This window comes from Streptococcus sp. 151470009-6 (assembly GCF_053628175.1).
The window spans coordinates 170124-227794 of record NZ_JBSEZF010000003.1; the positions used below are offsets into that span (position 1 = coordinate 170124).

At 42.5% G+C, this 57671-nt stretch carries 46 protein-coding genes and 1 pseudogene (2 of these 47 cut by a window edge); 41 read left to right on the forward strand and 6 right to left on the reverse strand.

Annotation, left to right across the window (positions count from 1 at the left end; all coding sequences use genetic code 11):
- The 4 genes from ACUW6H_RS05940 to ACUW6H_RS05955 all read left to right on the forward strand — a co-directional run.
- Positions 1 to 96, forward strand: partial view of a glycoside hydrolase family 1 protein gene (locus ACUW6H_RS05940; protein ID WP_454362783.1) — the 3' portion only. Its footprint begins 1284 nt before the window's first position; the window shows 96 of its 1380 coding nt (coding positions 1285-1380); its start codon lies beyond the left edge, outside the window; the stop codon is at positions 94 to 96.
- Between the two features lie 494 nt (positions 97 to 590).
- On the forward strand, positions 591 to 2399 hold the full coding sequence (glmS, locus tag ACUW6H_RS05945; RefSeq protein WP_454362785.1) for a glutamine--fructose-6-phosphate transaminase (isomerizing): 1809 nt from the start codon (positions 591 to 593) through the stop codon (positions 2397 to 2399).
- A 185-nt stretch (positions 2400 to 2584) separates the two neighbouring features.
- Positions 2585 to 3196 (forward strand): helix-turn-helix domain-containing protein, encoded by a 612-nt coding sequence (locus ACUW6H_RS05950; protein ID WP_049536829.1) that lies wholly within the window; start codon positions 2585 to 2587, stop codon positions 3194 to 3196.
- A gap of 40 nt (positions 3197 to 3236) precedes the next feature.
- Positions 3237 to 3770 carry a hypothetical protein gene (locus tag ACUW6H_RS05955; protein ID WP_454362787.1) on the forward strand — a complete coding sequence of 178 codons (534 nt, stop codon included), beginning with the start codon at positions 3237 to 3239 and terminating at the stop codon, positions 3768 to 3770.
- Positions 3771 to 3998: 228 nt separating this feature from the next.
- On the opposite strand, the gene ACUW6H_RS05960 is transcribed toward ACUW6H_RS05955, so the two are convergent.
- On the reverse strand, positions 3999 to 7715 hold the full coding sequence (locus tag ACUW6H_RS05960; RefSeq protein ID WP_454362789.1) for a pullulanase: 3717 nt from the start codon (positions 7713 to 7715) through the stop codon (positions 3999 to 4001).
- Positions 7716 to 8156: 441 nt separating this feature from the next.
- Between ACUW6H_RS05960 and rpoB the strand changes: the two genes are divergently transcribed.
- The 9 genes from rpoB to recA all read left to right on the forward strand — a co-directional run bounded on the left by rpoB (position 8157) and on the right by recA (position 21368).
- The gene (gene rpoB, locus ACUW6H_RS05965; protein WP_454362791.1) at positions 8157 to 11768 is read left to right on the forward strand and encodes a DNA-directed RNA polymerase subunit beta; all 3612 of its coding nucleotides are present in this window, start codon (positions 8157 to 8159) and stop codon (positions 11766 to 11768) included.
- Positions 11769 to 11800: 32 nt separating this feature from the next.
- On the forward strand, positions 11801 to 15466 hold the full coding sequence (gene rpoC, locus ACUW6H_RS05970; RefSeq protein ID WP_454362793.1) for a DNA-directed RNA polymerase subunit beta': 3666 nt from the start codon (positions 11801 to 11803) through the stop codon (positions 15464 to 15466).
- A 110-nt stretch (positions 15467 to 15576) separates the two neighbouring features.
- Entirely contained in the window at positions 15577 to 15996 is a 420-nt protein-coding gene (gene ndk / locus ACUW6H_RS05975; RefSeq protein WP_454362795.1) for a nucleoside-diphosphate kinase, read from the forward strand.
- A 134-nt stretch (positions 15997 to 16130) separates the two neighbouring features.
- Positions 16131 to 16754 (forward strand): hypothetical protein, encoded by a 624-nt coding sequence (locus tag ACUW6H_RS05980; RefSeq protein WP_454362797.1) that lies wholly within the window; start codon positions 16131 to 16133, stop codon positions 16752 to 16754.
- A gap of 83 nt (positions 16755 to 16837) precedes the next feature.
- Positions 16838 to 17281, forward strand: a complete 444-nt coding sequence (tsaE, locus tag ACUW6H_RS05985) for a tRNA (adenosine(37)-N6)-threonylcarbamoyltransferase complex ATPase subunit type 1 TsaE (protein ID WP_454362799.1) — start codon at positions 16838 to 16840, stop codon at positions 17279 to 17281.
- Positions 17271 to 17792 carry an N-acetyltransferase family protein gene (locus ACUW6H_RS05990; protein ID WP_454362801.1) on the forward strand — a complete coding sequence of 174 codons (522 nt, stop codon included), beginning with the start codon at positions 17271 to 17273 and terminating at the stop codon, positions 17790 to 17792. Before tsaE ends, ACUW6H_RS05990 begins: the two co-directional genes overlap by 11 nt.
- 4 nt (positions 17793 to 17796) lie before the next feature.
- Positions 17797 to 18837, forward strand: coding sequence for a glycopolymer--peptidoglycan transferase LytR (gene lytR, locus ACUW6H_RS05995; protein ID WP_454362803.1), 1041 nt, complete (start codon positions 17797 to 17799; stop codon positions 18835 to 18837).
- 71 nt (positions 18838 to 18908) lie between these two features.
- Positions 18909 to 20165 (forward strand): competence/damage-inducible protein A, encoded by a 1257-nt coding sequence (locus tag ACUW6H_RS06000; protein ID WP_454362805.1) that lies wholly within the window; start codon positions 18909 to 18911, stop codon positions 20163 to 20165.
- Positions 20166 to 20219: 54 nt separating this feature from the next.
- A complete protein-coding gene (recA, locus tag ACUW6H_RS06005) occupies positions 20220 to 21368 on the forward strand; it encodes a recombinase RecA (protein WP_454362807.1) in 1149 nt (382 codons plus the stop codon).
- Between the two features lie 49 nt (positions 21369 to 21417).
- Here the strand turns inward: recA and ACUW6H_RS06010 are convergent, their stop codons facing one another.
- Entirely contained in the window at positions 21418 to 21972 is a 555-nt protein-coding gene (locus tag ACUW6H_RS06010) for a GNAT family N-acetyltransferase (protein WP_454362809.1), read from the reverse strand.
- Between the two features lie 109 nt (positions 21973 to 22081).
- Between ACUW6H_RS06010 and ACUW6H_RS06015 the strand changes: the two genes are divergently transcribed.
- On the forward strand, positions 22082 to 23452 hold the full coding sequence (locus tag ACUW6H_RS06015; protein ID WP_454362811.1) for an MATE family efflux transporter: 1371 nt from the start codon (positions 22082 to 22084) through the stop codon (positions 23450 to 23452).
- Positions 23453 to 23548: 96 nt separating this feature from the next.
- Positions 23549 to 24265 carry a YebC/PmpR family DNA-binding transcriptional regulator gene (locus ACUW6H_RS06020; protein WP_454362813.1) on the forward strand — a complete coding sequence of 239 codons (717 nt, stop codon included), beginning with the start codon at positions 23549 to 23551 and terminating at the stop codon, positions 24263 to 24265.
- A gap of 48 nt (positions 24266 to 24313) precedes the next feature.
- Here ACUW6H_RS06020 and ACUW6H_RS06025 read toward each other — a convergent pair whose 3' ends face one another.
- The gene (locus tag ACUW6H_RS06025; RefSeq protein WP_454362815.1) at positions 24314 to 25018 is read right to left on the reverse strand and encodes a DUF4190 domain-containing protein; all 705 of its coding nucleotides are present in this window, start codon (positions 25016 to 25018) and stop codon (positions 24314 to 24316) included.
- 189 nt (positions 25019 to 25207) lie between these two features.
- Between ACUW6H_RS06025 and ACUW6H_RS06030 the strand changes: the two genes are divergently transcribed.
- From ACUW6H_RS06030 to ACUW6H_RS06075, 10 genes are all read left to right on the forward strand, one after another.
- Complete coding sequence (locus tag ACUW6H_RS06030; RefSeq protein ID WP_454362817.1) at positions 25208 to 25669, forward strand: MarR family winged helix-turn-helix transcriptional regulator; 462 nt, start codon at positions 25208 to 25210, stop codon at positions 25667 to 25669.
- On the forward strand, positions 25653 to 27422 hold the full coding sequence (locus ACUW6H_RS06035; protein ID WP_454362819.1) for an ABC transporter ATP-binding protein: 1770 nt from the start codon (positions 25653 to 25655) through the stop codon (positions 27420 to 27422). Before ACUW6H_RS06030 ends, ACUW6H_RS06035 begins: the two co-directional genes overlap by 17 nt.
- Positions 27412 to 29172, forward strand: a complete 1761-nt coding sequence (locus ACUW6H_RS06040; protein WP_454362821.1) for an ABC transporter ATP-binding protein — start codon at positions 27412 to 27414, stop codon at positions 29170 to 29172. The genes ACUW6H_RS06035 and ACUW6H_RS06040 overlap by 11 nt, the downstream gene beginning before the upstream one ends.
- A gap of 95 nt (positions 29173 to 29267) precedes the next feature.
- Positions 29268 to 29771 carry a phosphatase PAP2 family protein gene (locus ACUW6H_RS06045; protein ID WP_454362823.1) on the forward strand — a complete coding sequence of 168 codons (504 nt, stop codon included), beginning with the start codon at positions 29268 to 29270 and terminating at the stop codon, positions 29769 to 29771.
- A 113-nt stretch (positions 29772 to 29884) separates the two neighbouring features.
- Positions 29885 to 30331 (forward strand): LytTR family DNA-binding domain-containing protein, encoded by a 447-nt coding sequence (locus tag ACUW6H_RS06050; RefSeq protein WP_247945940.1) that lies wholly within the window; start codon positions 29885 to 29887, stop codon positions 30329 to 30331.
- Between the two features lie 5 nt (positions 30332 to 30336).
- Complete coding sequence (locus tag ACUW6H_RS06055) at positions 30337 to 31011, forward strand: LiaF transmembrane domain-containing protein (protein ID WP_061407284.1); 675 nt, start codon at positions 30337 to 30339, stop codon at positions 31009 to 31011.
- A gap of 104 nt (positions 31012 to 31115) precedes the next feature.
- Positions 31116 to 31304 carry a 50S ribosomal protein L28 gene (gene rpmB, locus ACUW6H_RS06060; RefSeq protein ID WP_001140948.1) on the forward strand — a complete coding sequence of 63 codons (189 nt, stop codon included), beginning with the start codon at positions 31116 to 31118 and terminating at the stop codon, positions 31302 to 31304.
- A 152-nt stretch (positions 31305 to 31456) separates the two neighbouring features.
- Positions 31457 to 31822, forward strand: coding sequence for an Asp23/Gls24 family envelope stress response protein (locus ACUW6H_RS06065; RefSeq protein WP_000216432.1), 366 nt, complete (start codon positions 31457 to 31459; stop codon positions 31820 to 31822).
- A gap of 2 nt (positions 31823 to 31824) precedes the next feature.
- A complete protein-coding gene (locus tag ACUW6H_RS06070) occupies positions 31825 to 33489 on the forward strand; it encodes a DAK2 domain-containing protein (protein ID WP_454362959.1) in 1665 nt (554 codons plus the stop codon).
- 10 nt (positions 33490 to 33499) lie between these two features.
- Positions 33500 to 34051 carry an SP0191 family lipoprotein gene (locus tag ACUW6H_RS06075; protein ID WP_096408376.1) on the forward strand — a complete coding sequence of 184 codons (552 nt, stop codon included), beginning with the start codon at positions 33500 to 33502 and terminating at the stop codon, positions 34049 to 34051.
- 83 nt (positions 34052 to 34134) lie between these two features.
- Here ACUW6H_RS06075 and ACUW6H_RS06080 read toward each other — a convergent pair.
- A pseudogene (locus ACUW6H_RS06080) lies at positions 34135 to 34419 on the reverse strand (transposase family protein); the annotation flags it as partial.
- Between the two features lie 283 nt (positions 34420 to 34702).
- Here ACUW6H_RS06080 and ACUW6H_RS06085 point away from each other — a divergent pair.
- From ACUW6H_RS06085 to ACUW6H_RS06160, 16 genes are all read left to right on the forward strand, one after another.
- A complete protein-coding gene (locus tag ACUW6H_RS06085) occupies positions 34703 to 42547 on the forward strand; it encodes a YSIRK-type signal peptide-containing protein (RefSeq protein WP_454362961.1) in 7845 nt (2614 codons plus the stop codon).
- A 111-nt stretch (positions 42548 to 42658) separates the two neighbouring features.
- On the forward strand, positions 42659 to 42865 hold the full coding sequence (locus tag ACUW6H_RS06090; protein WP_454362963.1) for a hypothetical protein: 207 nt from the start codon (positions 42659 to 42661) through the stop codon (positions 42863 to 42865).
- Positions 42862 to 43056 carry a hypothetical protein gene (locus tag ACUW6H_RS06095; protein ID WP_000709170.1) on the forward strand — a complete coding sequence of 65 codons (195 nt, stop codon included), beginning with the start codon at positions 42862 to 42864 and terminating at the stop codon, positions 43054 to 43056. The genes ACUW6H_RS06090 and ACUW6H_RS06095 overlap by 4 nt, the downstream gene beginning before the upstream one ends.
- On the forward strand, positions 43043 to 43918 hold the full coding sequence (locus ACUW6H_RS06100) for an ABC transporter ATP-binding protein (protein ID WP_454362965.1): 876 nt from the start codon (positions 43043 to 43045) through the stop codon (positions 43916 to 43918). The genes ACUW6H_RS06095 and ACUW6H_RS06100 overlap by 14 nt, the downstream gene beginning before the upstream one ends.
- Before the next feature lie 12 nt (positions 43919 to 43930).
- Positions 43931 to 44665, forward strand: a complete 735-nt coding sequence (locus tag ACUW6H_RS06105; RefSeq protein WP_454362967.1) for an ABC transporter permease — start codon at positions 43931 to 43933, stop codon at positions 44663 to 44665.
- A gap of 4 nt (positions 44666 to 44669) precedes the next feature.
- On the forward strand, positions 44670 to 45767 hold the full coding sequence (locus ACUW6H_RS06110; protein WP_454362969.1) for a sensor histidine kinase: 1098 nt from the start codon (positions 44670 to 44672) through the stop codon (positions 45765 to 45767).
- A 1-nt stretch (position 45768) separates the two neighbouring features.
- A complete protein-coding gene (locus ACUW6H_RS06115; RefSeq protein WP_000772061.1) occupies positions 45769 to 46368 on the forward strand; it encodes a response regulator transcription factor in 600 nt (199 codons plus the stop codon).
- Positions 46369 to 46686: 318 nt separating this feature from the next.
- On the forward strand, positions 46687 to 47103 hold the full coding sequence (gene rpsL, locus ACUW6H_RS06120; protein ID WP_001142333.1) for a 30S ribosomal protein S12: 417 nt from the start codon (positions 46687 to 46689) through the stop codon (positions 47101 to 47103).
- A 19-nt stretch (positions 47104 to 47122) separates the two neighbouring features.
- A complete protein-coding gene (gene rpsG / locus ACUW6H_RS06125; protein ID WP_000087873.1) occupies positions 47123 to 47593 on the forward strand; it encodes a 30S ribosomal protein S7 in 471 nt (156 codons plus the stop codon).
- A gap of 278 nt (positions 47594 to 47871) precedes the next feature.
- Entirely contained in the window at positions 47872 to 49953 is a 2082-nt protein-coding gene (gene fusA / locus ACUW6H_RS06130; protein ID WP_075565740.1) for an elongation factor G, read from the forward strand.
- A 324-nt stretch (positions 49954 to 50277) separates the two neighbouring features.
- Positions 50278 to 51978: an acetolactate synthase large subunit gene (locus ACUW6H_RS06135; protein WP_049536788.1), complete on the forward strand. Its 1701-nt coding sequence runs from the start codon at positions 50278 to 50280 to the stop codon at positions 51976 to 51978.
- On the forward strand, positions 51971 to 52447 hold the full coding sequence (ilvN, locus tag ACUW6H_RS06140; RefSeq protein WP_001253812.1) for an acetolactate synthase small subunit: 477 nt from the start codon (positions 51971 to 51973) through the stop codon (positions 52445 to 52447). Before ACUW6H_RS06135 ends, ilvN begins: the two co-directional genes overlap by 8 nt.
- Before the next feature lie 90 nt (positions 52448 to 52537).
- Positions 52538 to 53560, forward strand: coding sequence for a ketol-acid reductoisomerase (gene ilvC / locus ACUW6H_RS06145; protein WP_454363016.1), 1023 nt, complete (start codon positions 52538 to 52540; stop codon positions 53558 to 53560).
- Positions 53561 to 53638: 78 nt separating this feature from the next.
- Complete coding sequence (ilvA, locus tag ACUW6H_RS06150) at positions 53639 to 54889, forward strand: threonine ammonia-lyase IlvA (RefSeq protein WP_454363018.1); 1251 nt, start codon at positions 53639 to 53641, stop codon at positions 54887 to 54889.
- A gap of 77 nt (positions 54890 to 54966) precedes the next feature.
- A complete protein-coding gene (locus ACUW6H_RS06155) occupies positions 54967 to 55863 on the forward strand; it encodes an SPFH domain-containing protein (RefSeq protein WP_000242872.1) in 897 nt (298 codons plus the stop codon).
- 106 nt (positions 55864 to 55969) lie between these two features.
- On the forward strand, positions 55970 to 56185 hold the full coding sequence (locus ACUW6H_RS06160) for a capsule biosynthesis transcriptional regulator (protein ID WP_001130031.1): 216 nt from the start codon (positions 55970 to 55972) through the stop codon (positions 56183 to 56185).
- 90 nt (positions 56186 to 56275) lie between these two features.
- On the opposite strand, the gene ACUW6H_RS06165 is transcribed toward ACUW6H_RS06160, so the two are convergent.
- Complete coding sequence (locus tag ACUW6H_RS06165) at positions 56276 to 57016, reverse strand: amino acid ABC transporter ATP-binding protein (RefSeq protein ID WP_096408354.1); 741 nt, start codon at positions 57014 to 57016, stop codon at positions 56276 to 56278.
- Positions 57016 to 57671, reverse strand: partial view of an ABC transporter substrate-binding protein/permease gene (locus tag ACUW6H_RS06170; RefSeq protein ID WP_454363021.1) — the end only. The gene runs 907 nt beyond the window's last position; 656 of the gene's 1563 nt are visible here — the last part of the coding sequence; its start codon lies beyond the right edge, outside the window — the gene reads right to left on this strand; it ends in the stop codon at positions 57016 to 57018. Before ACUW6H_RS06170 ends, ACUW6H_RS06165 begins: the two co-directional genes overlap by 1 nt.

Sequence of the window (57671 nt, forward strand, 5' to 3'; positions counted from 1 at the left end):
TATGGTTTGGTTGAGCTTGATTTGGAAACGCAGGAACGTCGTCTAAAAAAATCAGGCCACTGGTTCAAAGAGCTCAGTGAAAATAATGGATTTTAAGAATAAAAAGTGAGGTGATCTTCATCTCACTTTTTATTATAAGATCATCACCAAGCTTCCAATTGCAACCAGGATTCATTCACCGATTGTTTTAGTGCTCTGGATATCTCGTAGAAAAAATCCTAAAACAAGACTAATGAGGAGACGGAATTTATGGACACAAGCTACCTCAGTCCGATTGCCCATCTGTAAGGCCTTGTAGTAGCAGAGATAGGAGGCGTCCATGGGGAAAATCATACAAGATGAGAAGAGAAGATGAAAGTACTAAGAAAAATCACATGGCAACCTCCTCCTCTTACGACTATAAGTAAAGCATCTGCCTTGTCAGCTATTAGGTGAAATCTCAATTTCAGGAACTCTATAGAAACTATACCAATTTTTATCCTTGACAAGTGAGAAAAACAAGTATATACTGTTTTTGCTGATTCCGTAAAAGGGAAATCAGACTATACCAATTTAAGGAGAAAGCACAGTTAGTCTGTGTCGTATATACTATGTGTGGAATTGTTGGTGTTGTTGGAAACACAAATGCAACTGATATTTTGATTCAAGGGCTTGAAAAGCTCGAATACCGTGGTTATGATTCTGCGGGGATTTTTGTCCTAGGTGGTGCTGAAAATCATCTAGTTAAGGCTGTCGGTCGTATAGCAGAATTGTCTGCTAAGACAGCTGGTGTTGAGGGAACAACTGGTATCGGACATACGCGTTGGGCGACTCATGGAAAACCAACTGAGGACAACGCTCACCCACATCGCTCTGAGACTGGACGTTTTGTCTTGGTGCACAATGGAGTGATTGAAAACTACCTTGAAATTAAGGAAGAATATCTTGCAGGTCACCACTTCAAGGGGCAAACAGATACGGAAATCGCCGTTCACTTGATTGGAAAATTTGCAGAAGAAGATGGTTTGTCAGTTCTTGAAGCTTTCAAAAAAGCCCTTCACATCATCCGTGGTTCTTATGCCTTTGCCTTGATTGACTCTGAAAATCCAGATGTCATCTATGTCGCTAAGAACAAATCACCACTTTTGATTGGTCTTGGAGATGGCTACAACATGGTCTGCTCAGATGCCATGGCCATGATTCGTGAAACTAACCAATACATGGAAATTCATGACCAAGAGTTGGTAATCGTCAAGGCTGATAGTGTCGAAGTGCAAGACTATGATGGCAATCGCCGTGAGCGTGCTAGCTACACTGCTGAGCTAGACTTGTCAGATATCGGTAAGGGAACTTACCCTTACTACATGCTCAAGGAAATCGATGAGCAACCAACGGTGATGCGTAAACTCATCCAAGCCTACACAGATGAGGCTGGTCAAGTAGTGGTTGACCCAGCTATCATCAAGGCTGTTCAAGATGCAGACCGCATCTATATCCTCGCAGCTGGGACATCTTACCACGCAGGATTTGCTTCTAAGAAGATGCTGGAAGAATTGACGGATACACCAGTCGAATTGGGTATTTCATCTGAGTGGGGCTATGGTATGCCACTTCTCAGCAAAAAACCACTCTTTATCTTTATCAGCCAGTCTGGTGAAACAGCTGACAGCCGTCAGGTTTTGGTCAAGGCTAATGAAATGGGGATTCCGAGCTTGACAGTGACAAACGTTCCTGGTTCAACTCTTTCACGTGAAGCCAACCATACTATGTTGCTTCATGCAGGTCCTGAAATTGCCGTAGCATCAACAAAGGCCTATACAGCACAAATCGCAGCACTTGCCTTCCTTGCAAAAGCTGTCGGAGAAGCAAATGGCAATGCCAAAGCCCAAGCCTTTGACCTGGTTCATGAGTTGTCAATCGTAGCTCAGTCTATCGAATCAACCCTTTCAGAAAAAGAAACCATTGATGCTAAAGTTCGTGACCTTCTTGAAACAACTCGCAACGCCTTTTACATCGGACGTGGTCAAGATTACTACGTAGCCATGGAAGCAAGTCTCAAACTCAAAGAGATTTCTTATATCCAGTGTGAAGGCTTTGCAGCAGGAGAACTCAAGCACGGAACCATTGCCTTGATTGAAGAAGGAACGCCTGTCTTGGCTCTCTTGTCAGATCCAGTCCTTGCCAACCATACTCGTGGAAATATCCAAGAGGTTGCAGCCCGTGGTGCCAAGGTTCTTACTATCGCAGAAGAAAATGTTGCCAAAGAGACAGACGACATCGTCCTGACGACCGTCCACCCTTACCTCTCACCAATCTCAATGGTCGTGCCAACGCAATTGGTCGCTTACTTCGCAACGCTACACCGTGGCCTTGATGTGGACAAACCACGTAACCTTGCCAAGTCAGTAACAGTAGAATAAGCTAAAAGAGTCTAGTTTGCCAGAAGTAGGGTATAATGTAACTATATAACAAATCGGAATTTATAGGGATTTGTATTGAAAAACACATTTGCAACTGCAAGTTGACATATTTCTATATTTTAATGGTGGCTATGCAACCAACGAAATTGTTATGATTGTATCATAAAAGAAAGGAGTGTTGTCAAATGAACATGGCAGACAGAATACAATATTTAAGAAAAACTAAAGGAATATCACAAGAAGAACTTGCTGATAAGGTAGGTGTTTCAAGACAAGCTGTTTCAAAATGGGAAAGTGAACAAAGTACACCTGAGTTAGAAAAAGTAATTATAATGAGTGATTATTTTGGTGTTACTACAGACTATATTTTAAAAGGAATTGAACCGGTAGTAGATAAAGAACAAAAAAATAGAGAATTTGCGAGCAAGGTACTTTATATCTCATCAACAGCTTTTATTGCTATTGGATTGTTTTGTGCATTTGCTGAATGGTATGAAAAACAAACAATGGAAGCTATTTTGGGGGCAATAATTATTCAAGTGGTAGGAATTGTTGGATATTTTATCGCAAGAATATTATCAGAAGAAAAAGCACCGTTTTATGTGAATTGGCTTAATATAATTGGAATTGCTTTTATGCCTACTTCTATGGCTACTGGTTTTATTTCATTGTTGATTTTCAAACAGGGGTGGGTTGCGCCATATCCTATAGGAATATTTCACACTTTGAATTTTATACTTGTTCTATTTGTGATTTTGATTACAAGTTATATTATTTTAAAAAAACAAACAAAATAGCATTTTCTCACTCCTATATTGTATACTCTAAGGAGAAAAAATGAAGAAGAAAAAAAATATTATTGCTATGCTGGTTGGTATCGTCTTGTCTAGTTCTTTCTTGATACGTACGGTCTTGATCCATCAGCAGAGACAAGCGAAAAAGCAAAACCTGGAACGGATTGCTGCGGTGCAAGAGACGGTTCAGTCTCAAGATCAAAAGAAAGCTGAAGAGCAGAAAGAACACTTTAAAAAGGCGTTTGATGGTATGGATAAAACTTCCATTCTAATGAAAGACTACGATAGCCACACAAAGATTAATGCGGACTACAGTTTTGGTACCAAGGATGGAGTACACTACCTAGTAGAATTAAAAACAGGGAATAAAGTAGCTCTGGAAGGTGTGGACAAGGCCTTTCCTTTGTCTGTCAAAAACGAGGACACAAATAGTACGGAGCTTGCCCTAGTTGTCCGTAAAAACCAAGCCTGGTACATGATTGATACAAAGGGTGAGACGATTTACGCTTTTGAACAAACAGAATTGACAGAAAACTCGAAATTGACTTTGAAAGACAAGGAACTGATAGTTGAGTAATTCATAGATTTCGAAATTTTTTTCCCCTATTATGCTGGGTAAAGATTGATAAATATAAAAAACAACACCCCATGACTAGAAGAGTCTTCTAATCATGGGGTGTTTTTCTATAGGAGGGCTAGTTTATACTCTTCGAAAATCTCTTTAAACCTCGTCAGCTTCGCCTTGCCGTACTCGAGTAAAGCCTGCGGCTAGCTTCCTAGTTTACTCTTTGATTTTCATTGAGTGTTATTTCTTTTTCTTGTTTTTTATCAACCATCCAAGTCCGAGAAGGGCAAGGATACTGAATCCAGCAAGGGCAAGGAGGGATTTGCTCTCAGTTCCTGTGTTTGGAAGGAGGTTCTGAGAGTGAGCCTCTGCAGCAGTTTCTTGAGTTTCAGGATTGGCTGCTAGGTTTTGAGCTTGACCTTGTTCTGGTTCAACTTCCAAGCTAGAAAGATCAAATTCTGGTTTTTCTTCCACAGCTGGGGCGACAATAGCACCACCTTGAGACAAGCGGAGAACAACGGCAGTGAGAGCGTTCAATTTCAAGCCTTTTTCAGTCCATTCGAGACCTTGAGGTTTAGCGATTCCTACTGGTCCGGCTTGATTTTCATCTGCGAGGACTTCAGCCTTTCTCAAGTGAGCAAAGGCAGTTCCTAGAGTAAATTCGCGAGCCTTACTATCCGCATTGACAAAGACAGCGTAGATATCTCCATTTGGAGCTGTGATTTGGTAGCCGATGACCACATCTTCTTTTTCAACGCCATTTTGTCCTGGAACAGTAATGAGGTGGACGCGCTCTTTGATGTCTTGCAGACTCTTGAGTCGGAAGGCATCTGTCGATTGACGAAGGGCGATCAAACCTTTCATATAGTCACGGCTCTTGACATTTTCAGGATATGCTTTGCCGTCAGTTGCTTTGGTCCAATCAAACTTGTTGACAGCATCACTAGAGTCGTAAGAGTCATGGATAAAGTAAGGATAGACAAATGGCTTGCCGTCCTTGTCACGCAACAAGTGAGACTTGTTTGGAACCTTATCTTCAGGAACAGGAGTCTTATAGGCTGGGTCAAGGAATTGTTTGGTACGTCCATATTCCTGCCCAGAGTGGATAAACGGAGTTCCTTGAGCAGTCAAGACCATGAGGTTTCCAAGTCGCAAACGACGATGAATCTCAGCGTAGTTTTCAGCCTTACTTGGGTCTTTTTTGATAGACTGAGCTATGATGTCAAAGAGGGTCAAGTTATCATGGGCTGCGATATACTGGATAACATCTCCAGGACTGTCTGCTTCAAAGTTAGTTGGTTGAGCAATCAGATTTTTAAAGATGGTATTGATATCGCGTTTTCCACCTGTGATAAAGGCAGGTTGGCCTTCGTTTGGATAACCAGACTTGAGGTTGTTACGGATATCATCTGAAAAGACAGCGACAGTATCGGTATGTTTCATCCAATCTTGGTCAGCAGCTTTTGTAGGCATATTTTCGTCTCCAGCATAGGTTCTCCAACCTTCGCCTAGCATGATTAGATTTGGATTAAGGGCGCGTGCAGCCTTGTAAGCTTCTTCGATTGAAGCCGCATCGTGGTCCCCCATCATATCGAAGCGGAAACCATCCACCTTGTAGGTTTCAACCAGATACTTGATAGAGTCTACCAAGACACGTTTAGACATGTAGTGGGTAGTTCCCAGACGGCCGCCTCCAAAGCTAGTCCGTGGTGTTCCGTCTGCATCCATAAAGTGATAGTAGTTTGGCTCAATATCTTCAAAAATATCAACATTGGCAGTATGGTTGTAGACCACGTCCAAGATAGCCCCCATGCCACGTTTGTGGATTTCGTTGATGAGGTTTTTGAATTCTGCGATACGTTTTTCTGGATCTTTAGGATCGCTTGAGTACATACCAGTCAAGGAGAAGTAGTTTTGAGGGTCATATCCCCAGTTGTAGTTGCTGTTGCTTGAAGCATAGGCAGACAAACGTTCATGGTTCTTCAATTCATTGACAAAGTAGTAGGACAAGACTGGAAGGAGTTGGATATGAGTCACACCCAAGTCTTTGAGATAGTCTAGTTTTTCGATAAAGGCTTCAAAGGTACCAAATGGCTTGGTCAAGTCTTTTGCGATGGCAGGATCCGAAGTGAAGTCACGAACATGAGCTTCGTAGATAACGGCATCTTCACGCGATTTGAAGTTGCGAATCTTCCCGTAGGTCAAGTCTTGTGGGCCTAGTTTGGCTGGGTCAACAAAGGCGGCTTTAGCGACTTTATGGGCAGCGTCTGTTTTTGCAAGGTCGCTGTTCCAGGCTGCTAGTGATTTGGCATAAGGATCAAGAACGAGGACAGTTTTACCTTGGCGCTCGATCTGGTAGTGGTAGTAGTAGCCAGTGTAGTTGCTGATACCGAGACCAGAGTTTGCATCCAGAGTTTGTTTCCAGGTTCCTTTTTCTCCTTTTTCAAGGGCGACAGTTCCAACTACCTTTTCAGGATCTTTCTTGTCATAGACAACAACGGAAACCTTATCAGCACTTGGAGACCAGAGGGTGAGGTCAACACGCTTGCCATCTTCTTTTAGGGTTGCACCGAGTGGACCATCGTAACTGTAGGTCTCATCCTTGAGGCGCCAGCTTGAACGTGTGGTAAAGCGGTCTGAATCGTAGCGGACTGTGTAAGGGTGTTGGGTATCAGAGAAGTCGCCGATGTAGGTCACTTTCTTACCAGCTTCATCTACTTCCACATCTGTGATGGCTACTTTATTCCCTTTATGATCAGTGATGCTGGAGTGTTTGAGGATATCGTCTTTCTTAGCTCCGACTAGGGTAGAAAAGCTGCTTTCGATACGAGATTTAGCTACGTGTTGAGCACCAGTCATGCGGATATCGTGCACATAGTAGGGGTTGGTGTAGATGGTTTCGTCATCATCCTTGAGAAAAATCTGACTGTGATTTTTTAGATCCGTGAATTTATAATCCTCTTTTCTGATTTTCACATCATCGCCTTTCTTGCTTTCGTCTAGTAATAAAAATCCAAATTCTCTTGCGGCTTCATTGAGTGGGATATCAATGTAACGGCCATGTTTTCCAGTTGCAGTAAAGTCTGTTCCGTCAGGCCATTCTCCACTGCTTGGGTTTTTGACATCGCCCCAATACCAGAGTGATTTCTTGTCATAGTTTCCGTCGGTACGGTAGTAGTTGACACGGACTGTTCCCGCTGGCTGAGGACGGTAGTTGTATACCTTATAGTTTTCATCTAGCCAAGCCTCGTTCATTTTTGGAGAAAGGCGCTCTACTGAACGGTCTCCAGTAAGGTTATCTCCTTTGGTGTTATTGATGAGGAAGCTGACCTTCTTGGCTTGCTCATTTTTGAGTTTGATGTCTAGGTAATAGCCATAGTCGTCTTTCTTGGCATCCTTGAAGGACTTGGCTCCATTGGGCCAGTTTTCAGAAGGTTTTTCAACATCGTCCCAAGTCCAAAGACCTTGGGAATCCTTGTTTTCCTCAGGGAGTTTTTTCACATGGATGCGGAAGTGGTTGTCTGCGATGGGTTCTTCAGAACTAGTGTCTGCTTGTGGTTTTTGATCTGAAGTTGGCGTCGAAGTGCTGGCATCTACTTTCTCTTCCTTGCTGTTAGCCTGGCTTGTAGTAGCATCTTCTGTTTTAGGTGTTTCTGGTGCTGTAGTAGTTTCCACAGCTGGAGCTTCTTTTTTAGCGTCAAGGGAAGCGTTTGCATTCTTTTGTTCAGAAATAGGCGTTTCCTTTTGTGTTTGACTTGCTTCAGTCTCGGTAGGAGCCTTAGCCACAGCACTAGTATTTTCCTGAGCTTGAGGAAGGTTTTCGTTAGCCGAAATGGTTGGCATTGCAGCAGAAAGTAGGACAATGCTGGCACCGATAAGGACAGAGCCTGTTCCATTTTTCAAGGAACGAATACCGTAAACCATTTTTTTCTCAGTTTGAGATGGGATCTTTTTCATCACAATTCTCCTTGTGTAGTTATTCCCTATCAGTATAGCATGAGGTAAACATTTATGCAAGCGTTTTCCTAGTTTTTGAGAGAAAATTTTATGCTTCATTCTTTTGAAAAGTTAAAGCATTTTATAGGAAAAGATTGTTTGAAAAATGGTAAAAAAACCTTGAAAAATCTTGGCCAATAAGGTATAATAAGAATAATCATTTGTCGTAGGTTTTGTCTGAAATATTGTCCAGACAGGACTCACAGCAGTTAAATCTCCTGAAAAAGTCGGATTTAGCTGCTCTTTTTGTGCTTTTTTTCGTTTTTTTGAGTTTTTGTAACATAAATTTAAAAATTCTGAAAATTATCCAAAAGGACACGGTGATAGGGGTTTTACAACCATATGACGATTAGAAAAGCCTGATTGACAAGGCTTGGAATTTATTTACAAAGGAGAATCATCTTGGCAGGACATGACGTTCAATACGGGAAACATCGTACCCGTCGTAGTTTTTCAAGAATCAAAGAAGTTCTTGACTTACCAAATTTGATTGAAATTCAAACGGATTCATTCAAAGATTTCCTAGATCACGGTCTTAAGGAAGTATTTGAAGATGTATTGCCAATTTCAAACTTCACAGACACAATGGAGTTGGAATTTGTTGGCTATGAAATCAAGGAACCAAAATACACGCTCGAAGAAGCTCGTATCCACGATGCTAGCTACTCAGCACCAATTTTTGTAACCTTCCGCTTGATCAATAAAGAAACAGGCGAAATCAAGACCCAAGAAGTCTTCTTTGGTGATTTCCCAATCATGACCGAAATGGGTACTTTCATCATCAACGGTGGTGAACGTATTATCGTTTCTCAGTTGGTCCGCTCACCAGGTGTTTACTTTAATGACAAAGTAGACAAGAACGGTAAAGTGGGCTACGGTTCGACTGTTATCCCTAACCGTGGAGCTTGGTTGGAACTTGAAAGCGACTCAAAAGACATTGCTTATACTCGTATTGACCGTACTCGTAAGATTCCATTTACGACCTTGGTTCGTGCGCTTGGTTTCTCAGGTGATGATGAAATCTTTGATATCTTTGGGGACAGCGAATTGGTTCGCAATACTGTTGAAAAAGATATCCACAAGAATCCAATGGACTCTCGTACAGACGAAGCCTTGAAAGAAATCTACGAACGCCTTCGTCCAGGTGAGCCTAAGACTGCTGAAAGCTCACGTAGCTTGCTTGTAGCACGTTTCTTCGACCCACGTCGCTATGACTTAGCAGCCGTTGGTCGTTACAAGATCAATAAAAAACTCAACGTTAAAACACGCTTGCTCAACCAAACCATTGCGGAGCCATTGGTAGACCCTGAAACTGGTGAAATCTTGGTAGAAGCTGGTACCGTTATGACTCGTAGCGTGATTGAAAGTATCGAGAGTCACTTGGATGGCGACTTGAACAAGATTGTTTATATTCCAAACGATGCAGCTGTTCTGACAGAACCAGTTGTGCTTCAAAAATTCAAGGTTGTTGCTCCAACAGACCCAGACCGTGTTGTAACCATCATCGGAAATGCCAATCCAGACGACAAGGTTCGTGTTGTAACTCCTGCGGATATCCTTGCAGAGATGAGCTACTTCCTCAACTTGGCTGAAGGTATCGGACGTGTGGATGATATCGACCACCTTGGGAACCGTCGTATCCGTGCAGTTGGTGAATTGCTTGCTAACCAAGTACGTCTTGGACTTTCTCGTATGGAACGTAATGTCCGTGAACGTATGTCTGTTCAAGACAATGAAGTCTTGACACCGCAACAAATCATCAACATCCGTCCTGTAACAGCTGCGGTTAAAGAATTCTTTGGTTCATCACAGTTGTCACAGTTCATGGACCAACACAATCCACTTTCTGAGTTGTCTCACAAACGCCGTTTGTCAGCCTTAGGACCTGGTGGTTTGACACGTGACCGTGCTGGATATGAAGTACGTGACGTGCATTACACTCACTATGGTCGTATGTGTCCAATCGAGACGCCTGAAGGACCAAACATCGGTTTGATTAACAACTTGTCATCATACGGACACTTGAACAAGTATGGCTTTGTTCAAACACCATACCGTAAGGTTGACCGCGAAACAGGTGTTGTGACCAACGAGATTGTTTGGTTGACAGCAGATGAAGAAGATGAATTTACTGTGGCGCAGGCCAACTCACGTTTGAACGAAGATGGTACTTTTGCTGAGAAAACTGTAATGGGACGTCACCAAGGGGTCAACCAAGAGTATCCAGCAGAAGTGGTTGACTACATGGACGTGTCACCAAAACAGGTAGTTGCCGTTGCGACTGCATGTATTCCATTCTTGGAAAACGATGACTCCAACCGTGCCCTCATGGGTGCCAACATGCAACGTCAGGCTGTACCATTGATTGATCCAAAAGCGCCTTACGTTGGTACTGGTATGGAATACCAAGCAGCTCATGACTCAGGTGCAGCTGTGATTGCTCAGCATGGTGGTAAAGTTACTTACGCAGATGCTGACAAGGTAGAAGTTCGTCGTGAAGATAACTCACTTGATGTTTACCACATCCAAAAATTCCGTCGTTCAAACTCAGGTACTGCTTACAACCAACGGACTCTCGTAAAAGTTGGTGATGTCGTTGAAAAAGGCGACTTTATCGCTGACGGACCTTCTATGGAAAAAGGTGAAATGGCGCTTGGACAAAACCCAATCGTTGCCTACATGACATGGGAAGGTTACAACTTCGAGGATGCCGTTATCATGAGCGAACGCTTGGTCAAAGACGATGTCTACACATCTGTCCACCTTGAAGAATACGAATCAGAAACCCGCGATACAAAGCTTGGACCTGAAGAAATTACTCGTGAAATTCCAAACGTTGGTGAAGATGCCCTTAAGGACCTTGACGAAATGGGAATTATCCGTATCGGTGCTGAGGTTAAAGAAGGAGATATCCTTGTAGGTAAAGTCACACCTAAGGGAGAGAAAGACCTTTCAGCTGAAGAACGTCTCTTGCACGCTATCTTCGGAGACAAGTCTCGTGAAGTGCGTGACACTTCTCTCCGTGTACCTCATGGTGCCGATGGTGTCGTTCGTGATGTTAAGATCTTTACACGTGCAAATGGTGATGAGTTGCAATCAGGTGTTAACATGCTAGTTCGTGTCTACATCGCTCAAAAACGTAAGATCAAGGTCGGAGATAAGATGGCCGGACGTCACGGAAACAAAGGGGTTGTCTCTCGTATTGTACCTGTAGAAGACATGCCTTACCTTCCAGATGGAACTCCAGTCGATATCATGTTGAACCCACTTGGGGTGCCATCACGTATGAATATCGGTCAGGTTATGGAACTCCACCTTGGGATGGCAGCTCGTACTCTTGGTATCCACATCGCAACACCAGTCTTTGACGGAGCAAGTTCGGAAGACCTTTGGGACACTGTTAAAGAAGCAGGTATGGACAGTGATGCCAAGACAATCCTTTACGATGGACGTACAGGTGAGCCGTTTGACAACCGTGTATCAGTTGGTGTCATGTACATGATCAAACTCCACCACATGGTTGATGATAAATTGCACGCGCGTTCAGTCGGACCTTACTCAACCGTTACTCAACAACCACTCGGAGGTAAAGCTCAGTTTGGTGGACAACGTTTCGGTGAGATGGAGGTTTGGGCTCTTGAAGCCTACGGTGCGTCAAATGTCCTTCAAGAAATCTTGACTTACAAGTCTGACGATATCAACGGACGTTTGAAAGCTTATGAAGCTATTACAAAAGGAAAACCAATTCCAAAACCAGGTGTTCCAGAATCTTTCCGAGTTCTTGTAAAAGAATTGCAATCTCTTGGTCTTGACATGCGTGTCCTTGACGAAGATGACCAAGAAGTGGAACTTCGTGACTTGGATGAAGGAATGGACGAAGATGTCATCCACGTAGATGACCTTGAAAAAGCCCGCGAAAAAGCAGCCCAAGAGGCTAAAGCAGCCTTTGAAGCTGAAGAAGCTGAAAAAGCAACAAAAGCGGAAGCAACAGAAGAAGCTGCTGAACAAGAATAAGCAGTTCACTTAAAATAGAAAGGGAAGAAATAGTGGTTGATGTAAATCGTTTTAAAAGTATGCAAATCACCCTAGCTTCTCCAAGCAAAGTCCGTTCATGGTCTTATGGAGAAGTCAAAAAACCTGAAACAATCAATTACCGTACCTTGAAACCAGAACGTGAAGGACTCTTTGACGAAGTGATCTTTGGTCCTACAAAAGACTGGGAATGTGCTTGTGGCAAGTACAAACGCATTCGTTACAGAGGGATTGTTTGTGACCGCTGTGGGGTTGAAGTAACGCGTACAAAAGTTCGTCGTGAGCGTATGGGGCACATCGAGTTGAAAGCTCCTGTATCTCACATCTGGTACTTCAAGGGGATTCCAAGCCGTATGGGCTTGACCCTTGATATGAGCCCTCGTGCCCTCGAGGAAGTGATCTACTTTGCGGCTTATGTGGTGATTGATCCGAAGGATACACCACTTGAGCACAAGTCAATCATGACAGAGCGTGAATACCGTGAGCGCTTGCGTGAGTATGGTTATGGATCATTCGTTGCCAAGATGGGTGCCGAAGCTATCCAAGACCTCTTGAAACAAGTAGATCTTGAAAAAGAAATTGCGGCACTCAAAGAAGAGTTGAAAACAGCTACTGGACAAAAACGTGTCAAAGCCATCCGTCGTTTGGATGTTTTGGATGCCTTTTACAAGTCTGGAAACAAACCTGAATGGATGATTCTCAACATCCTTCCAGTTATTCCACCAGATCTTCGTCCAATGTTGCAGTTGGATGGTGGCCGTTTTGCCTCATCTGACTTGAACGACCTTTACCGTCGTGTTATCAACCGTAACAACCGTTTGGCTCGTTTGCTTGAGTTGAATGCACCAGGTATCATCGTTCAAAATGAGAAGCGTATGCTTCAAGAAGCGGTTGACGCTTTGATTGACAACGGTCGTCGTGGCCGCCCAATCACAGGGCCAGGTAGCCGTCCACTCAAATCATTGAGCCACATGCTCAAAGGGAAACAAGGACGCTTCCGTCAAAACTTGCTCGGTAAACGTGTTGACTTCTCAGGACGTTCCGTTATCGCCGTTGGTCCAACTCTTAAGATGTACCAATGTGGTGTGCCACGTGAAATGGCAATCGAGCTCTTTAAACCTTTCGTCATGCGTGAAATTGTCGCTCGTGACATCGTGCAAAACGTTAAAGCGGCTAAACGCTTGGTAGAACGTGGAGATGAACGTATCTGGGATATCCTCGAAGAAGTGATTAAAGAACACCCAGTACTTTTGAACCGCGCACCTACCCTTCACCGTTTGGGTATCCAAGCCTTTGAACCTGTCTTGATTGACGGTAAAGCTCTTCGCTTGCATCCGCTTGTCTGTGAAGCCTACAATGCCGACTTTGACGGTGACCAAATGGCCATCCACGTACCACTTTCAGAAGAAGCCCAAGCAGAAGCTCGTATCTTGATGTTGGCTGCTGAGCATATCTTGAACCCGAAAGATGGGAAACCAGTTGTTACTCCATCTCAGGACATGGTTTTGGGTAACTACTATTTGACCATGGAAGAAGCTGGTCGTGAAGGTGAAGGAATGGTCTTCAAAGACCGTGACGAAGCTGTTATGGCTTACCGCAATGGCTATGTTCACCTCCACTCACGTGTTGGTATTGCAACAGACAGTCTCAACAAACCTTGGACTGAAGAGCAAAAACACAAGGTCTTGCTGACAACAGTTGGTAAAATCCTCTTCAATGACATCATGCCAGAGGGTCTGCCTTACTTGCAAGAACCAACAAATGCCAACTTAACAGAAGGTGTTCCAGCTAAGTACTTCTTGCCACTAGGTGGAGATATCAAGGAAGCAATTCGCAACCTTGAACTCAACCCGCCATTTAAGAAGAAAAACCTTGGAAATATCATCGCTGAAATCTTCAAACGTTTCCGTACGACAGAAACATCTGCCCTACTTGACCGTATGAAGAACCTCGGTTACCACCACTCAACTCTTGCAGGTTTGACAGTGGGTATTGCCGATATCCCAGTCGTTGAAGACAAGGCTGAAATCATCGAAGAATCACACAAACGTGTAGAACAAATCACCAAACAATTCCGTCGTGGTATGATCACAGACGACGAGCGCTACAATGCAGTTACCGCTGAATGGCGTGCAGCTCGTGAAAAATTGGAGAAACGCTTGGTTGCCAACCAAGATCCGAAGAACCCAATCGTTATGATGATGGACTCTGGAGCTCGTGGTAACATATCCAACTTCTCACAGCTTGCCGGTATGCGTGGTCTGATGGCTGCTCCGAACGGACGTATCATGGAATTGCCAATCCTTTCAAACTTCCGCGAAGGTTTGTCAGTACTCGAAATGTTCTTCTCAACTCACGGTGCTCGTAAAGGAATGACCGATACGGCCCTTAAGACAGCCGATTCAGGTTACTTGACTCGTCGTTTGGTTGACGTTGCCCAAGACGTTATCATCCGTGAGGACGACTGTGGAACAGACCGTGGTCTCTTGATCCGCTCTATCGCAGAAGGAAAAGAGATGATCGAGTCTCTCGAAGAACGCCTCAACGGTCGTTACACTAAGAAAACTGTTAAACATCCAGAAACTGGTGCAGTGATCATCGGTCCAAATGAGTTGATTACAGAAGACAAGGCGCGTGAAATTGTCAATGCTGGTGTGGAAGAAGTGACTATCCGTTCCGTATTTACATGTAACACTCGTCATGGTGTCTGCCGTCACTGTTACGGTATCAACTTGGCGACTGGTGATGCGGTTGAAGTTGGTGAAGCAGTTGGTACAATCGCTGCCCAATCTATCGGGGAACCTGGTACACAGCTTACCATGCGTACCTTCCACACGGGTGGGGTTGCCTCAAATACCGATATCACTCAGGGTCTTCCTCGTGTCCAAGAAATCTTTGAAGCCCGCAATCCGAAAGGGGAAGCGGTCATCACAGAGGTTAAAGGACAAGTTACTGCTATTGAAGAAGACGCTTCAACTCGTACTAAGAAAGTCTTCGTTAAGGGTGAAACTGGAGAAGGCGAATACGTGGTACCATTTACAGCACGTATGCGTGTCGAAGTTGGAGACCAAGTCTCTCGCGGTGCAGCATTGACAGAAGGTTCTATCCAACCAAAACGTCTCCTTGCTGTTCGTGATGTCTTGTCAGTTGAAACTTACCTTCTCGGTGAAGTACAAAAAGTTTACCGTAGCCAAGGGGTAGAAATCGGTGACAAACACATCGAGGTAATGGTTCGTCAAATGATCCGTAAAGTTCGTGTCATGGATCCAGGTGACACAGACCTCCTCATGGGTACCCTCATGGACATCAACGACTTTACAGATGCCAACAAAGATGTTCTTATCGCAGGTGGAGTTCCAGCGACTGGTCGCCCAGTTCTTATGGGAATCACCAAAGCCTCACTTGAAACCAACAGTTTCTTGTCAGCGGCTTCCTTCCAGGAAACAACCCGTGTCCTTACAGATGCGGCCATCCGTGGTAAGAAAGACCATCTCCTTGGACTCAAGGAAAATGTTATCATCGGTAAGATCATCCCAGCAGGTACTGGTATGGCTCGCTACCGTAACCTTGAACCACAAGCTATCAATGAAGCAGCCTATCTGGCTCCAGAACAAGAAGAGACAGAACTTGCTCCAGTAGATGAAGCTGTGGAAATCCAAGTGGAAGAAACAGTAGAATAAAAGCAAACAAGAGAACCTTTGGGTTCTCTTTGCTTTGTTTCAGAAAATTTTCCCACTTTTCCATAAAGTGTGGTAGAATAGAAGAACTAAAATGCCAAGGAGGTGTCCATATGGAACAAACATTCTTTATCATTAAGCCAGATGGAGTGAAAAGAGGTCTGATTGGTCAGGTTCTGAAAAGAATTGAGGAACGCGGTTTCAAAATCGAAAAATTAGAGTTGCGTTCAGCAGTTTCAGAAGATTTGATTGACCAACACTATCAAGACTTGGTTGAAAAAAGTTTTTATCCTCCTATCCGTCAGTTTATGACTTCAGGACCAGTAGTGGTAGGCATTCTATCAGGTCCGAAAGTGATTGAAACCTGGCGGACTATGATGGGAGCTACTCGTCCAGAAGAAGCCTCGCCTGGAACTATCCGAGGAGATTTTGCTAGAGCGACAGGAGACAATCAAGCCATTCAAAATGTAGTTCACGGCTCCGATTCGGAAGCTTCTGCAAAACGTGAAATTGCTCTCTGGTTTAAGGATTAGACTGGTAAAAGAACAGTTTTGTGCACAACAGAGCTGTTTTTTGGTCAGTTGAGCACAAAAAAAGAACACTTGAGAGGGCATTCTTCATTTCACATTCCTTACAGGGTATAATCCCTTATATGGAGGGATAAGAAATGATAAAATCAATTCGCCTATTATTGTTGGCTGCGGTCATCCAGATTAGTTTTGCTAGTTGCTTATTATGGAAAGAATCTTTTTTATCTTTGAAGCAGACCAATGCTTATTTTTTAATTTTGATAGTAGGAATTTCTGTTTTTTGTGCTGGGGTAAATTATTTCCATACAGCAGACCAGTCAAAGCACAGTATTTTACATGTTCAAAAGAAAGTGAGTCTTATTTATGGCCTTCTTTTAGTAGTCAATCTTCTGGCAACCTGTCTGCTTCTCTCAGAAAGCATCCAAACTACTAGCAAGATGCAGCAGGAACTGGTTGACCTCTTTTTACCCTCCTTCTTTTTCTTGCTAGGAGTAGATCTATTGATTTTCTTACCTTTTGATAAAATTTTTCGAGATATAGAAAATCACCTTAATAAAAAGCAAACAGTCGTTGTTTCTGTTCTAGCTACGATGTTTTTCTTGAGAAATCCTTTTGTCATTTCCTCGATTCTCCTGTATGTCGGCATTGGTTTTCTATGCGCACGTTTTCTTTTCCCAGAATGCCTTCACAGAGAAATTTCCTTTTATAGCCATCTGATTCGGGATATCCTGTTTGTTTTTGCGATTTTTCTATTCTTTTAAGTAGAGGATAATTCTTTAAAATCATTATAGTAAGTTTGTAAAGAAAATTCACACAAAAGGAAACTTTTTGGTATAATAGTAGCATGCACACAAAAAATGAAGAAGAGCTTCTAGCTCTCGGAGAAAGATTAGGCCGTATCCTGCAAAAAGACGATGTTCTGATCTTGACGGGCGAGTTGGGCGCGGGTAAAACAACCTTTACAAAAGGCCTTGCCAAGGGTTTGGATATCCGTCAGATGATTAAAAGTCCAACCTATACCATTGTCAGAGAGTACGAAGGGCGTTTGCCACTTTACCACCTTGATGTTTACCGTATCGAAGGGGACGCTGATTCTATTGACTTGGATGAGTTTCTCTTTGGTGGTGGTGTAACTGTTATCGAGTGGGGGCATCTTTTGGGTGAGGATTTACCAGATTCCTACTTGGAGTTGGAAATTTTGAAAGAAGCCGAGGGTCGTTGCCTTCTATTTACAGCTCATGGTTCTCGGGCTGAACACCTAATTAAGGAGCTTCAGGATGGAGTATGAATTGTGTATTCGTGAGGCTGAGATTCAAGATGCCGCAGCTTTGGTTGCATTTTTAAATCAAGTCGGTCGAGAGACAGACTTCACTAGCTTGGATGAACATGGCATAGGGATGACTGCGTCTGATATGGCTCTTTTCATCGAAAAACAAGCTGCTTCAGAAAATCAAATTACTCTCCTCGCCTTGCTGAATGATGAGATTGCAGGTGTTTTGAATATCACTGCTGATCAGCGTGTAAGGGTTCGGCATATTGGAGATGTTTTTTTGGCGATTCAAAAGAAATTTTGGAACCAAGGTTTGGCTACCATACTTCTAGAAGAAGGTATTGAGTGGGCTAAAGCCAGTGCTGTTTTGCGTCGCTTACAACTAAGTGTGCAAAAACGAAATGAGGCCGCTATCCACCTCTATTCAAAAATGGGATTTATCACAGAAGGCTTGCAAGAAAGAGGAGCCTATTTAGCAGAAGGGACATTTTTAGATGTTTGCCTTATGGGCAGACTGATAGATGAATAACGAGATGATCAAAAAATTAATTGGAATGGTGCTAGCTTTTCTAGCAGTAACAGTTGTAGGTGTAGCGGTTTATGGTTACACCATTTTCCAACAAGGAACAGCAACCTTGAGTGAAAAGACTTATAAAAAGATTGGTGAAGAAACCAACGTTATCGAAGCGACTGAGCCTCTGACCATCCTCTTGATGGGGGTAGATACGGGAAATGTGGAACGTACAGATCCATGGGTGGGGAATAGTGATTCTATGATTCTCTTGACGGTTAATCCCAAAACAAAGAAAACCACTATGATGAGTTTGGAACGGGATATTTTAACTAAGATTGACCTTGGAAACGGCCAAGTTCAGGAAGCCAAACTCAATGCTGCCTATGCCAATGGCGGTGCGGAACTGGCGATTTCTACTATTCAAAAGATGATGAATATCCATATAGACCGCTATGTCATGGTCAATATGCAAGGTCTTCAACAATTGGTGGATGCAGTTGGGGGAATCACCGTCAACAATACACTCGGTTTCCCGATTTCGATTGCTGACCAAGAAGAGTTTAATAAGATTTCCATTGGTGTTGGAGAACAAACCTTGAATGGTGAGGAAGCCCTGGTGTATTCACGGATGCGTTACCAAGACCCTGAAGGAGACTATGGTCGTCAAAAACGTCAGCGTGAAGTCATTCAAAAGATCGTTGAGAAAGTTTTGAGCCTAAACAGTGTGAGCCACTATCAAGGCATCCTCAAAGCATTGAGCAACAATATGCAGACCAACGTAGATCTTTCAGCCAAGAGCATTCCACAATTGCTCGGCTATCAGGATTCCTTCAAGAATATCGAAACGCATCAATTGCGTGGGGAAGATGCTGAGTTGCAGGGGATTTCTTATCAAATTGTCACCTCAGAACATATGCTCGAAATGCAAAATCTTTTACGTCGTTCACTAGGTAAAGAGGAAGTGACTGAGTTGGAAACCAATGTTGTTCTTTACGAGACGGCATTTGGTCGACCTGGACCTTCATCAAGTACTAGTTCTTCAAGCGAAGAAACAGAATAAAAAAGATTAAATCGTGGGAAACTTCCTGCGATTTTTTCAAAAAGAATCCGAATAGATAGGTAGGAGGAAAAATGAAAGCAGAAATTATTGCTGTAGGAACGGAAATTTTGACAGGGCAGATTGTCAATACCAATGCTCAGTTTTTATCAGAGAAACTAGCCGAAATCGGGGTAGACGTCTACTTCCAAACAGCTGTTGGGGATAATGAAGCTCGTCTTTTGTCCTTGCTTGAGATTGCCAGTCAACGTAGCAATCTTGTGATTTTGACAGGAGGCTTGGGACCAACTGAAGATGATTTGACCAAACAAACGTTGGCAAAATTTTTGGGAAAAGCCTTGGTGTTTGATCCTCAAGCCCAGGAAAAACTCGATCACTTTTTTGCTCGAAGACCAGACTATGCGCGAACCCCCAATAATGAGAGGCAGGCTCAAATTGTAGAAGGGGCAACCCCATTGCCAAATGAGACAGGCTTAGCTGTCGGAGGAGTTTCGGAAGCTGACGGCGTGACTTACGTGGTCCTTCCAGGACCTCCTAGTGAGTTGAAACCCATGATCTTAAATCAGCTCTTACCCAAGTTAATGACTGGTGCTAAGCTCTATTCACGAGTGCTCCGTTTCTTTGGAATTGGAGAAAGTCAGTTGGTGACTATTTTGGCGGACTTGATTGACCAACAAACTGATCCAACTTTGGCTCCTTATGCCAAAACGGGAGAGGTGACCTTGCGCTTGTCTACAAAAGCAGTCAGTCAAGAAAAGGCTGATCAAGCCTTGGACATCTTGGAGAACCAAATTTTGAATCGCCAGACTTTCGATGGACAGTCACTGCGAGACATCTGTTATGGATATGGGGAAGAAACCAGCCTAGCAAGTGTCGTTGTAGAAGAGCTAAAGAAGAGACAGAAAAGCATTACTGCGGCAGAAAGCTTGACGGCAGGTCTCTTTCAAGCGACATTAGCAGACTTTTCAGGTGTGTCATCTATCTTTAATGGCGGTTTTGTTACTTACAGTCTAGAAGAAAAGTCCAAGATGTTGGATATTTCCGAGCAAGAGCTGAAAGAACACGGGGTCGTTTCTGAGTTTACCGCTCGAAAAATGGCAGAGCAGGCACGTCTCAAGACTCAGTCTGACTACGGAGTTAGTTTGACGGGTGTGGCAGGACCAGATAGCCTAGAGGGGCATCCAGCTGGAACCGTCTTTATCGGCTTGGCGCATGCAAAAGGAACAGAGGTTATCAAGGCGAATATCGCAGGACGGAGCCGTGCAGATGTTCGTCATATTGCGGTTATGCATGCCTTTAACCTAGTTCGCAAGGCTTTATTAAGTGACTAAATTTTGGTATAATAAAAGATAGGTCTAAGGACCAGTAGAATATAGGAGAACAAAATGGCGAAAAAACCAACAAAAAAATTAGATGAAATCGGAAAAAAATTTGGAGCTGATCGTGAAAAAGCCTTGAACGATGCTCTTAAATTGATTGAGAAAGACTTTGGTAAAGGCTCAATCATGCGCTTGGGTGAGCGCGCGGAGCAAAAAGTTCAAGTGATGAGTTCAGGTTCATTGGCTCTAGACATTGCTCTTGGTTCAGGTGGTTATCCTAAGGGACGTATCATCGAAATCTATGGACCAGAATCATCTGGTAAAACAACAGTTGCCCTTCACGCTGTTGCGCAAGCTCAAAAAGAAGGCGGTATCGCTGCCTTTATCGACGCGGAACATGCCCTTGATCCAGCCTATGCAGCAGCCCTTGGTGTGAATATTGACGAATTGCTCTTATCACAACCAGACTCAGGTGAGCAAGGTCTTGAAATTGCAGGGAAATTGATTGACTCAGGTGCAGTTGACTTAGTCGTTATCGACTCAGTTGCGGCCCTTGTGCCTCGTGCAGAAATAGATGGTGATATCGGAGACAGCCACGTTGGTTTACAAGCTCGTATGATGAGCCAGGCCATGCGTAAACTCGGAGCTTCTATCAATAAAACCAAAACAATTGCCATCTTTATCAACCAGTTGCGTGAAAAAGTTGGAGTCATGTTTGGAAATCCAGAAACAACACCTGGTGGACGTGCTTTGAAATTCTACGCTTCAGTCCGTTTGGATGTTCGTGGAAGCACACAGATTAAGGGAACTGGTGACCAAAAAGACACCAATGTCGGTAAGGAAACCAAGATCAAGGTCGTGAAAAACAAGGTGGCTCCACCATTTAAGGAAGCCTTTGTTGAAATCATGTACGGAGAAGGGATTTCTAAGACTGGTGAGCTCTTGAAGATCGCAAGTGATCTCGATATCATCCAAAAAGCGGGAGCATGGTACTCTTACAAGGGTGAAAAAATCGGGCAAGGATCTGAAAATGCTAAGAAATACTTGGCAGATCATCCGGAAATCTTTGACGCTATTGACCATCAAGTCCGTGTTCAATATGGGTTGATTGAAGATGAAGAAGCTTCTGATTATAGTCCAGTAGCGGAGACGACTTCTAACCAAGAAGTAACACTTGACCTTGGCGATGATCTTGGAATCGAAATTGAAGAATAAAAATAAAAGTAGCAGATTTTCTGCTACTTTTTTATTTAACTCAAACGAACTAATGATCACTAAAGCGTCTGTATTCGATATGAAAGTCAAAGTAATGTTCATCTTGCAATTTCTGGAAGATGTCACGATAGGCTTCTTCGTCAAAGTGATCGCCACGATAGAGGATTTCAAAACTCAAACCATCGTACTCAAGGGAAGCGTTGGCTGTTTTAAAGCCATTTTGCCGATAGAAGTCCATTCTAGCCTTCCTTTGTTCCAAGTTATCGCATTCTTCATCTAAGCGCTCGACTTCAAGCAACATGGTTCGCTGGTAAAAATCAGTCAGTTTTTCGATAATTTCCTTTCCGTACCCGTGGCTTCGCAAGTGGGGCATGATGGCAAAAAAGCTGATATAAAAGGCTTTTTGATTGGAGATGGCAAAAGCAAATCCAACAAACTCTTCTTGGTTATAAAAGGCAAAGAAGTGGGCGTCATCTCGATCCTGATAGCGTAAAAATTCGGATAAAGGCACGCGTTCCTCTTCGGGGAAAGCTTCATTGTTGAGCTTTTCAACCTTATCAAGATCTGGAAATGCATCGGTTATTAATTGACTGGTCAAACTCATAAATGACCTCCTTTTCTTGATTATAGCAAATTGTCTCTCGGTAGGCAATTGATTTCAAGAAAGCCAAGCAATCCTTGTCGCTCCTCTAGAAAGCTGATATAATAGGTTTATGAATAAGAAAAGAAAAGTGGATTTGGTCAATGGTCCAATCCTTCCTTCGCTGTTAAGCTTTGCCTTTCCAATCTTGCTGTCTAATATCTTTCAACAGCTTTATAATACGGCTGACGTCTTGATTGTAGGGCGATTTCTTGGCCAAGAATCCTTGGCAGCAGTAGGAGCAACAACGGCCATTTTTGACTTGATTATAGGCTTTACGCTTGGTGTTGGAAATGGCATGGGGATCGTCATTGCCCGCTATTATGGGGCTCGTAATTTCACCAAAATCAAAGAAGCGGTTGCTGCAACCTGGATTTTAGGAGGACTTCTAAGTATTTTAGTTATGCTGATGGGATTCGTTGGCCTATATCCACTCTTGCAATATTTAGATACCCCTGCAGAAATCCTCCCCCAATCCTATCAATATATTTCCATGATTGTGACCTGTGTCGGAGTTAGCTTTGCCTATAATCTCTTTGCTGGCTTGTTGCGATCTATTGGTGACAGTCTGGCTGCGCTTGGTTTTCTGATTTTCTCTGCTCTGGTCAATGTGATTCTCGATCTCTATTTTATTACGCAACTGCAACTGGGTGTTCAATCTGCGGGGCTTGCTACCATCATTTCACAAGGGTTATCAGCGGTTCTTTGCTTTTTCTATATCCGTAAGAGTGTTCCAGAACTGCTCCCTCAACTCAAGCATTTCAAATGGGACAAGGCCTTGTATGCGGATCTCTTGGAGCAAGGTTTGGCTATGGGCTTGATGAGTTCGATTGTGTCTATCGGTAGTGTGATTTTACAGTCTTCTGTCAATACTTTTGGAGCCGTGATTATTAGTGCTCAAACAGCGGCGCGACGCATTATGGCCTTTGCTCTGCTTCCCATGACGGCTATTTCTTCTGCCATGACAACCTTTGCTTCTCAGAATCTCGGGGCTAAGCGATCTGACCGCATTGTTCAAGGTCTTCGAATCGGCAGTCGCCTGAGCATGTCCTGGGCAGGCTTTGTCTGTATCTTTCTCTTTTTTGCTAGTCCGACCTTGATTTCCTTCTTGGTCAGTTCAACGGATGGTTACTTGATTGAAAATGGTAGCCTCTACTTGCAGATCAGTTCAGTCTTTTATCCGATTTTGAGTCTCTTGTTGATTTATCGCAATTGCTTGCAGGGCTTGGGCCAAAAAATCCTGCCTCTGGTATCTAGTTTTATCGAACTAATCGGCAAAATCGTTTTTGTGGTCTTGATTATCCCTTGGGCAGGCTATAGGGGAGTCATCCTCTGTGAACCTCTTATCTGGGTTGCCATGACTATCCAACTTTACTTCTCTCTTTTCCGTCACCCCTTGATAAAAGAAGGTAAGGAAATCTTGGCAGCTAAGGAACAATCCTAGCTGGATTTACGAAAGAAAATCCATTTCCTCTAGTGAAAATCAGATGGACTTGTGTTATAATAAGAAAGATTAAAATGTGAAAAAAGGAGATTCCTAATGGGACGTAAATGGGCCAATATCGTAGCCAAGAAAACGGCTAAAGATGGAGCTAACTCTAAAGTATATGCAAAATTTGGTGTAGAAATCTATGTAGCAGCTAAAAAAGGTGATCCGGATCCAGAATCAAACACTGCTTTGAAATTCGTTATCGACCGTGCTAAACAAGCCCAAGTGCCAAAACACGTTATCGATAAAGCGATTGATAAAGCAAAAGGAAACACAGACGAAACCTTTACAGAAAGACGTTACGAAGGATTTGGACCAAATGGTTCTATGCTGATCGTTGACACCTTGACGTCAAACGTCAACCGTACTGCAGCCAATGTCCGTGCTGCCTTTGGTAAAAATGGCGGAAACATGGGTGCTTCAGGTTCAGTTTCATACCTCTTTGATAACAAGGGTGTGATCGTATTTGCTGGTGAAGATGCGGATGCTATCTTTGAACTCTTGCTTGAAGCTGATGTGGATGTGGATGATGTCGAAGCAGAAGATGGAACAATCACTGTTTACACAGCTCCAACTGACCTTCACAAGGCTATCGTTGCTCTTCGTGAGTCAGGCATTGAAGAATTCCAAGTGACAGAACTTGAGATGATTCCTCAGTCAGAAGTGGAATTGTCAGGCGATGACCTTGAAACTTTTGAAAAACTTTACAGCGTCCTTGAAGACGACGAAGATGTACAAAAGATCTATACCAATGTGGATGGATTCTAATATAAAAAGCGAACAGACCTACTAGCTGTTCGCTTTTTATATTGGAGCTCAGACTCTGCTTTCAGAATCGTTTTGTTGCTTGCTTTTTCCTAGACCTAGACCGACTGCATGTTTTTGGACGAGCAAGAGTCGCCCATTGTCATCTTTTGCAAAAGTTAGGGTAACCGTCTTAATTTTGTCACCAATGGAGATATAGGTGACTTTTCTCGTATTGTAACCCCCAATAGTGGAGTCAAACTCGGAGTCTGGCAGTCCGTGTTTTTTGATAATATCCTTGTAGTTGGTGCCACCTTTTCCTTTGTTGTCAAGGTCACCTTCGATTAAGTCGTCAAACTCTTTTTGGGTCCAAGTGAAGGAATCCTCTTCCTCCTCTTCAGGGATGAAATCACTGCTATCATCTGTCAAGTCACTTTCTTCTTCGCGTTCCATTGAGGCACTGGCCTCTCTGTAGGAGCGGTTCAATTCCCTGACAAAATCATTGTAGACATTAGCGTACAGTATCTGGGTTGTAAAGAAAAGGACAATAGAAGCAATTGATAGAGCTGTTCCGATAATGGCCATTGTTTTTCGTTTTTTGAGGTTAACGATAAGGCCGATAATCCCTAGGATTAAAGCGACGATGCCGATGAACAACGATGGATAGTTAATAAACGGGATCCAGGATCCTAAAAGTGAAATGGCTCCAAAAATGGTTGCCAAAATCCCTAAAACTTTTTGTTCTTCTGGTTTCATTTGAAAGTTTTCTCCCTTCATCGAGTGAATGGATATCAATCCACAGTAGTTAGTGCTTATTATAGAGAAAATATCTGCTAATGTCAATTCTGACCAGGATAGTTCTCATAGAAACTTTTTTCTTGACATCTTTTCTGAAAATGATAAAATAGTTCTCATGGAAACTTAATTGTTCTCAAGAGAACTATTTTTATTTGGGAGGAAGCAGATATGGATAAACCGATTTTGGTCTTTAAACGTTTTGGGCATCAAGTTCACCTCATGGTGCAAAAGGAAGCCAAGCGATGTGGTATTGAATTTATGGGTGGACCGCAAGGGCAGGTTCTGCGTTTTTTAGATCATTGTGAACAAAAAGATGAACTGGTCCTGATTAAGGATATCGAGCAGGAACTCAATATTACCAAGTCTGTTGCTAGTAATTTGGTCAAGCGTATGGTACAAAATGGTTTGGTGGAGTTGGAGACCAGTCCAAGTGATAAACGGGCGAAATTTGTTCATTTGACCGAAAAATCACGCTCTCAAATAAATCAAATCAAATCATTCTTTGATCGAATTGACCGTAGTTTACTTGAAGGCATTTCTGAAGAGAATCTCGCAATCTTTGAAAAGGTACTCGGGCAATTGCAAGAAAATGTTGAGAAGATAGGAGGAGAGAATGAAGAAACTCGCTAAACGTATTACAGGAAAAGAATGGGGCATGATTCTCCTGACTGTTCTCTTTACCTGTTTCTCGGTCTATCTCGAGTTAGAGGTACCGACTTATATTTCGCAAATTACAGAATTACTAGGAACGTCTGGAACGCAGTTGGGTGAACTCTGGTCACCAGCTGCGAAGATGATTGGATTGTCTTTATTGGCTTTCTTTTCATCTGTTATGGTTGGTTTCTTTGCTGCTCGCGTTGCAGCGTCTTACACAACTCATTTACGAAGCGATATTTTTAATCGTGTTCTAGATTTCTCGCAGACAGAGATCAAACGTTTTTCAATCCCAAGTCTCTTGACTCGGACGACCAATGATATTACCCAGGTTCAGATGCTCTTTACCATGGGACTCCAGGTGGTTACTCGTGGGCCGATTATGGCTATCTGGGCCATTGGAAAAATCCTTGGGAAATCGGAATACTGGCTCTGGGCGGTCGTTGTGGCTGTTATTGTCAATGTTTTGATGACCACTGTTCTCATGACTCTGGCCTTTCCAAAACAATCGGTCATCCAAAAATTGACAGATAAACTCAATAGTATCACTCGTGAAAGTTTGACGGGGATTCGAGTTGTTCGTGCATACAATGCGGAAGATTATCAAGATGAAAAATTTGAAGCAGCCAACGATGAGGTAACACGTCTCAATCTCTTTGTCAATCGCTTGATGGCCATTATGAATCCCATTATGATGGGGATTTCGAGTGGATTAAGTTTAGCTATTTACTGGATTGGTGCCTATATCATCAACGATGTAAGTTTGACAGAACGTCTGCCCCTCTTTAGCGATATGGTGGTCTTCATGTCCTATGCTATGCAGGTCGTAATGGGCTTCCTGCTCATGGGTGCTCTCTTTATCGTCCTTCCTCGTGCCTTGGTTTCTGCTGGGCGTATCAATCAAGTATTGGATCTGCATTCTTCTATTGAAAATCCTAGTCACCCACAGACGGCAAACCCTTCTGTGAAAGGTCAAGTGGAATTCCGTGATGTAACCTTCCGCTACTCTCAAAACTCAGAAGCAGTTGTGGAACAGGTTACTTTCAAAGCCGAAGCAGGGCAAACCATTGCTTTTATTGGTTCAACTGGATCTGGGAAATCGACACTTGTTAATCTCTTACCTCGTTTTTATGATGTCTCAGCTGGTCAAATCTTAGTCGACGGTGTCAATGTGCAAGATTACGACTTGGAAGATTTGCGCAATAAAGTCGGCTATATCCCTCAAAAAGCTGTGCTCTTTTCTGGAGATGTTAAGGGAAACTTAGACTTTGGTAAGAGTCAAGAAAGTCCTCTAAGTGAACCTGCCATGTGGCAAGCCTTGGAATTAGCTCAATCTAAGAACTTTATCGAGGATAAGGAAGCAGGCCTGGCCTCAGAAGTAGCCCAAGGTGGGACCAACTTCTCAGGAGGTCAAAGACAACGTTTGGCCATTGCACGCGCCTTGGCTCGGAAGCCTGAAATTCTCATTTTTGATGATTCCTTCTCGGCCTTGGACTACAAGACAGACCGGATCTTGCGCCAAGAACTCGCTGAAAAAACACAATCCATGACCAAGCTCATCGTAGCGCAACGGATTTCTACCATTATGGATGCAGACTTGATCTTAGTATTGGATCAAGGAAAAGTCGTAGGACAAGGCACCCACAAGGAACTTCTAGCTACCAATGAAGTTTACCAAGAAATTGCCTATTCACAACTATCGAAGGAGGAATTGGAACATGGAAAATAAGAAAATGTCCTTATGGAAACAGTGTAGACCTTTTCTAGCAGGTCTCCAACTTCCCCTACTAGTCGCAGTTGTCGCAGCTGTATGTTCTAGTATCATCACGGTGTATGGACCAACCAAGATAAAAGAAATCACCAACTTAATCTCAGATGGCTTGATGACTGGAATTGACCTGGAGGCTGTGTCAAGTATTGCTAGCTTTTTGGTTATCCTTTATGTGCTTGGTATTATCCTTAACTATACACAAGCCTATATCTTTTCAACGAGTATCCAACATTTTTCACAACGTTTGCGGAAGGCTATCGCGGAAAAAATCAATCGCTTGCCTCTAGGCTATTTTGACCGTCATTCTCAAGGGGATACCCTTTCGCGCGTGACCAATGATGTGGATACAGCAGCTCAGTCTCTTAACCAAAGTCTAGGGACAGTTATCTCAGCTAGTTTCTTGTTGATTGCTGTTTTGATTACCATGTTTGACATGAACTGGATTTTGGCACTGGTAACCGTTGTCTCAACTCTTATCGGTTTCGTTTTCGTGTCCGTCTTTATGGGCAAGTCACAGGGCTTTTTTAAGAGTCAGCAACAGGATTTGGCAGCTGTAAATGGCTATGTGGAGGAGATGTACTCTGGCCATAATGTGGTGACCAGTTACAATGCTATCGAGAGCACTAAAGAAGAATTTGCGAAATTAAATCATCGCCTATATGACAGTATTTGGAAATCTCAGTTTATTTCAGGAATTATGATGCCAATCATGATATTCATTGGAAACTTTAGCTACGTCTTGGTGATTATCGTTGGTGCAGCCTTGGCATTGAATGGGCACATCAGTATCGGGATTATCGTTGCCTTTATGGCTTACGTGCGTATCTTTTCTCAACCCCTTTCTCAAATTGCCCAAGGAATTACCAGTCTTCAACAGGCTAGCGCAGCCATGGGACGTGTCTTCGAATTTCTAGATGAAGAGGAAATGGCAGATGAATCTCATAAGGACAGACAATTGAGCAACATGAAAGGTGAAGTGGTCTTTGATCAGGTGTCCTTTGGCTACACACCAGAACGCACCATCATCCATGACTTCTCTGCGACAGCGCATGCTGGTCAAAAGATTGCCATTGTTGGACCGACTGGGGCTGGTAAGACAACCATTGTCAATCTTTTGATGAAATTCTATGAGATTGATAAGGGAAGTATTCGCATTGATGGTGTGGATACCAAGGCTATGAAGCGTTCAGAAGTGCACGATGCCTTCTCAATGGTCTTGCAGGATACCTGGCTCTTTGAAGGAACGATTCGAGACAATCTCATCTATAATCAAACAGGGATTAGTGATGAACGAATGATGGAAGCCAGCAAGGCTGTGGGAATCCACCACTTTATTATGACCTTGCCAGATGGTTACGATACTATTTTGGATGACACCGTAACCTTGTCTGTTGGACAGAAACAGCTCTTGACCATCGCTCGTGCTTTGTTGAAAGATGCGCCACTCTTGATTTTGGATGAGGCGACTTCTTCTGTTGATACACGGACAGAGGAATTGATCCAAAAAGCCATGGACCGTTTGATTGAAGGACGCACATCCTTTGTCATTGCCCACCGCTTGTCTACTATCCGAAATGCCGACTTGATTCTTGTCATGAAAGATGGAAATATCATTGAACAAGGCAACCATGAGGAACTGATGGCGCAAGGTGGCTTCTACGCCGACTTGTACAATAGTCAATTTACAGAAGACGAAGCAGAAGAATAAACCTCAGAAGGCTTGACGGCCTTCTTTTTCTGCACTATACTAGAAGACAAGCGCCTCACCTAGAGGTAAAAATAAAATGATAATGAGAAGTATACATGAAAAATTATCAAGAATGGTATAGCAACCTTAGCTCCAAACTAACTAGCCATCCCACCCTTTTATTTCTATTGCTTAATTTCAATCGTTTGATGACAGTAGCTATGCCCCTGGTCTATCTGATCTTGCTAGTCACTACTTACCTGCAACTAGGACTTGGTCAGCAAGTTGAGGTTTATGTGCTTATTCCTGCATCAGGTTTTGTGACTTTGTCCCTGTTTCGTAAGAAAATCAATCACCCACGCCCTTATGAAACTTGGGACATTGACCCCTTACTTGACAAGGATAGTTCGGGACAGTCTATGCCCAGTCGCCATGTCTTTTCGGCAACTATCATCTCCATGGCCTGTTTCCATGCTTGGACTTTGATCGGAACGATCTTGCTTATTTGCTCAGGAGTCTTAGCCTTGATCCGAGTACTAGGTGGTGTTCATTATCCCAAGGATGTCTTGGTTGGCTATGCTTGTGGTCTGGTGTGGGGATTCCTTTTCTTCTTATTTTGACATGTAAGTCAAGCTAGTCCTACAACCACTTACTGCTTCAAATTGACCACTTGCTTTTTTGCCCTTGTATTCCTCATTTAGCTTTGATATAGTAGAGTCAGAAAGGAGATGTGATGAAGTTACGAATTGAGATTGACGACAATTTAGAAGAAACTGAAATTGTCATCAAGACCCCTGCTTTGACAGATGAAATTGCAGATTTGCAGCGACTCTTGCAAGAGTCAAAGGCTCCGAGGTTGACTTTTTACAAGGGGACAGGTGAATATTACCTAGACCTTTCAGAAATTCTCTTCTTTGAAACAGAAGGGAGCAAGATCTACGCTCATAACCAGAAGGAAGCCTATGAAGTACGTCTCAAGCTTTATGAGTTGGAGTCCATCTTGCCTCGCTATTTTAGTCGAGTATCCAAGTCAACGATCGCAAACATCCGTCAGATCTATTCAGTGGACAAGTCCTTTTCAGGAACGGGCACCATTTCCTTTTATCAGACCCACAAGGAGGTTCATGTCTCACGGCATTACCAATCCCTCCTAAAAGAAAATCTAAGAAACATGAGGTAACAGACATGAAAAAGAAAGCATTTGGTATTGTTTTATTGGTTTTAGCAGCTTGGATCTTGCTGCAAGGAAATTTTGGCATTCCTTCTTTGGATGGTAAGATATGGCCTTTGATTGGTATCGCCTTTTTTGCTTACCAATCAGTTGAAGCTTTGCTTCGTCGTCATCTAACATCAGCAGTTTTTACCGCTCTAGTAGCCTTAATGATTGCGAATCATTTTTATAACATTTTTCCTATTCCAAACCAGTCTTTGTTTTGGGCTAGTATCTTAGCAGTGCTAGGAGTTGGCTATCTGACGCATTCAAGTAAGTTTTGGTACGGCAAAAAATGGTGGTACAACAGTGAGCGAACAGTCGTCACAGATAAGGAAGTCGCTTTTGGTAGTGGAACCTTTTATAAACAAGATCAAGATCTTGTAGATGACCAAGTTGAAGTCGCTTTTGGAGATGCAAAAATCTACTATGATAACGCAGAGATGTTAGGTGATTTTGCTACTCTGAATATCGAAGTGGCTTTTGGTAATGCAACAGTCTATGTTCCGCAACACTGGCGTGTAGACTTGAAAGTAGAAACATCCTTTGGCGCAGCTAAGGCGGACGCTCCTCTAGCGCCGACTAGTAAAACTTTGATTATTCGTGGAGAAGTGGCCTTTGGTAAACTTGGCGTTGTTTATGTTAAATAAAAAAATAGTTTAGGCCCTTGATAAATTCAAGAAAGTGTGATAACATAGTACGGTATGTGGTGCTAGCACATCCGCTATATTAGATCTAATAGGAGGAAAACACAATGGCTAAAGTATGTTACTTTACAGGTCGTAAGACTGTATCAGGAAACAACCGTTCACACGCGATGAACCAAACAAAACGTGCCGTAAAACCAAACCTTCAAAAAGTTACTGTTCTTATCGATGGTAAACCTAAAAAAGTTTGGGCTTCAGCTCGTGCTTTGAAATCAGGTAAAGTTGAACGCGTTTAATAAAAATGAAAAGACCTAACTGGTCTTTTTCTTTTGCTCTAAGTATAAAACCATTTGAAAAATAGAGTAAATATCCGCCGATACAGCATTCTGCTTTTACACTTGGGCTGAAATATGATAAAATAGAGTATCAACAATTTGAGGTAAAAAAAATGACTGTAAAAATTAATACAAAAGATGGTCAAATCGAACTGACAGATGAAGTGATTGCAACCGTTGTAGGTGGTGCAGCAACTGAGATTTTTGGTGTGGTCGGTATGGCTAGTAAAAATGCCCTCAAAGATAATTTCCAAGCCCTTCTTGGTAAGGAAAATTATGCAAAAGGCGTTGTCGTAAAAGCAGCCGAGGATGGCAGCATTGCAGTTGATGTTTATACCGTGTTGAGCTACGGAACAAAGATTAGTGAAGTCTCAAAAAACATCCAAGAGAGCGTTCGTTTTAGTTTGGAAAACCAACTAGGAATTACTGCTCAGACTGTGAATGTCTACATTCAAAATATCAAAGTTGTAGGAGAATAATCGTGTCAAAAATTACTACCAGCTTATTTCAAGAGATGGTGCAGGCTGCATCAACTCGTTTGAATAAGCAAGCAGAATATGTCAATTCATTGAACGTCTTTCCAGTTCCAGATGGAGATACTGGGACAAACATGGGAATGACCATCGAAAATGGTGCCAAAGAAGTAGCAGATAAGCCGGCTTCTACAGTTGGAGAAGTGGCGAGCATTCTTGCTAAGGGGCTCTTGATGGGTGCGCGTGGAAACTCAGGAGTTATCACGTCTCAACTTTTCCGTGGCTTCTCTCAAGCTATCAAAGATAAAGACGAGTTAACAGGTCAAGACTTGGCTCTTGCTTTCCAATCTGGTGTCGAGGTAGCCTACAAGGCCGTTATGAAACCAGTCGAAGGAACTATTTTGACAGTTTCTCGTGGTGCTGCCATTGGTGCCAAGAAAAAAGCGGAACAGACAGATGATGCTGTTGAGGTCATGCGTGCAGCCTTGGAAGGAGCTAAAACAGCTCTTGCCAAAACACCAGACATGCTTCCAGTTTTGAAAGAAGTTGGTGTTGTGGACTCAGGTGGTCAAGGTTTGGTCTTCATCTACGAAGGTTTCCTATCAGCTCTTACTGGTGAATACAGTGCGTCTGAGGACTTTGTAGCAACTCCAGCTAATATGGGTGAAATGATCAATGCTGAACACCACAAGTCAGTAGCTGGACATGTCGCAACAGAAGATATCACTTTTGGTTACTGTACTGAGATTATGGTTGCCCTTAAACAAGGTCCAACTTATGCCAAAGATTTTGACTATGATGAATTCCGCAACTACTTGAATGACCTAGGGGATTCTCTTCTTGTCGTCAACGATGATGAAATCGTCAAAGTCCACGTCCATACAGAAGATCCAGGTCTTGTTATGCAAGAAGGCCTTAAATATGGTAGCTTGGTCAAGGTTAAAGTAGATAATATGCGCAACCAACACGAAGCTCAAGTAGAAAAAGAAGCTCAAGTCAGCAAGCCAGCTGAAGAGAAGGAATACGCCCTTATCGCAGTAGTAGCTGGTCAAGGTTTAGCAGATATCTTCCGTGCCCAAGGTGTGGATTATGTCATTGAAGGTGGTCAGACGATGAATCCTTCAACAGAAGACTTTATCAAGGCTGTTGAACAGGTCAATGCTCGCAACATTATCTTCTTGCCAAACAACAAAAATATCTTTATGGCAGCTCAGTCTGCGGCTGAAGTGCTTGAACAACCTGCAGTTGTGGTAGAAGCACGTACAATTCCTCAAGGTTTGACCAGCCTTCTTGCCTTTGACCCAAGCAAATCAATCGAAGAAAACAAAGAACGCATGACTGCAGCCCTTGGTGATGTCGTAAGTGGTAGTGTAACAACAGCCGTTCGTGATACAACTATCGATGGATTAGCAATTCATGAAAATGACAATCTTGGTATGGTAGATGGGAAAATCCTCGTGTCAAATCCTGACATGCACCAAACCTTGACAGAAACTTTGAAACATATGTTGGACGAAGATAGTGAAATCGTGACTTTCTATGTCGGTGAAGACGGAAGCGAAGAACTTGCCAATGAAATTGCCCAAGAAATCGCAGAAGAATTTGAAGATGTTGAAGTAGAGATTCACCAAGGTCAACAACCTGTATATCCATATCTTTTCAGTGTGGAATAGGAGACTTTGAATGAAGAAAGTTTTAGGATTAGTTTTTGCGGCGTTACTTGCTCTTGCTGGCTGTGGTCAAACCAACACCGCAAAAACAGATTCAAGTAGTACAGCAAGTTCGGTTGATTCATCTACAAAGTCAAGTCAGGTGAAAGAAGAAATCAAGGAAACGACCAAAGTTCTCAAAGGAAGAATTGATAACTCCGATGTTACTCTGACTTTAGTTTACACAGATGTTGTAAAACGATACAAGATGGATATGTTGGGAGAATTTGGAGAGGAAATTCCTGCAGAAATTACTCTGGAAGAATTTCAAGAAGTCTTTCGCGAAGCTGCGGAAAGCTCTCCAGAGTATCTTGAAATCAAGGACGAGCCAGGTGTTAAGGTTGAATATTTTATCACCGATAATAAAAAGATGAGAATAGTTATCGATCTTGACCTTGAGAAAGCAGATATGGATAGAGTTAAAAAGACTTATTTCTTTAAATCGCTTGAGGATAGTGTAGAAGACTTTAAGAAACCGAATACTCTGATTGCTGGTTTAAAGTTACAAGGATTTAGAGAAGAATAAACGAAAGAGGCTGGGACAATAGTCCCTTATCTCCAAAAAAAGGTTCTTTATCAACTGTAGTGGGTTGAAGAAAAGCTAAGATGTAGAGAAGTTTCAGCGACCATCATTTTTGAGCACTGATAGTACTTGAAACGACGCTTTTTCAGGAGAATTCTAGTAGGCAGACCAGTCGTTTCAAGGTAATGAATTTTAGACGGTTTTTGAAAGTCATATTTCCTCATCAGACTTCCACAATCAGGGCAATCTGGCACATCGTAGTCCAGTTTAGCGATGATTTCCTTGTGTATATCCATATTGATGATATCCACAATCTTGATGTTAGGATCTTTAATATCGAGTAGTTTTGTGATAAAATGTAATTGTTCCATATGATTCTTTCTAATGATGGTTTGGTTGCTTTTCATTATAGATCTTATGGGACTTTTTTCTACAACAAAATAGGCTCCATGATATCCATAGGGGATTTACCCACTACAAATATTATAGAGCCGAAAATAACAGAAGGAAGCTGAACTGACAGCTTCCTTTTTCTATGCAATTTGACCTACCAATAAATTTATATTGAAACAAACCTTCTATTGGAAATTCTATTTACTATAAGTTATAATGATAAAGCTGTTATATTAGATTAAGTATGAATATAAAGGAGAAATGATGAAGAAAAAAATTTTTAATCAATCTTTTTCCCGCTTTTCAATTAGAAAGTTAAGTGTTGGGACTTGCTCGGTATTGTTAGGAACCTTTATGGTGATGGCTACTTCTCCAGTGCAAGCGGATGAAGCTCAAGTCAACAATAAGGAACAACAAACGCAGGCGGAAATTCAACAGAAGGAAAAAAGTGCTGAGAATGGACAGGAAGTCCTTTCTGAACCTCAAAAAGAGGTAACACAGAACGAAGCAGTTAAGGACCGGAAGGATAAAACTGAACCGTCCAAAACAGAAGTATCTGAACCAGTCGCTCAGAGCCAACCAGTTTCACAAGTTGATAATACGAAGGAAACGAGTCGACCTTCTTTAGATGAGGGGAAAAAGCAATCTCTAGAATCAACTCAAACTGAGCAGAAAAGCAAGGAAGAAAGCGGATCTAGTGGGAAAACTTCTTCTAGACGCAAGAGATCGCTAGATGAAGTCAATGCTGCATTTCAAGCTCATTCGCCAATCAAAGATATCCATGCGGTAGATAGTGTCCGTGAATCCTTGACCTTTAGTATTACTGGACACGAAGCAGACTATTCTGGTGGGTATATCAAAATTCATTTCCAAAATGGGAAAGCTATTAAATTGGCCCCTTCTCCTGTCGGTGGTGTAAAGTTCAGTCAAGAAAAAATAAATGGAGACCTTGATTTAAAGATAGAACCCGTTAATCTGAGAGGTGGAGCAAACTATAACTTCGTCTATACTTTTCAGATAGATCCTTTGACTCAGAACTGGGGAGGTGCTGTCCAAGCCATTGGGCCGGACCATAAAGTGACCGCCACTGCTAAGCTCTATGACAAAAATGGCAATGTCCTCAAAGAACTTGGAAGCATTGAACACACGTGGAAAGTCTTAGAAAACGGTGTAGGGGGTCTGACACCAATGTCTAACAATCAGGTCATTGGCTACGATCGAAATAACGATGGTATTGTTGACGAAGATTCGTCTGTTGTATCCTACTATCTATTTAATGGTGCAAAAGATCCTAAGAATAATACGGCAAGAAATGATTACTTCAACTATGGGAATGGTGTCTTTGATGGTCGTATGATCAATGGTATGGGAATTAATGATGTCGGTGGGCATATCATTGATCCTGTCACATCTTATACCTATAATATAGAGTTAAAAGAAGGATATGAGCTGACAGATGAAGCCAAAGCTCTAGGATGGACTGCCGATGCGACGGGTTACCATCTGACTATTAATAGAGCAAATAATCCGCTTCAAGATATGAATAACAATAAAAACAAGCTCATTCCAATTTCTTTCAAGTTAAAGAATGCCAAAGTAGCAGATATTGATAGAAAAGCGCAAAACCTAACAGTGACGGGTATCTATACAAAAGCAGATGGGACTAGCTATCAAAATACGGTCGTTCTGCCTTATACTCTCCTTGTTCAAAAAACAGACCAGTCAGAGTCTTCTCTCTTTGAGTTTAGACACTATAATCAGTCTGACTCGGAGATAATTCGTTCTTATGGTGAAACAGAATACCGTTCTAATGTTCGACTTTCATCAGTTGCTGAGGTTGAAAAAGATTATCCTATCAATGACTACACGGTCACCCATAAAATACAGGATTCACGAGAGTCTTATCGAGAAGTCAATGCGATTGAGGATCGTTATTGGAATGAATTTTTCTCCTCACCGGATGCATCCGTAGAAGTATACAATAAAGCGACAGGTGAGTTATTAGGGACTTTTAACAGTAGCACTCGTAGTCTACGATTGACGGAAGAGCAAGATGTGAAGGAGCTAGAGTACAAGTTTAAAAATATCAAGATGAGGAAGTCCTCGACAAATGATACTTCTACACTCTTTTTCCAGACCAAAACGCGCTTTAATAATTGGGAAAGTCTGTATAAGGATTCGACGATTAGTAAGTTGGATTCTAGAACGGATTTCACTTTTAAGAATACTGGAAACACTGTTTCCTTCTCTCAAACAGCTTCAGCCGAATTGACGCGTGTTATCCAGCAAATTTCAATGGTTGGACGCCGTCGGACAGATGTTTTCAATCGACATACAGATGCTTCTGGTTTTAAGCAAGATTTTATCACAACGACTGCTGGTAGAAATACACCTACCCAGAATTTCGCAAATTTGACGGGAGTTTACCATTTGGCCTATTTGGCTGATCCACAATTAAACTTTAGTGGGAATCCTAATTTTAAGGTCTATTATAATTACAAAGATACTGGGAAAACTCTCTACTATGCTCAAGTAAAGGGAACCCCAGACTCCCCTATGCCCCCATCGCTTTTGAAATTGGAAAACAAGACGATTCCAAATGGGACCTATACCTATAAAGCAATTGCTTTCTGGGACGAAGAACTTCCAGATGTTCAAGCTCAAAATGGTTATGATCTAGGTGAATTGGATGGTATTACCGTTACTTCGAAAAATTCGACATCTCATGACTTCAATGTGGTCGTACAGGCGTCGGAAGCGAGCGGTGTCTACTCTGAAGTGAAGAGAGCTACAAATCAGCACTTTGCCTATAATACCCAAGAACACTATCCTGGTGATGAGATTGATTTCAGAGTGACCTATAAAAACGCAGCTAAACAGTCAGTTTCAGATGTATATGTCTTATCTTCTTTGCCGATGAAAGGTGATAAACAGCTGGAATCAAGAAATCGTGGTTCTGAATTTACAGTGAGTTTGACAAAAGCTCTAACCCCACCTTCAGGCTGGGAAGTTCAATATAGTCGTACTGCGGGCAATGCTGCAGAAATTAATGCTTCACAATGGCTCACTGCAGAACAGGTATCGGATTGGTCGGAGATTCGTGCAGTTCGTTGGCATTCGACTGCACCGGTTGCTGCTGGAAGTAGGGTTCAGTTTAATATTGATGGAGCAGTTATCGAGCAAAATACAACCTCAGGTGCGAGAGCTTATCTTTCTTCGGCTCTGGCAAATGGTAGTTCCAAGTACACTGAGTCCAATAATGTTTCAATCCAAATGTCCACCAAACTGTCATCTGCAAGTTTCACCTTTGTGGATGTAAATGATCCGTCTAAGGAAGTGCAACTAGGACAGGTAGACACAGTTGTAGGAAAACCTAATGGACCAATTTCTTATGATCCTGCTCGTCGAATTAAGGAATTGGAAGATGCAGGATATGAACTGATCAGTAACGATTTTACAGATCATACCTTTGGTGACTCGGCTAGTCCAAAACAATTCAAGTTTCAGTTTAGACACAAGATTACAGAACTAACCGAAACTGTTCGTGGAACTCGCGAGGTTGATTTTGAATATCTCAAAAAAACAAACCATTCTGATTTATCACTCCTCCCTCCAAAACATGTTGAGACTCATTCGTTTACTCGAACTAAGAGAATTGATCAGGTTTTGGCGAAACGGCAACCAAATGATGCGACAGCAGGTGTGACATACTCAGCCTGGTCTGCAGACCAAACTTGGTCTCAAGTGATTTCTCCTGAAATTCCTGGCTATTATCCAAGAGAGGATATTGACGCAAACACAATGTCGGGAGAAGGAGCTCTCTATGAATATTTAATGAACGCGGATGATCCTAGAGATGAAGAGTTGGAAAAAGAATTTACCTGGTTTCGGGTGGTGTATTATGTTCCGCTTCCAGTTGTACCTTCAGCAAGTGCAGCGAAATCTAAAGGCCTTCAAGGGCAGAAGCAGGCAGCGACGATTCAATTTGATGAGGATAGAGCAAGCGAGAGCGAGGTCCACTTTACAAAAGGGACAACAACCATTAATGGAGCAAAGAAATCCGTCGAACTAGTCCAAAGTAGTGTTTTTCTTTATGATGAGAATGGGCAAAAGGTAACTTCGCTAACCATTGCCGACCAAGGGACGTATGATTTAGATCTTGTAAATAAAACAATTGTCTTTACTCCACTGAAAACCTTCTATGGTCCAGCAACTCCAGTTCGAGTTGGAGTGGTGGATAAAAATGGAGAGTCGACTGTAACGACCTATACCCCAGTTGTTGAGAAAGTAACACCGACTGGTACAGGTGATAAGACAGAAGGCCTTCAAGGTCAGGTCCAAGAAGGTAAAGTCAGCTTCACCCCAGGTCATGATTCTGTTCCATTCCCAGCTGATTCAACTCCACTATTTGACAATGGTACAACTGTGAAAGAAGTGCCAAATGTTGGTAAGTTCGAAGTGGACGCAGACGGTAAGGTAACCTTCACTCCAGACAAACAGTTCAAGGGTGAAACACCAGAACTTGAATTGACTCGTGTGGATGCCAACGGCACTCCTGTTACAGTCAAGTACCAAGCAGTAGTGAAAGAAGTAACCCCTACAGGAACGAACGCAACCAGCACAGGCCCTCAGGGTGTTCCACAAACAGGAACTCCAAGCTTCCAAGGTGGTGATCCACTGGTTCCAATCGATGAAACAGTCGATCCAACCTTTGAAGATGGAAGCAAAGAGAAATCTATTCCAGGCCAAGGAACCTACACGATTGCACCAGATGGAACTGTAACTTTCACTCCAGACAAACAGTTTGTCGGAAACCCAGATCCAGTAACGGTTAAACGCGTTGATAAGAATGGAACTCCAGTCACTGCGACTTACAGTCCAGGGTTTACGAAAGTAACACCGACTGGTACAGGTGATAAGACAGAAGGTCTGCAAGGACAGGTCCAAGAAGGTAAAGTGACTTTTACTCCAGGCCATGACTCGGTTCCATTCCCAGCAGCTTCAACTCCACTATTTGACAATGGTACAACTGTGAAAGAAGTGCCAAATGTTGGTAAGTTCGAAGTGGACGCAGACGGTAAGGTGACCTTTACTCCTGATAAACAGTTCAAGGGTGAAACACCTGAACTTGAATTGACTCGTGTGGATGCTAACGGAACTCCTGTTACTGTCAAGTACCAAGCGGTGGTGAAAGAAGTAATCCCAACTTCAACGGACGCCACTTCAAATGGTATCCAAGGTCAACCGCAAAAAGGTACCCCAACCTTCACAGAAGGTAATCCATTGGTTCCAATTGATGATACGAAACCAATGACTTTCGAAGATGGACAGTCAACGAAAACCGTTTCAGGTGTAGGTGAATACAGCATCAATCCAGATGGCTCTATCACCTTTACGCCAGAAAAACAATATGTTGGTACTCCAGCTCCAGTCACAGTCAGACGTGTGGATAAGAATGGTACCCCAGTTACTGCGACTTATACCCCAACAGTGACTAAGGTAACCCCTACAGGAACTGGCGCAACCAGCACAGGTCCTCAGGGTGTTCCACAAACCGGGACTCCAACGTTTGCTGGTGGTGATCCACTGGTTCCAATTGATGAAACAGTTGAGCCAACCTTCGCAGATGGAAGCAAGGAAAAAGTGACTCCAGAACAAGGAACCTACACAATTGCGCCAGATGGAACTGTAACCTTCACTCCAGACAAGCAGTTTGTCGGAAACCCAGATCCAATCACAGTGAAACGTGTGGATAAGAATGGCACTCCAGTGACTGCGACCTACAGTCCAGAGTTCACGAAAGTAACACCAACTGGTACGGGAGATAAGACAGAGGGTCTGCAAGGTCAGGTTCAAGAAGGTAAAGTGACCTTCACCCCAGGTCATGACTCGGTTCCATTCCCAGCAGATTCGACTCCACTATTTGACAATGGAACAGCTGTGAAGGAAGTGCCAAATGTTGGTAAGTTCGAAGTGGACGCAGACGGCAAGGTGACCTTCACCCCAGATAAGCAGTTCAAGGGTGAAACACCAGAACTTGAATTGACTCGTGTGGATGCCAACGGCACTCCTGTTACTGTCAAGTACCAAGCGGTGGTGAAAGAAGTAATCCCAACTTCAACGGACGCCACTTCAAATGGTATCCAAGGTCAACCGCAAAAAGGTACCCCAACCTTCACAGAAGGGAATCCATTGGTTCCAATTGATGATACGAAACCAATGACTTTCGAAGATGGACAGTCAACGAAAACCGTTTCAGGTGTAGGTGAATACAGCATCAATCCAGATGGCTCTATCACCTTTACGCCAGAAAAACAATATGTTGGTACTCCAGCTCCAGTCGCAGTCAAACGTGTAGATAAGAACGGTACAGAGGTTACTGCGACTTATACATCAACAGTGACTAAGGTCACTCCTACAGGAACTGGCGCAACCAGCACAGGTCCTCAGGGTGTTCCACAAACCGGGACTCCAACGTTTGCTGGTGGTGATCCACTGGTTCCAATTGATGAAACAGTTGAGCCAACCTTCGCAGATGGAAGCAAAGAGAAATCTATTCCAGGTCAAGGGACTTACACGATTGCGCCAGACGGAACAATGACCTTCACACCAAACAAGCAGTTTGTCGGAACCCCAGATCCAGTCACAGTGAAACGAGTAGATAAGAATGGCACCCCAGTTACTGCAACTTACAGTCCAGAGTTTACGAAAGTAACCCCAACTGGAACCGGTGCAACCAGCACAGGTCCTCAAGGACTTCCACAAACCGGCACCCCAACCTTCCAAGGTGGTGACCCACTGGTTCCAATCGATGAAACAGTAGAGCCAACCTTCGCAAATGGAAGCAAAGAGAAATCTATTCCAGGTCAAGGAACTTACACGATTGCACCAGACGGAACTGTAACTTTCACTCCAGATAAACAGTTTGTTGGAAACCCAGCTCCAGTTACAGTGAAGCGTGTGGATAAGAATGGCACCCCAGTCACTGCGACTTACAGCCCAGAGTTTACGAAAGTAACACCAACTGGTAAAGATACTTCTTCAGTTAACATTAAGGGGCTTGTTCAAACAGGAACTCCAAGCTTCCAAGGTGGTAATCCGCTTGTTCCAATCGATGAAACAGTGGCAGCAACATTTGAAAATGGATCAACTGAAAAAGTGATTCCAGGTGAAGGAACTTATGCTATCTCACCAGATGGCACCGTCACCTTCACTCCAGAAGCTAATTTTGTAGGAAAAGGAACAGGCGTAACGATTGTTCGCAAGGATAAGAACGGTACTCCAGTTACTGCAAGCTATCGTCCAACAGTTGTAGATCCATCTACTGGTCATGACACGACTTCTACAGGAGCAAAAGGCCAACCACAAGTGGCAACACCAGTGTTTGAAGGACATATCGATTCGACTGTTCCACCAACCTTTGAGTATGGTAGCACGACTATGGTTGTTCCGGGTGAAGGAAGCTATACAATTGATAAAGATGGTAAGATTACCTTTACTCCAGAACCAGACTTTGTTGGTAGAGCCAAAGGATTGGTTGTGAAACGTTTGGATATGTATGGAAATGTAGTTACTGCTCGCTACACACCAACTGTCCTTGGACAAACACAAGTGAGTGATGCGACATCAGAAGGTCTTAAAGGTCAAACTCAGACTGGTAAACCAAACTTTACAGGTGATGTCGATCTGACAGTTCCGCCAACCTTTGAAGATGGAACAACTGAAAAAGTCGTTCCAGGTGAAGGAACTTATGTAATCTCACCAGATGGCACCGTCACCTTTACCCCTGAGGCAGACTTTGTAGGACAAGCAAAAGGTGTGAAAGTGATCCGTAAAGATCGCAATGGAAATAACCTTTCAGGATTCTATACTCCAACAGTAGTAGAACTTCCAGAGCAAGTGAAGCCGTCTGATAAAAAAGAACTTTCAGTAGCTGATTCAAAACCAGATCAATTGACTCAAAACATCTCTGTAGAAAAAAATCAACTTCCAAATACAGGAAGTCAAGAAGATGGTTTGAAAAATCTAGGAATTCTAACCGCCCTAGCAGGTGTCATGACACTTGGATTGCTAGGTAAAAAGAAACGAAACGATGAATCAGACTAATCATTTTTAAGAACCGAGAAATCGGTTCTTTTTTTATGACATTTGTCATATTTCCTAGTGACAGAAGCATCTAGCTCCGTCAACTTCAAAAGACTATAATTGAAGTAGGAAATGGAGGAAGAAGAAATGAAAAATAAAATGATTGTCGCAGTGGGTTTAGTAGCAGCAGGAGTTATGACCTATCTCATGTTTTCAGGATTGGACGAGGGTTTCTACCATTTTCCTTGGGAGCTCTTTGCTGGCTTTGGAATGATGTCTTGGCTTGTCAGAGAAGGTTTGAAATTGGTCAGAGATGTGAAAAAGGAGTTTGAGGAATGAAAAAAGCAATCATCTATTTCTTTATCAGCCTATCACTCTTGGTATGGTTAGTGGAAATGTTTACTGGTTGGTTTGACCAAACCGTGCTTCGCCAATTTATTCGTGGTGCTTGGGGTTTTGGGTTTATGATTTTCGTTGTTTTCCCTATGGGAATGAAGTGGTTGAAAGGAGAATCTCATGACTGTGATTAAAGTTGAGAAATTGAGTAAGAAAATAAAAGACAAGGAGATCTTGCGGAACATCTCCTTTGAAATCAACGATGGTGAATGTGTCGCCTTGATCGGACCTAACGGAGCAGGTAAGACGACCTTGATTGATTGCCTCTTGGGCGACAAGTTCGTGAGCTCAGGTCAGATAGCTATTCAAGGCTTTGCACCAACAGATCCTCGATTAAAGCAGCTTATTTCTATCTTACCTCAAGAAAATACGGTGGTTCAAGACTTGAAAGTGAAAGAACTCTTATCCTTCTTTCAATCAATCTATCCAAACAGTCTCTCCAATCAAGAAATTGATGACTTGCTGAGATTTTCGGACAAACAGAAAAATCAGCTAGCGGGCAAGTTGTCTGGTGGGCAAAAACGTTTGTTCTCTTTCGTGTTGGCACTAATAGGTCGTCCGAAAATTCTATTTTTGGACGAACCAACTGCTGCCATGGATACCTCGACACGTCAGCATTTTTGGGAAATTGTCAATCAGTTAAAGAAAAATGGTGTCACCATTGTCTACTCTTCTCACTATATCGAAGAGGTAGAACATACGGCTGACCGCATTTTGGTCCTCCACAAGGGTGAATTGATTCGCGATACGACGCCTTATGCCATGCGTGGTGAAGAACAGGAAAAACACTTTACCGTTCCTCTAACTTATCAGGAAGTTATCAGCACTTTGGACCAGATTCAAGGGCTTGAAATCAAGCAAAATGCTCTTTCCTTCACAACCAAAGAAGCCAGCCAGGTATGGGAAGCCTTGCAAGAACAGGGCTGCATGATCGAAGAAATTGAAGTTCGCAATCGAACTCTCTTAGACAGTATCTTCGAAACGACTCAAGATTAAAGGAGATTGACGATGAAAAATATGACAAGTCTCATGAAAGTGGAAATCATTCTGATGAAACGGCAAGCCGTCTACTACTTGCTATCCATCGGACTTCCAAGTGTGTTTTACCTTATCTTTTCTGGTATGATGTCAGGGTCAGATGTTCCAGAAATTGTTCTTCAAGCCTATCTTTTTGCCATGACGCTCTTTAGTATCATGTCAAGCGCCTTTTTCAGTATCCCTAGCACACTCGAGTCTGATAAGACAAACAACTGGCAAAAATTGATTCAACATTCTCCTGTTTCTATGGTAGAATATTATGTATCAAAACTGTTCAGTACGCTGCTGACTTTCTTGTTATCAATTATAGTTGTCTTTTCGGTTGGTCATTTTGTCCGCGGAGTGACGCTGCCTTGGCTTGACTGGTTGGTGATTGGTACTATTTTGCTGGTCGGTAGCGTGGTCTTTATCAGCATGGGTGTCTTGGTGAGTTTGCTTCCCAGTGCTCAACTGATGACGGTTATTGGAAATATTGCCTATATTGCTTTGGCTGTCCTAGGTGGACTCTGGTTTCCTTTGAATTCATTCCCAGAATGGCTCCAATCTATTGGAAAACTGACTCCAACCTATCAACTGATGCAGGTCGTCTCTACTTATTTGGAGCACCATGAATTTAATATTCTTGCTGCCTTAGTTGTACTAGGCTATACAGTTTTCTTTGGTGTATTGGTCATTCAACTGAAAAAACGGATCGAGGTAAAATAAATCTATGTTGGAAAAATTAAAAAACACTCATTATATGTTTCATATTTCAACAGTGTTTATCATCTTTCCTATAGCGGGTGTCATCGGTGGAGAGTACCCGCTTTTAACCTTGTTATGGACCTTACTATTTGTTCTTGCCTTCTACTCGGTTTTAATCAGTCAGAATCGCACCGTGCAGTGGCTAGCTTGGTGGATCATGCTTGCCTACATTTTTTACAGTTCCATCTGGCTAAATGCGAGCTTCGCTTGGTTTATCTTTTATTTATCTAATCTCCTTATTTATGAGCTGGATGAGGTTTCTTTCCACTCTTGGCGTTTTGTCAGTTTTGTTGTCTTACAACCGATGATTTTAACTGGAATCTCTATGGTTGGTCAAGTTAGTCCCTGGCACCTCCTCTTTTTCTTGGTGACCTTTATCGTTTCTGATGCCTTGACCTTCGGTCTTTATCGGATTCAGGTATCTGAACAGATAAAAGAAGAAAAGATGAAACAAAATGCCAAGCTCAGTCTTTTCTTGGCTGAAAATGAACGCAGTCGTATTGGTCAGGATCTTCATGACAGTCTAGGCCATACCTTTGCTATGTTGAGCGTGAAGACGGACCTTGCCCTCCAGCTTCTTCAAATGCAGGCCTATCCTCAAGTGGAAAAAGAATTAAAAGAAATTCATCAGATCAGTAAAGAATCCATGAATGAAGTTCGTACAATTATCGAAAATCTTAAAACAAGAACCCTTGTTTCCGAATTTACGACTGTGAAAAAAATGCTGGAAATTGCAGGAATTGAAACAGAAATCGATCACCAATTAGATACTGCTAGCTTAACTCAGGATTTGGAGTCAACGGCTTCCATGATTTTGCTTGAGTTAGTGACCAATATCATCAAACATGCCAAAGCATCGAAAGCTTACTTGAAATTAGAACGAACTGAGAAAGAACTCATTCTAACAGTGAGAGATGATGGATGTGGCTTTGCTTCTTTAAAAGGAGATGAGCTCCATACCGTTCGAGACCGTGTCCTTCCTTTTTCAGGAGAAGTAAAGGTGATCAGTCAGAAACATCCGACTGAAGTGCAGGTTCGACTACCTTATAAGGAGAGAAACTAAGATGAAACTACTTGTTGCAGAAGATCAAAGTATGTTGCGAGATGCCATGTGCCAGTTGCTTACCTTTCAACCAGATGTAGATTCTGTCCTACAAGCCAAGGATGGCCAAGAAGCAATCCAACTTTTAGAAAAAGAGTCTGTGGATATCGCCATTCTTGACGTAGAAATGCCTGTTAAGACAGGCCTCGAAGTCTTGGAGTGGATACGAGCAGAAAAGCTAGAAACAAAGGTGGTTGTGGTGACGACCTTCAAACGCCCTGGCTATTTTGAACGTGCGGTCAAGGCTGGAGTGGATGCTTATGTCTTGAAAGAAAGAAGCATTGCAGACCTCATGCAAACCTTGCACACTGTTCTTGAAGGACGTAAGGAATATTCGCCTGAATTGATGGAAGTGGTGATGACGCACCCCAATCCGTTAACAGAGCAAGAAATCGCTGTTTTAAAGGGAATCGCTCAGGGCTTGTCTAATCAAGAAATCGCAGATCAGCTTTATCTATCAAATGGAACCGTCCGAAACTATGTCACCAATATTCTTTCGAAACTAGATGCTGGTAATCGAACAGAGGCAGCCAACATTGCAAAAGAATCTGGTTGGCTTTGATAAGAAGGGTTAAAAAATTCCGAAATGACAACTTGAATCGAAGGAAATCCATACTAGAAAGGAGGAGGCAAATAGCCTCCTTTTCTGGTTTAGAAAAGCGGTGAAAGCTAGTGTCAAAGAGTTAAAAGATCAGAATAAAAATGAAAAATATCTTGACAATGAAGGAAAAATTGTGTTACAATAATAGACGGTACTTTTTACTTTTGGTCTCTCAAAAGTGTACAGGGACGTGCTGACAAATGTTGCAAAAGTACACACAGATGGTAGCTGTCACCAAGTGTATCATCACCAAAAATAAAAAAACACAGGAGAATGTAGATGCCTACAATTAACCAATTGGTTCGCAAACCGCGTAAATCAAAAGTAGAAAAATCTAAATCACCAGCTTTGAACGTTGGTTACAACAGTCATAAAAAAGTTCAAACAAACGTTTCTTCACCACAAAAACGTGGTGTTGCAACTCGTGTTGGAACAATGACACCTAAAAAACCTAACTCTGCCCTTCGTAAATTCGCTCGTGTACGTTTGAGCAACCTTATCGAAGTTACTGCCTACATCCCAGGTATCGGACACAACTTGCAAGAACACAGCGTGGTGCTTCTTCGCGGTGGACGTGTAAAAGACCTTCCAGGGGTACGTTACCATATCGTCCGTGGTGCACTTGATACTGCAGGTGTTAACGATCGTAAACAAGGCCGTTCTAAATACGGTACTAAACGTCCGAAAAAAGCATAAGGAAAGGGGATAAAGAGAAATGAGTCGTAAAAATAGAGCTCCAAAACGTGACGTATTGCCAGATCCGCTTTACAATTCACAATTAGTTACTCGTCTTATCAACCGCGTTATGCTTGACGGTAAACGTGGTACAGCTGCTTCAATCGTTTACGGTGCTTTTGAGCAAATCAAAGAAGCTACTGGTAACGATGCACTTGAAGTATTTGAAACAGCTATGGAAAACATCATGCCTGTACTTGAAGTACGTGCACGTCGTGTTGGTGGATCTAACTACCAAGTCCCAGTTGAAGTTCGTCCAGAACGTCGTACAACACTTGGACTTCGTTGGTTGGTAACAATCGCTCGCCTTCGTGGTGAACACACAATGCAAGACCGTCTTGCAAAAGAAATCTTGGATGCTGCGAACAACACTGGTGCAGCAGTTAAGAAACGTGAAGACACTCACCGTATGGCTGAAGCTAACCGTGCCTTCGCACACTTCCGTTGGTAATAAAATGATACCAAGAGCGGTAAAGGCCCAAGGCAAAAATAGGAAACTGATGCAGTGTTCCGTGAACACAAAGCAGTTTATCTTTTTTGCACCGGGCCCTCGCTCGAGTTCGAATCAGTTAACTTAAGCTTCTAGCCCGAGTTCAATTCAACTTGTCTACAAGTTGAAACCAACAAAAACAAGATAAACATTGAGAACGGGTAGGTCCTGCCTATCCGTTTTTATTAAAATCGTGTTATAATAGATTAGAAATTAAAAAAATAGGAGAAAAAAACCTCATGGCACGCGAATTTTCACTTGAAAAAACTCGTAATATCGGTATCATGGCTCACGTCGACGCCGGTAAAACAACTACAACTGAGCGTATCCTTTACTACACTGGTAAAATCCACAAAATCGGTGAAACTCACGAAGGTGCGTCACAAATGGACTGGATGGAGCAAGAGCAAGAACGTGGTATCACTATCACATCTGCTGCGACAACAGCTCAATGGAACAACCACCGCGTAAACATCATCGACACACCAGGACACGTGGACTTCACAATCGAAGTACAACGTTCTCTTCGTGTATTGGACGGTGCGGTTACAGTTCTTGACTCACAATCAGGTGTTGAGCCTCAAACTGAAACTGTTTGGCGTCAAGCAACTGAATACGGAGTTCCACGTATCGTATTTGCCAACAAAATGGACAAAATCGGTGCTGACTTCCTTTACTCAGTAAGCACACTTCATGACCGTCTTCAAGCAAATGCACACCCAATTCAATTGCCAATCGGTGCTGAAGATGACTTCCGTGGAATCATCGACTTGATCAAGATGAAAGCTGAAATCTATACTAACGACCTTGGTACAGATATCCTTGAAGAAGATATTCCAGCTGAATACCTTGACCAAGCACAAGAATACCGTGAAAAATTGGTTGAAGCAGTTGCTGAAACTGACGAAGAATTGATGATGAAATACCTCGAAGGTGAAGAAATCACTAACGAAGAATTGAAAGCTGGTATCCGTAAAGCGACTATCAACGTTGAATTCTTCCCAGTATTGTGTGGTTCAGCCTTCAAGAACAAAGGTGTTCAATTGATGCTTGATGCGGTTATCGACTACCTTCCAAGCCCACTTGATATCCCAGCGATCAAGGGTATCAACCCAGATACTGAAGAAGAAGAAACTCGTCCAGCATCTGATGAAGAGCCATTTTCAGCTCTTGCCTTCAAGATCATGACTGACCCATTCGTAGGTCGTTTGACATTCTTCCGTGTTTACTCAGGTGTTCTTCAGTCAGGTTCATACGTATTGAACACATCTAAAGGTAAACGTGAACGTATCGGACGTATCCTTCAAATGCACGCTAACAGCCGTCAAGAAATCGACACTGTATACTCAGGTGATATCGCTGCTGCCGTTGGTTTGAAAGACACTACAACTGGTGACTCATTGACAGATGAAAAAGCCAAAATCATTCTTGAGTCAATCAACGTTCCAGAACCAGTTATCCAATTGATGGTTGAACCAAAATCTAAAGCAGACCAAGACAAGATGGGTATCGCCCTTCAAAAATTGGCTGAAGAAGATCCAACATTCCGCGTTGAAACTAACGTTGAAACTGGTGAAACAGTTATCTCTGGTATGGGTGAGCTTCACCTTGACGTCCTTGTTGACCGTATGCGTCGTGAGTTCAAAGTTGAAGCGAACGTAGGTGCTCCTCAAGTATCTTACCGTGAAACATTCCGCGCTTCTACTCAAGCACGTGGATTCTTCAAACGTCAGTCTGGTGGTAAAGGTCAATTCGGTGATGTATGGATTGAATTTACTCCAAACGAAGAAGGTAAAGGGTTCGAATTCGAAAACGCAATCGTCGGTGGTGTCGTTCCTCGTGAATTTATCCCAGCGGTAGAAAAAGGTTTGGTAGAATCTATGGCTAACGGTGTTCTTGCTGGTTACCCAATGGTTGACGTTAAAGCTAAGCTTTACGATGGTTCATACCACGATGTCGACTCATCTGAAACTGCCTTCAAGATCGCTGCATCTCTTGCACTTAAAGAAGCTGCTAAGACTGCACAACCAGCTATCCTTGAACCAATGATGCTTGTAACAATCACTGTTCCAGAAGAAAACCTTGGTGATGTTATGGGTCACGTAACTGCTCGTCGTGGACGTGTAGATGGTATGGAAGCACACGGTAACAGCCAAATCGTTCGTGCTTACGTTCCACTTGCTGAAATGTTCGGTTACGCAACAGTTCTTCGTTCTGCATCACAAGGACGTGGTACTTTCATGATGGTATTCGACCACTACGAAGATGTACCTAAGTCAGTACAAGAAGAAATCATTAAGAAAAACAAAGGTGAAGACTAATCAGTCCTCGCTCTAGAAGGAAGTCACTTGCTGGCTTCCTTTTTTATGCCTTTCTCAAGCATCTTGTATGTCTATATTTGCAAAATGAAAGAAATCTAGTAAGGATTTTAGAAAGTCTATTTACTAAGAAAATAGAGAAAGTTAATAAATGAAAGTTAATAAAGAATCCGATTTTGTTTAAATTGTTAATAAAAATTATAAAAACATTCATAAATACACTATTAGATAGAAAATTCAGAAAATTGATACTTTTGCCTTGAAAATATTTGAAAAAATGGTATGATAATAACAAGCTATTTTTTTAAGAGAAGAGAAAGGGGAACAATGGAGAAAATCAGTTTAGACGCTCCTAAGACGGGATCGGACCTAGTTTTGGAAACCCTCCATGATTTAGGAATTGATACCATATTTGGTTATCCTGGTGGAGCTGTCTTGCCTTTATATGATGCGATTTATAATTTCAAAGGTATTCGTCACATTTTAGGTCGTCATGAGCAAGGCTGTTTGCACGAAGCTGAAGGTTATGCCAAATCAACTGGAAAGTTGGGTGTCGCAGTCGTCACAAGTGGACCAGGAGCAACAAATGCCATTACAGGGATTGCGGATGCCATGAGCGATAGCGTTCCCCTTTTGGTCTTTACCGGACAAGTCGCTCGAGCGGGAATTGGGAAGGATGCCTTTCAGGAGGCGGATATTGTCGGTATTACCATGCCCATTACCAAGTACAATTACCAAGTTCGTGAGACAGCTGACATTCCTCGTATCATTACGGAAGCTGTCCATATCGCGACCACAGGTCGTCCAGGTCCTGTCGTGATTGACTTGCCTAAGGATGTATCTGCCCTCGAAACAGACTTCATCTATTCGCCTGAAGTGCATTTGCCAAGTTATCAACCGACGATAGAACCAAACGACATGCAAATCAAGAAAATCTTGAAACAATTGTCTAAGGCTAAGAAACCTGTTTTGTTGGCAGGTGGTGGAATCAGCTATGCAGAAGCTTCTAAAGAACTGAATGAATTTGCTGAACGCTATCAAATTCCAGTCGTTACCAGTCTTTTGGGACAAGGTACAATTGCAACAAGCCATCCACTCTTCCTCGGAATGGGAGGCATGCATGGTTCTTTCGCAGCTAATATTGCCATGACCGAGGCAGACTTTATGATTAGTATTGGTTGCCGTTTCGATGACCGCCTGACTGGAAATCCTAAGACCTTTGCTAAAAATGCCAAGGTTGCTCATATCGATATTGATCCAGCAGAGATTGGTAAGATTATTAGTGCAGACATTCCAGTGGTTGGGGACGCAAAGAAAGCCTTGCAGATGCTACTAGCAGAACCAACTGTTCATAACAATACTGAAAAGTGGATTGACAAAGTTACTAAGGACAAGAACCGTGTTCGTTCTTATGATAAGAAAGAACGTGTGGTTCAACCGCAGGCAGTCATTGAACGCATCGGTGAGTTGACGAATGGGGATGCTATTGTCGTTACTGACGTTGGCCAACACCAAATGTGGACAGCCCAGTATTACCCATATCAGAATGAACGCCAATTGGTCACATCTGGTGGCTTGGGTACCATGGGATTTGGAGTTCCTGCAGCTATCGGAGCTAAGATTGCCAATCCGGAAAAAGAAGTAGTTCTTTTTGTCGGTGATGGTGGCTTCCAAATGACCAACCAGGAACTAGCCATCCTAAACATCTACAAGGTACCGATTAAGGTCGTGATGCTGAATAACCACTCACTAGGAATGGTTCGTCAGTGGCAGGAATCTTTCTATGAGGGTAGAACTTCAGAGTCAGTCTTTGACACTCTTCCTGACTTCCAGCTAATGGCACAAGCTTACGGAATCAAAAACTACAAGTTTGATAATCCAGAGACCATAGAGAAGGATCTAGAGGTCATTCTAGAGGATGTGCCGATGTTTATCGAGGTGGATATTTCTCGTAAGGAACAGGTTTTACCAATGGTACCAGCTGGGAAGAGCAATCATGAGATGTTGGGGGTGAAGTTCCATGCGTAGAATGTTAACAGCAAGACTACAAAACCGCTCAGGAGTACTCAACCGTTTTACGGGTGTCCTTTCTCGCCGTCAGGTCAATATTGAGAGTATCTCGGTCGGTGCGACTGAGGATCCAAACGTTTCACGGATTACCATCATCATTGATGTAGCTTCTCATGATGAGGTCGAGCAAATCATCAAGCAGCTCAACCGCCAGATCGATGTGATTCGTATTCGGGATATTACAGATAAACCTCACTTGGAAAGAGAAGTTATCTTGGTGAAGGTGTCTGCGCCTGCTGAAAAGCGTGCAGAAATCTTGGCTATTATTCAACCATTCCGTGCAACGGTGGTGGATGTGGCTCCAAGCTCGATTACGATCCAGATGACGGGAAATGCTGAAAAGAGCGAGGCACTCTTGCGAGTAATCCGTCCTTATGGAATTAGGAATATTGCTCGTACGGGCGCAACTGGATTTACCCGCGACTAATACTCTTTGATTTTCATTGAGTATAAAAAATAACTTAAATTTGTTAAACAAGTCTAAAATGCAATAAATAATAGAAAAGAGAGAAAAACTATGGCAGTACAAATGGAATACGAAAAAGATGTAAAAGTAGCAGCACTTGACGGTAAAAAAATCGCCGTAATTGGGTATGGATCACAAGGTCATGCTCATGCGCAAAACTTGCGTGATACAGGACACGATGTGATCATCGGTGTGCGTCCAGGTAAATCTTTTGATAAAGCCAAAGAAGACGGTTTTGACACTTATACAGTAGCAGAAGCGACTAAGTTGGCTGATGTGATCATGATTTTGGCACCAGATGAAATCCAAGCAGACCTTTATGCTGAAGAAGTAGCTCCAAACTTGGAAGCTGGTAACGCACTTGGATTTGCTCATGGCTTTAACATTCACTTCAAATTTATCAAAGCGCCAGAAAGTGTAGACGTCTTTATGTGTGCGCCTAAGGGACCAGGTCACTTGGTACGTCGTACCTTTGAAGAAGGATTCGGTGTTCCAGCCCTTTACGCAGTTTACCAAGATGCTACTGGAAATGCCAAAAATATCGCTATGGACTGGGCTAAGGGTGTTGGTTCAGCACGCGTTGGTCTTCTTGAAACAAGCTTCAAGGAAGAAACAGAAGAAGATCTATTTGGTGAACAAGCGGTTCTTTGCGGTGGTTTGACTGCTTTGATGGAAGCTGGTTTCGAAGTCTTGACAGAAGCTGGCTATGCACCAGAATTGGCTTACTTTGAAGTTCTTCACGAAATGAAACTCATCGTTGATTTGATCTATGAGGGTGGATTTAAGAAAATGCGTCAATCTATCTCAAACACTGCGGAGTTTGGTGACTACGTATCAGGCCCACGTGTCATTACTGACCAAGTCAAAGAAAACATGAAGGCTGTTCTTGCAGATATTCAAAATGGCAAGTTTGCCAATGACTTTGTCAATGACTACAAGGCTGGTCGTCCAAAATTGACTGCTTACCGTGAGCAAGCTGCAGATCTTGAAATTGAAAAAGTTGGTGTAGAACTACGTAAAGCAATGCCATTCGTTGGTAAAAACGATGATGATGCTTTCAAAATCTATAACTAATTCTTAGAATAAAGACAGAAGGCGAGTTGGGGGGTACCTGACTCGCTTTTTACCTTGTAAAGTATTTGAGGAGGAGACATGCTAAGTGCAAAAGATGTGGTGAAAGCCCACAAAGTTTTAAGTGGTGTAGTAGTGAATACACCACTGGAATATGATCATTATTTATCAGAAAAGTATGGAGCTAAGATCTATCTGAAAAAGGAAAATGCGCAACGAGTTCGCTCTTTTAAAATTCGTGGAGCTTATTATGCCATTTCACAGTTGACAAAAGAAGAACGTGGGCGTGGTGTGATCTGTGCATCGGCGGGGAATCACGCTCAAGGTGTCGCATACACTTGTAACGAGATGAAAATTCCTGCGACAATTTTTATGCCCATCACAACGCCTCAACAAAAGATTGGGCAAGTTCGCTTCTTTGGAGGTGACTATGTGACGATCAAATTGGTCGGAGATACTTTCGACGCTTCGGCTAAGGCAGCCCAAGAGTTCACTGTTTCAGAAAATAGAACCTTTATTGATCCTTTTGATGACATCCACGTTCAGGCAGGACAAGGAACAGTTGCCTATGAAATTTTAGAAGATGCTCGGAAAGAGTCAATCGACTTTGACACTGTTCTCGTTCCAGTCGGTGGTGGAGGTCTGATTGCGGGAGTTTCTACCTATATCAAGGAAACAAATCCGGAAATGGAAGTCATTGGTGTTGAAGCCAATGGAGCCCGTTCGATGAAGGCTGCTTTTGAAGCTGGAGAGCCAGTTAAATTAAAAGAAATCGACAAGTTTGCTGATGGTATAGCTGTACAGAAAGTTGGACAGTTGACCTATGAAGCGACACGTCAGAATGTTGAAACTCTTATAGGAGTGGATGAAGGCTTGATTTCTGAGACCTTGATTGATCTTTATTCCAAGCAAGGGATTGTCGCCGAACCGGCTGGAGCTGCCAGTGTTGCAGCCTTGGAAGTTCTATCGGACTATATCAAAGGCAAAACAATCTGCTGCATCATTTCTGGAGGCAATAACGATATTAACCGTATGCCGGAAATGGAAGAGCGTGCCTTGATTTATGATGGTATCAAGCATTACTTTGTAGTCAATTTCCCACAACGTCCAGGGGCTCTCCGAGAGTTTGTAAATGATATCTTGGGGCCGCATGATGATATTACTCGTTTTGAGTATATCAAACGAGCCAGCAAGGGGACAGGGCCAGTCTTGATCGGGATTGCTCTTGCGGATAAGCATGATTATAATGGCTTGATTCGTCGGATGGAAAAGTTTGACCCATCTTATATTAATTTGAATGGGAATGAGACTTTGTATAATATGTTAGTGTAAAATAAAATTATTATCATATTATTTGCGTAATTAATATGATGGTGCTATAATGAGGGTGATGAAAGGGGGAGATTCCCATGGTTTTACATGTTTTACTTGTTCTATTTTTTCTAGTGCTGATAGTATCAGCGATTGTAATTAGTTCTGTATATGTAGTACGGCAACAATCTGTCGCTATTATTGAACGCTTTGGTAAATACCAAAAGTTGAGTAATAGTGGTATTCATGTACGAGCTCCTTTTGGAATTGATAGGATTGCGGCTAGAGTCCAACTACGATTGTTGCAAAGTGAAATCGTTGTAGAAACTAAGACGCAGGATAATGTATTTGTGACGATGAATGTGGCTACTCAATATCGAGTTAATGAAAACAACGTTACGGATGCTTATTATAAATTGATGCGTCCAGAAGCTCAGATTAAATCCTATATAGAAGATGCTTTACGTTCATCTGTACCTAAGTTAACTTTAGATGAGTTATTTGAGAAGAAAGATGAAATTGCATTAGAAGTTCAAAAACAAGTAGCAGAAGAAATGTCTACATATGGGTATATCATTGTCAAAACGCTGATTACTAAGGTTGAACCTGATGCCGAAGTAAAACAATCAATGAATGAAATCAATGCAGCACAACGTAAAAGAGTTGCAGCGCAAGAACTTGCTGAAGCAGATAAGATTAAGATCGTGACCGCAGCAGAAGCAGAAGCAGAAAAAGATCGCCTACATGGGGTAGGGATTGCAGAGCAGCGTAAAGCGATTGTTGACGGACTTGCTGATTCTATCCAAGAGTTAAAAGGAGCCAATGTCGAACTAACTGAAGAACAAATCATGTCGATCCTATTAACGAACCAGTACTTAGATACGTTGAATAATTTTGCAGATAAAGAGGGTAATAATACAATCTTCCTACCAGCGAATCCTAATGGAGTTGAGGATATAAGAACTCATATATTATCGGCTTTAAAAGCCAAATAAAAATATGCAGAATATTATAGTTTGGACGAATATATGTTTTTTTATTGACAAACAAAATAAAAACGTATACAATTAAGTATTGTAAAGAATAATTTAGGAGAAGAACATGGCTAAGTCAAACTTTGAAAAAGTAGAAGCAGTTGTTGGCTGGGTTCGTGATAAGAAAATCACAGGCTACCGTATCTCTAAGGAAACCAACGCTCGTGAAATGTCTATCATTGCTCTAGCACAAGGTCGCGCAAAAGTTAAAAATATTTCATTTGAAACAGCCCTAGGTTTAATTGATTTCTATGAAAAAAATCATGAAAAATTTGAAGATTAAACCACGCTTACAGGCAGATTCTTAAAGCGGATCTGTCTTTCTTTTTCCTAATTACTAAAAAAGACTGCATTCTTTATGCAGTCTTTTATCTTATTTGAGATAGCGCTGAAGAAACTCTCGCGTCCGTTCTTCTTTAGGGTTCGTGAAGAGGTCTTCTGGCTTGCCTTCTTCAGCAATGACGCCCTTATCCATAAAGATGACACGGTGAGAGACATCGCGGGCGAACTCCATTTCGTGGGTTACGACAATCATGGTCAATCCTTCCTGAGCCAGGTCTTGCATGATTTTAAGGACTTCACCGACCATTTCTGGATCCAGAGCAGATGTTGGCTCATCAAAGAGGATGGCATCAGGATTCATGGAGAGGGCACGGGCGATGGCTACACGTTGCTTCTGGCCTCCAGAGAGTTGTTTTGGTTTGGCTTGCCAATAGCGTTCACCCATGCCAACTTTTTCAAGATTTTCTTTGGCAATTTTTTCAGCTTCAGAGCGTTCTCTTTTAAGGACAGTCGTTTGGGCGACAATAGTGTTTTCGAGAACATCGAGGTTTTCAAAGAGGTTGAAGGATTGAAAAACCATACCGAGTTTTTCACGATAGTGAGTAAGGTCATAGCCTTTTGCAAGGACGTTTTCTCCTCGGTAGAGAATTTCCCCCTCAGTAGGTGTTTCAAGTAGATTGATCGAACGTAGGAAGGTTGATTTTCCGCTTCCTGAGCTCCCGATGATGGAGATAACCTCTCCTTTGTGGACTGATAGAGAGATGTCTTTTAAGACTTCGTTTTGTCCATAGGATTTTTTGAGGTGTTTAATTTCAAGAATGGGTTGAGTCATTATTTCAAGTCCTCCGTTTGCATTTGATTAGCACCTGTAGTGTAGGTATCCATGTCCATACGTCTTTCGATGAAGCGTAGAATACGGGTCACTGTGAAGGTGAGGACAAAGTAAATCACGGCAATGATTGTAAATGTCTGGAAGTATTGATACGTTTGGGTGGCCACAGTATTACCAGAGAAGTAGAGTTCTACCACAGAGATAACATTCAGTACAGAGGTATCTTTGATATTGATGACAAACTCATTACCAGTAGCAGGTAAGATGTTGCGAACGACCTGGGGTAGGACAACCTTGCGCATGGTCTGATTATGGGTCATACCAAGAGCAGTTGCGGCTTCAAATTGTCCCTTGTCAACTGCTAGGATACCTCCACGGACGATTTCTGTCATGTAGGCACCCGTGTTGATTGAAACGATGAAGATGGCTGCAAGTGTACGATCGAGATTGATGCCGAAGGCTTGCGCTGTACCGTAGTAGATAACCATAGATTGAACAATCATCGGTGTACCACGGAAGATCTCGATATAGACATTGAGGATCCAGCCAAGTATCTTTTGCAAGCCATAGATGGCCTTGTTTTCAGATAGAGGTGCTGTACGGAAGACTCCGATTGCAAGCCCGATAATGAGCCCTGTAACAGTCCCGATAATGG

What these genes read in the sequence shown, in the direction of transcription:
- fusA (WP_075565740.1), top strand. Translation starts at nt 47,872, where the DNA reads ATGGCACGCGAATTTTCACTTGAAAAAACTCGTAATATCGGTATCATG.
- tsaE (WP_454362799.1), top strand. Translation starts at nt 16,838, where the DNA reads ATGCACACAAAAAATGAAGAAGAGCTTCTAGCTCTCGGAGAAAGATTA.
- ACUW6H_RS06155 (WP_000242872.1), top strand. Translation starts at nt 54,967, where the DNA reads ATGGTTTTACATGTTTTACTTGTTCTATTTTTTCTAGTGCTGATAGTA.
- ACUW6H_RS06040 (WP_454362821.1), top strand. Translation starts at nt 27,412, where the DNA reads ATGGAAAATAAGAAAATGTCCTTATGGAAACAGTGTAGACCTTTTCTA.
- ACUW6H_RS05950 (WP_049536829.1), top strand. Translation starts at nt 2,585, where the DNA reads ATGAACATGGCAGACAGAATACAATATTTAAGAAAAACTAAAGGAATA.
- rpsL (WP_001142333.1), top strand. Translation starts at nt 46,687, where the DNA reads ATGCCTACAATTAACCAATTGGTTCGCAAACCGCGTAAATCAAAAGTA.
- ACUW6H_RS06030 (WP_454362817.1), top strand. Translation starts at nt 25,208, where the DNA reads ATGGATAAACCGATTTTGGTCTTTAAACGTTTTGGGCATCAAGTTCAC.
- ilvC (WP_454363016.1), top strand. Translation starts at nt 52,538, where the DNA reads ATGGCAGTACAAATGGAATACGAAAAAGATGTAAAAGTAGCAGCACTT.
- ACUW6H_RS05990 (WP_454362801.1), top strand. Translation starts at nt 17,271, where the DNA reads ATGGAGTATGAATTGTGTATTCGTGAGGCTGAGATTCAAGATGCCGCA.
- ACUW6H_RS06065 (WP_000216432.1), top strand. Translation starts at nt 31,457, where the DNA reads ATGACTGTAAAAATTAATACAAAAGATGGTCAAATCGAACTGACAGAT.
- ACUW6H_RS06000 (WP_454362805.1), top strand. Translation starts at nt 18,909, where the DNA reads ATGAAAGCAGAAATTATTGCTGTAGGAACGGAAATTTTGACAGGGCAG.
- rpmB (WP_001140948.1), top strand. Translation starts at nt 31,116, where the DNA reads ATGGCTAAAGTATGTTACTTTACAGGTCGTAAGACTGTATCAGGAAAC.
- ACUW6H_RS06055 (WP_061407284.1), top strand. Translation starts at nt 30,337, where the DNA reads ATGAAAAAGAAAGCATTTGGTATTGTTTTATTGGTTTTAGCAGCTTGG.
- glmS (WP_454362785.1), top strand. Translation starts at nt 591, where the DNA reads ATGTGTGGAATTGTTGGTGTTGTTGGAAACACAAATGCAACTGATATT.
- ACUW6H_RS06165 (WP_096408354.1), bottom strand. Translation starts at nt 57,016, where the DNA reads ATGACTCAACCCATTCTTGAAATTAAACACCTCAAAAAATCCTATGGA.
- ACUW6H_RS06135 (WP_049536788.1), top strand. Translation starts at nt 50,278, where the DNA reads ATGGAGAAAATCAGTTTAGACGCTCCTAAGACGGGATCGGACCTAGTT.
- ACUW6H_RS06015 (WP_454362811.1), top strand. Translation starts at nt 22,082, where the DNA reads ATGAATAAGAAAAGAAAAGTGGATTTGGTCAATGGTCCAATCCTTCCT.
- ACUW6H_RS06110 (WP_454362969.1), top strand. Translation starts at nt 44,670, where the DNA reads ATGTTGGAAAAATTAAAAAACACTCATTATATGTTTCATATTTCAACA.
- ACUW6H_RS06085 (WP_454362961.1), top strand. Translation starts at nt 34,703, where the DNA reads ATGATGAAGAAAAAAATTTTTAATCAATCTTTTTCCCGCTTTTCAATT.
- ndk (WP_454362795.1), top strand. Translation starts at nt 15,577, where the DNA reads ATGGAACAAACATTCTTTATCATTAAGCCAGATGGAGTGAAAAGAGGT.
- ACUW6H_RS06090 (WP_454362963.1), top strand. Translation starts at nt 42,659, where the DNA reads ATGGAGGAAGAAGAAATGAAAAATAAAATGATTGTCGCAGTGGGTTTA.
- ACUW6H_RS05980 (WP_454362797.1), top strand. Translation starts at nt 16,131, where the DNA reads ATGATAAAATCAATTCGCCTATTATTGTTGGCTGCGGTCATCCAGATT.
- ACUW6H_RS06100 (WP_454362965.1), top strand. Translation starts at nt 43,043, where the DNA reads ATGACTGTGATTAAAGTTGAGAAATTGAGTAAGAAAATAAAAGACAAG.
- ACUW6H_RS06115 (WP_000772061.1), top strand. Translation starts at nt 45,769, where the DNA reads ATGAAACTACTTGTTGCAGAAGATCAAAGTATGTTGCGAGATGCCATG.
- ilvA (WP_454363018.1), top strand. Translation starts at nt 53,639, where the DNA reads ATGCTAAGTGCAAAAGATGTGGTGAAAGCCCACAAAGTTTTAAGTGGT.
- ACUW6H_RS06075 (WP_096408376.1), top strand. Translation starts at nt 33,500, where the DNA reads ATGAAGAAAGTTTTAGGATTAGTTTTTGCGGCGTTACTTGCTCTTGCT.
- ACUW6H_RS06010 (WP_454362809.1), bottom strand. Translation starts at nt 21,972, where the DNA reads ATGAGTTTGACCAGTCAATTAATAACCGATGCATTTCCAGATCTTGAT.
- ACUW6H_RS05960 (WP_454362789.1), bottom strand. Translation starts at nt 7,715, where the DNA reads ATGAAAAAGATCCCATCTCAAACTGAGAAAAAAATGGTTTACGGTATT.
- ACUW6H_RS06105 (WP_454362967.1), top strand. Translation starts at nt 43,931, where the DNA reads ATGAAAAATATGACAAGTCTCATGAAAGTGGAAATCATTCTGATGAAA.
- ACUW6H_RS06050 (WP_247945940.1), top strand. Translation starts at nt 29,885, where the DNA reads ATGAAGTTACGAATTGAGATTGACGACAATTTAGAAGAAACTGAAATT.
- ACUW6H_RS05955 (WP_454362787.1), top strand. Translation starts at nt 3,237, where the DNA reads ATGAAGAAGAAAAAAAATATTATTGCTATGCTGGTTGGTATCGTCTTG.
- lytR (WP_454362803.1), top strand. Translation starts at nt 17,797, where the DNA reads ATGATCAAAAAATTAATTGGAATGGTGCTAGCTTTTCTAGCAGTAACA.
- ACUW6H_RS06035 (WP_454362819.1), top strand. Translation starts at nt 25,653, where the DNA reads ATGAAGAAACTCGCTAAACGTATTACAGGAAAAGAATGGGGCATGATT.
- rpsG (WP_000087873.1), top strand. Translation starts at nt 47,123, where the DNA reads ATGAGTCGTAAAAATAGAGCTCCAAAACGTGACGTATTGCCAGATCCG.
- ACUW6H_RS06160 (WP_001130031.1), top strand. Translation starts at nt 55,970, where the DNA reads ATGGCTAAGTCAAACTTTGAAAAAGTAGAAGCAGTTGTTGGCTGGGTT.
- ACUW6H_RS06020 (WP_454362813.1), top strand. Translation starts at nt 23,549, where the DNA reads ATGGGACGTAAATGGGCCAATATCGTAGCCAAGAAAACGGCTAAAGAT.
- ilvN (WP_001253812.1), top strand. Translation starts at nt 51,971, where the DNA reads ATGCGTAGAATGTTAACAGCAAGACTACAAAACCGCTCAGGAGTACTC.
- ACUW6H_RS06025 (WP_454362815.1), bottom strand. Translation starts at nt 25,018, where the DNA reads ATGAAGGGAGAAAACTTTCAAATGAAACCAGAAGAACAAAAAGTTTTA.
- ACUW6H_RS06095 (WP_000709170.1), top strand. Translation starts at nt 42,862, where the DNA reads ATGAAAAAAGCAATCATCTATTTCTTTATCAGCCTATCACTCTTGGTA.
- ACUW6H_RS06045 (WP_454362823.1), top strand. Translation starts at nt 29,268, where the DNA reads ATGAAAAATTATCAAGAATGGTATAGCAACCTTAGCTCCAAACTAACT.
- recA (WP_454362807.1), top strand. Translation starts at nt 20,220, where the DNA reads ATGGCGAAAAAACCAACAAAAAAATTAGATGAAATCGGAAAAAAATTT.